Source organism: Pseudarcicella hirudinis, assembly GCF_900115665.1.
GTDB lineage: Bacteria > Bacteroidota > Bacteroidia > Cytophagales > Spirosomataceae > Pseudarcicella > Pseudarcicella hirudinis.
In genome coordinates, this window is record NZ_FOXH01000023.1 from 26,284 (window position 1) to 81,914 (window position 55,631).

Consider the following 55,631-nt stretch of genomic DNA (forward strand, 5'->3'; position numbering starts at 1 on the left):
TATTCAGGTAAGTTTGGAGAGGCTCTGGAAGCAATGAAGGCCAAAGCTCAGGAACTATTGGATAAAATAGCCAGAGGAGAAAAACCCAACAAGGAAGATTATCAGGAATACAATAATATTTGTAAGGCCATAAAAAGCGGTATAGAGAGTATTAAAAACACAACACAAACACAAAACCCCAACCCAAAATTCTTAGCTAAAATTGCCCCGATACTCAACGATTTAGACAGCTACAAAGACAAGCTACTGGCAGAAGCAGACTGTGACGGAATAGGATATCATTCAGAGCTAAGAGAAGAGGTATTTTATGCTTCCACCAAAAGCCAGTTATATCCTGAAGCTTTGGTAAGTATCTGCAAATTAGGGGAATCGTCTTCTCTGGCAGGTAACATCCTAAACAGAACAGAAGATTTGGCAGTAGAAACAGCAGCAGCCAAAAGCAGTATCAAATGTGGTTGTGATGGATTGATGGATTATCTGACAGGAGATGGCAACTGTCAAAGTGTGATATACAATCTTGAGCTGCTCAAAAGAGATATATCAAAAAACAAAGTGAGTCATAAACTTAACAATCCGGCAGGAGCTACCGGACAGGTAAAAGTAGGAGAAGTTTGTATAGACAACCTGCAGATCAGATTTTATGGAGACAACCCCGAAATCAACGCCTTAAGCAAAGAGAAAACCCAGGAAGGAATAGATTTCAGTGCTACCAATTCCAGCAATATAGTATTGAATGTAAATGTATTGGATAAAGCAGAGAAGGACAAGAAGATAGAGGCTGTTTGGAGGTATCTGGGGGATAAAACCCAGGAAGACCATCAAGCTAGCTTTCCGGTTACAGGCACACAATTACATGAGATATTCCCGGATACACCACAAGACAGATGTGATGAGGTGGCAAGTATAATTAATAAGTACAGTGATGACTATGGTTTAACAACACCTGAACGAATGGCTCATTTTATAGGACAGATTGGGGCGGAAACCATGTTGAAAAACTTAGATGAGAAATCCTATTCAGCTTCAAGAATTTTAACAGCCGATAAAACACGAACAATCAGAACACATAATGGTAAAAAAGTGCTGAAATATTGTTCAATTTTTGAGGGTTATTCTGCCGATGGAGCAAGTTGTCCTTATCCATATTGCGACGAAGATATAGTCGTACCAGAAGGTAGTTATAGTGGTAGTTATGCATCTACAACTTTTATGCAAGGTATGAACAAAATAGTTAGAGCTAACATGGTAGATGAATTACCACGTGATCCTGACTTTTTTAATGTGGTATATGCCTGCAACGATATTGGAAATGGTAATATTAATTCAGGAGATGGGTATAGATTCAGAGGACGAGGATTTATGCAGATAACAGGTTATTCCAATTATAGAAAAATGGTTCAGGCAAAGTGGGACGCAGTTCATGGAACTGGCACCAAAGATTTTATGTGTCGAAGTTCGGCTTGCGACAAAAACCTAGATAACATTGCTAACGATTTAGATTTCTCCATGCTTATCTCACTAACTTTTTGGAAAGCAGGAAATACAAATGAAAAAGCCAATGAAGTAAATAAGGATTCTATTAAAGCTGTGACAAGAGCTGTAAATGGTAAAGAAATCGGAATTGATAACAGAACATTATATACCAATAAAGCATATGAAACACTTAAAAAATAATTTATGGTTGATCCTGTTGATAACAACAGCAAACTTTACTTTTGCACAGGATACTAATGTGCCTTCACAGTTAAAGGACTTTGAGGGGATTTGGCAGTTTATTCCTCCTGAATGGAGTAATGATACTTCTTTTATTGCTATTGATTTTCTGCATAATTCTAAAAGATTGACTTTATATTTTGAAAAAGAAGATAAATCTGTTTTTAGTCTAGGCCCTGACATTATTGGTTTTTCACCCAAAAACAAGAATATTGTTAAGTTATCAGATTTAGAAGAAATAGGGCAACGGATGTATTTTTATAGACCCAACCCCCAAGCCCCCAATGATAGCATAAAGTATTTTGATCAAGCAAGTCCTAGTTGTTTTGCAAGCTTTAATGGTATAGGTTCAGATGATTATGAGCCACCGTCGAATGGGAAGCCTAATTATTTCTTGTTTAATTTCGATGGTAGAAACTATGAATATCACAGGCAGATTCAACACATACCCAATTATATAGTAAAGTCCTTGCTCGAAAACAAAAAAGAATTGTATAAGGTGGAGACATTTTTAGGGGTAAAATATGCAAAGGTCAAAATTGACAAAAGCTTTATTTTCAGTTCACCAACAAAAGGAACTAATATGTACCTCCTCAAAGGTGATGAAGTGGAGATTTTAGAAACCAAAGACGATTGGCTAAAAATCCGATACTACGGCTCGAAAACCATCGAAGGTTGGATAAAGAAAACAGATGTAGAATAACTACAATAAAGCAGCTGGAGAAAAAATAAAAAAGCCTTAAAGTCAATACTTTAAGGCTTTTTTTGTGTGGTCCCACTAGGATTCGAACCTAGGACCCCCTGCTTGTAAGGCAGGTGCTCTGAACCAGCTGAGCTATGAAACCGAATGAAGTAAAATTTGGTGGTCCCACTAGGATTCGAACCTAGGACCCCCTGCTTGTAAGGCAGGTGCTCTGAACCAGCTGAGCTATGAAACCAAATTAATTATTACCGTTTCGTTTAACGTGGTGCAAAATTACACTATAAAAATTAATTGTGCAAGACGTATTGTGAAAAAAACTTGACTTAGGTCAGACATTAAAGGTAAGTCTTTTGTTGTCAGTATGTTAAATAGATATTTTTTTTTAATTCAATTAATATCTTTTTTACAGAGAATGCTTTGAGCGATTTTTCAATATTGATTCATCAATTTTCAGGTCATATTATCATTAATTCTGACCATTTGTAATTAATGGGATTTTATTTGTTCCCGGATCATCATAGTTTTGCAAAGTCTTGTTAATTTTCAGGACAGATAGATTTTTTTGTAAAAAAGACTCCGAGAAATTAACCTCCTCTGTTTTCCGGTAAACGTGAGCATTGTTATTTATTCGGATTCATTAAATTCTTAAACCATATATAAATGATACAACAATTATTTTCAGCAGACGCACTCATCAGTTTAGTAACATTAACATTCCTTGAAATCGTCTTAGGTATTGATAATATTATTTTCATTTCAATAGCAGCCAATAAGCTTGCTATCAAAGATCAACCCAAAGCCCGCAATATTGGTTTGTTGCTGGCAATGATCTTCAGGGTTGTTTTATTATTCGGTTTGTCTTTTATTATTTCCCTGCAGGAACCTTTTACCCATGTTGATCTGGGTTGGTTTAAGGCCGGAATTTCAGGACAGAGTCTGATTCTTTTTGTAGGAGGGTTATTTCTTCTTTATAAAGCTACTTCTGAGATCCACCATAAACTTGAAGGTAATACCGAAGAAGATCACGTTGACAAGCCTAAAAAAGGCTCTGCTTCAGATAAACTTACTGCAGTAGTTTTACAGATTGCTTTAATTAATATTGTCTTCTCAATTGACTCAATCCTCACCGCTATCGGATTAACTCATAACCTGCCTGTAATGATTCTGGCTGTGATTTTATCCATTATAATTATGATGGGTTTTTCAGGTCCGGTTGGAAAGTTTGTGAACGATCATCCGTCAGTTCAGATGCTTGGTTTGGCATTTCTTATTATGATTGGCTTCATGCTGGTTGCGGAGGCCGCTCATGACGCTGAAGTTTCATTCCTGGGTTCTAATGTCGGGTCAGTTCCTAAAGGGTATTTATATTTCTCAATTGCATTCTCTCTGCTGGTTGAGTTTTTAAATATGAAAGTGAAAAAGAACAGCAAGCCGGAACCAGTTCAGCTACATGATTATAAAAAACAAGCGAAAGACGAAGGATTGCTTGATGAGAATTAAGCAGAAAACTTAAGGATATAAAAAAAGACAGCCACTCCGGCTGTCTTTTTTTATAGGAAGCTATAATCTTATTATTTGATTTTCTGAGCAAAAGAAAGCAATTCAGAAGCACCACCACTTGGCAAACCAACAAATGTTTTCTTAACTTTTCCATTTGAGTCAAGGAAATATAATGTCGGATAGCCTTCTACAGGATACAACTGAGAGATTGCAGGACCTTCTCCGTTTTCATAATCAACAGCAATACTTACATAATTCTGGTTGATATAAGCTGCAAGATTTTTATCAGGGAACACAGAAGACTTTAATTTTTTACAGGGACCACACCAGGTAGTGTAGCAATCCATGAAGATTTTTTTATTCTCTTTCTTCGCTTTCGCAAGGGCTTCTTTGAAAGTACCTTTAAAGAAAAGGATTCCTTCAGAGCCTTCCGTTTTTTTAATAGGGTTGTTGGCAAAAGCGGTTGTAACAATAAGTGACATGAAGAGTGCCGCAATAAGTTTTAATTTGGTCATTTTCTTTGATATTGGTTTGACTTTTGACTTTATGTAAACAAACGTTAATTTCCACCTTTTTAGTTTTCCAAACAACAGATTTATTAAAAAGGCAGGGTTAAGCAGTACAGATTTAAAAACAAACGGGGTGGTAAATTTGTTCACCACCCCGTTCTATAGAATATCAGAAACTAAATCTTATGCGTAAGAATTAAGCATTACCGGCATAACCAGCATTAAAATATCTTCACTTTCTTCCTTCTCTGATGGAATAATCAGGCCAGCACGGTTTGGAACAGACATTTCCAATGAAATCATTCTCGCTGATAAATTTCCAAGCATTTCAACAAGGAATTTAGCATTGAATCCGATTTCCATTTCTTCTCCTTCGTAATCACAAATCAAACGCTCATTCGCCTCGTTTGAGTAATCTAAATCCTCTGCTGAAATAATCAGTTCATTGGTCGATAACTTTAAACGGATCTGATGAGTAGTTTTATTTGAGTAAATAGAAATACGACGTAATGAACTCAATAATTCCATACGGTTTATAGTCATCACATTCGGATTGTTCTGAGGAATTGCGTTCTCATAATCAGGGAATCTCTCATCAATCAGACGACAAATCATTCTGATGTTATTGAAACTGAAAAAAGCATTGGATTGACTGAAATCAGCCGTTACAGTAGTATCGTCAGATGGTAATGATGATTTCAGCAGATTCAGGGCTTTTCTCGGGATAATCATGGTTGATTCATAATCAGATTTCACATCTGAACGTCTGTATCTGATCAGCCTGTGGCCGTCTGTTGCTACAAAATTGGTGTATTCTGCCGATAATTGCACATAAACTCCTGTCATTGCAGGACGTAAATCATCATTGGATACGGCGAAAATAGTATTACCGATCGCTGAAGCCAGAACGTCAGCAGGTAATTGTACCGAAAGGCTTTTTGCAACCTGAGGAACTTTAGGGAAATCGATAGAATTTTCACCTGAAAGCTTGTATCGTCCATTCTCTGAGATAATCTCAGTACCGAAAGTTTCGCTATCTACTTTGAAGGTAATAGGCTGCTCCGGTAACCCTCTTAAGGTGTCTAACAACAAACGGGCCGGAACTGCGATTGCGCCACTTTCATTTGATTCAACTTCCAAAGTAGTAATCATAACTGTCTGAGAATCAGAAGCAGTTACGGTTAACTGATTTTGGTCCAGCTGGAACAAAAAGTTTTCCAAAATAGGCATAATCGGATTATTGGCAATAACCCCATTTACTGCCGAAAGCTGTTTTAATAAGACTGAAGATGAGACGACAAATTTCATGTGGTTTGTATGTTGTTATGATGCTACATTTATTAAAAATTTACGCAAATGCGATCATCTCTGTAGTTGAAATAAAAGTTAAAATTATCAAAATCCCCGCAAAACTACAAGTTTAGCAATCAACGATTTGGAAGATTAATGTTTTCATGACATTTCAAATTTCCTTTTTCTGATGAAATTGTGAATAAGACCAAGCAAAATGATTAATCCTATAGGAATAACCAGATTGATAATCTGCCATTTGGTTCTGTCAGTTTGTAAGAGAGCCTTATCGAGCGGACGTAAAGTTACTTCTTTATTTCTGGCAGAAATTACACCATTTTCATCCAAAAGATAGTCAATGGCGTTGAGAATGAAATCTTTATTGGCAAAAGTATTCCCGGAAAATTTATCAAAACCTACAGGAAGCGGCGTATTCTTCTGAATATCGAAATCATTTGTAGGGATATTGCCGTCGGAACATACAATTATCTTTGTGGATTTACCTTTATGCTGAAAAGTCTTTGCTCTCGGATCATCCGACAAAATCCTGTTAAGAAATAAAGACTGAAAACTTCCTTCGAGCAGGTAAGCAATGGTTTTAGAACCGGCATTATATTGGGCAGGATTAATTTCTTTTCCTGCAATGTCATAACTAAGCGTAGCAGGAGCATTTATAACCTGCGTGTAAGCTGAGGTCATAAGTAAAGGAGTTTTGGTGATTCCGGGAGCTTTAACACTGTCTATACTTCCGACATACTTAGTATAAATGGCATCAAGATTTCTTACAATCGGAGAGTTACCGAAAGTGTTTATTAATGGAAAATATACCCAGGGCACCATTTGAATATTATTACGGTTTCCAAAATTCCCTACATCCATCGGAATAGCAGCACACATCTGAGCGTCTTTGATCAGATTAAAATTAAGCCGCACTCCGTATTTAAATAACATATCTTCAAGATTAACACTCAACGGCTGCGCGAGATTGCCTTCTCTTGCCACTGTGTCAATTTTTACTGAATTCATGAAGAATAATGCTTTTCCGCCATTCATGATAAACTGATCAATTTTGTATTTATCATTATCTGAGAACGGAGTATCAGGTTTTAAGACGAAAATGGCATCTAAGCCATCAAGTGTAGGGGAGTTTCGGAGATCAACCGGATAGAGCTCATAGAATTTCTTGAGGGAACCGATAAGACTTAACTGATTAACCGCAGGCAGGTGGCTGTAATTTATAAAGAATCCGATTTTTTTCTTTTCCTGTAAGGTTAACTGTTTTATTGCTGAAGCAAGCTGATATTCAACTCCCTCGTAAGATTGATTGAGTATTTCCTGAGGACTTGCCAGTTTATTCCCTTTAAGCAGCAAAACGGCTACTTCTTTGTCTTTGTAAGTAATCAGTGCCCCGGGCGCAATTAATGTTTGAACCTGATGTCCGTTTTCTTTGTCGAGAACATTGGTAGGAGGGATGCCCTTCTGAGCCAGTTCTATAAAGATTTTGTTTCTTTTCTTCTCGTCTTTTACCTCATCATACAGATCTACGAAACGGTATTTGATTTTTGACCCGGCATGAATCTGAAATTCTTCCAGGGTTTCCTGAACAGCATTTTCGAGTCTTTTAAATCCACCGGGAATAGACTTTCCGGTAAGATAGACTTTTACATAAACCTCATCGTCCAGGTTTTCCAGAAGGTTTTGTGTTGCTTTGGAAATAGTATAACGTTTTTCTTCGGTTAAATCAATTCTAAAAAAAAATCGTTTGGCCAGCAAATTGAATCCGGCAATTGCCAGAAGAACAATCAGAAAGGTCAGGAGTTTATTTTTCATTCGATCAAAATGCAATTATTGTACAGGAAACCAGGTTAGACAAAATGCTATTATTCATAAACGAATCATTACGCAATTATCGTAAACAGCATGAAGAAATAAATCTGAAATCTATTTTATGCTTTTAATTACGACTTAAAATTAAGAGCAGCATTTGTAATGCATTGCGCTGATTTTATGTACAAAGCTACAAAAAGAAAAGCATCCCCGAAGGAATGCTTTTCTTTAATTCATCGAATCTTTTAGAGGAAAGAAACTTTTGAATAATATCGTCTTTGATAACGGTCTAATAGAATTTAGCTCTGTTATCAACAATTTTAGCTTTTTCTTTGATTGCTTCGTTGATATAGAAAGAAGTTCTCTGAGCTGCCATTAAACGGGCTGTATTTTTGTAAGTTGACAAATCAGCTAAAGCCGGAGCTGGAATTGATTTGATAGTTTCCATCACAAAGATACCTGCTTCACCTTTGAAAGGCTTGCTCTTCTGACCAGCTTTCAATCCGAATGCTTTTCCTAAGGCTGTAGGATCAGCGCCGGCGCTGTTTAAAACACCCTGAGCAAGTGTAATGTCATTAGCAGTTTCAACTAAGGCACCAGCACCATATTTCTGAGCAATCTGTTCTAAGTTTCCTGAAATACCATCCAGTTTTTTGATGATTTGTTCCGCTTTCAGATCAGCTCTTACTTTTGCTGTTAATTCATCACGATAATCATCAATTTTCACATTATCCTTATCAGTTTTACCGGTAAGAACTGCTACGATATACTGGTTATCAACTTCAAACACTTTTTTCGAAGCATCTCCAACACTTGTTTCCTTGTCAAATGCCCATCTTACAATTTCACGGGCAGCCTGCAAGTTGTTAAATCCTTGAGAGTTTTCACTGATACGGTTAGCACGAAGCATAATCAAAGACTTATCTTTCTTCAAAGAAGCATCAAAAGCTGCTTTAGTTCCATTGGCATTTGCAAATTCATCTGCTTTACGGAAAGCTTCATCCATAGTAGACTGACTTGGAACGATGCCTTTGTTAATTGCAGCCAACTTATATTTAGTATTTGTTTTCGGCTCAGTAACTTTAATGATATGGAATCCGAAGTCTGTTTCAACCAAGGTTGGAATTAATCCTGAACCTGAGAATCCGAAAACAGCCTGTTCGAAAGGCTTTACCATAGAACCATTGTTCTTGAAATATCCTAAGTCACCACCTGTCTGAGCAGAACCGTCCATGCTGTTAGTTCTGGCCATTACCTCGAAATTAGCACCGCCTTTTATCTGATCTAAAATAGTCTGAGCTCTCTTACGTGCTTCGGCTTTTGCTGAATCAGTTTTGTTGGCAGGAGAAATAAGGATATGACTTGCTTTAACAGTGTAAAGGGAATCTTTTTTCACACCACCATATTTGTAAATAGAGTAATAACCCCCATTTTTGAATGGTCCGTAAATACCACCAACCTGGAATGTAGCGATCGATGTTTTTACAGCTTCAGGTAATTCTGAAAGTGTAGAGTAGTACGGAGTACGAACATCTGAATTCAATACTGCAAATGCTGAATCATTTTTAGAAACGGCAAGATCTTTAGCCAGTTTCTTGATTTGCTGATAGAAAGAAGCCGTATCTGCTTTAGAAGGAATTACAGGGAATGTAACATATTCAATAGAACGTGTATTTTCTCCTTTAAACTGATCCTTATGGCTGCTAAGGTATTCTTCTAATTGCGCATCAGTTACTTTGATTGAGGAATCTGCAATTGAATAGAATGGTACGTACAAATATCTTACATCAACTTTTGAAGTCTGAGCTGTATAGTCTTTCTGAGCCTCAATGTTGGTAGTATAAGTTGAAAGACGCAACAAGTTTTCATACTTTGATCTCAAACGATCCTGACCCAATGATTTCTCAAAATTAGCCCAGGCCTGTTGTTGCTGAACCGGCATCGTTTTAAGATTTTTCAAAAACTGAATTACGAAGTTTTTGTCAAACTGTCCGGTTTGCGGATTGGTAAACTGCTGACGAACGGAAGGATGAATATTATTTCCCTGAACCATATCAATCAATTCTTCCGGAGAAACTGAAAGACCAAGTGCATCAAATTCTTTCTTGTAAGCGATATCAAGAATCATTTGATTCCAGACCTGATCACGTAATAAAGGTGATTCCTGTTCTCCCGGACCACGGCCAGCCTGTGCAGTATAATTAGCAGATGCTTCTTCAAACTTCTTCTGGAAGTCCGGAGCTAAAATTGTTTCACCTGCGATTTCACCGATTTTTTGAGAATTTCCGCCGAATAAGGTCGAACGTCCTTGAAAAATATCACTTCCGACTAGGAAGAGAACCAAACTGAAGGCGATTGCCGCCGCCGCTATTCCTGATTTTTCTCTGATTTTGGTAATTAAAGCCATTTGGTTTTTAAAATCGTTATGTAATTTTTTCTATTTGTTAAATATCGGAAACATTTTAATGGTATTGTAGTTTTAAAAGCAAATGCGATCTATGCCTAAAAATCTGATTATGTTTCCTTAAAAAGTTCTTTTGCGCCTTTCTTAAATTTCTGAATGCATCATGTTTGATTTCCCATTCAAAAGAAACGCAAAATAATTACATTCCTGCTTAATATCAAAATCATACATCAACTTGATGAGATCATTTATACTAAAAAAGCTTAAAATTAATAATTCTTAAGTATCTGTCAGGTCAGGATTCAGGCTAAAATGCTGTCCTGATGCTATTTTTGCAGAATAACAGAAAACAGAAATAAAACGCTCAGTTTCAGTCATTCAGATAAGAATAAAACAAATAGGATTATTTTACTATTTTATTTTGTTATAACTGTAACTGCAGATACTTTTTAAACTGCACAATACAGGTAGTAAAACTCTTATAAGGTATTTTCTTGAATGTTTAGTGACTTTTTATACATTTATCAGTTTAATACATAGAAAGTTAAGTTTTTTTTAAACGAAAATAATTCAAATCAGAGCTGATTGGCCAGTCCAATAAAATGATTATTGTTGACTATATTTTATTAGTGAAGCACTTTAAGGGCGGTACTTCTGCAGAAGAAGAATCTTCTTTGCAGGATTGGCTGAGCAAAAGCGAAATAAACAGGAAAAGATACGAAAAACTTAAAATATCCTGGAATTCAGAGAATAATCCCTCCAAAGAAGTGCTTAAAAGCCACAATAAAGCCTGGAGTAATTTATTCAAAAAAATTGTTGAGGATGATAAGGATGAATAATCCGGGTGTATTCAAAAAGGGGAGAATGGATTTCAAATAAGAACCACTCTTCCCTTTTTAAATTTTTAAAATTAACCTTTTATTACCAGGGAAAGTGCTTCCAGAAATCTGTCACATTCTGCTTTGCCTAATGCAAGACTCGGCAAGAGTCTTAAAGTGTGTTTTCCGGCATAACCACAGAAAATGTTATGCTCAAAAAGAAGAGCATCTCTGATTTTATCTACGGGTCTTTCAAACTCAATTCCAATCATTAGCCCTTTTCCTCTTAATTCTTTAATGCCTTCAATCTGAGCGAGATTAGACATTAAATAATCTCCGGTAACTGAGGCATTTTCAATCAGGTTTTCTTCCTTCATTACGTCAAGTACTGCTACAGCAGCAGCACATGCCAGATGATTTCCTCCGAAAGTTGTTCCCAAAAGCCCGAACGATGCCTTGAATTTTGGTGAAATCAATACACCACCAATCGGAAATCCATTTCCCATGCCTTTGGCAGTAGTCATAATATCCGGATTGATTCCTGCATACTGATGTGAGAAGAATTTTCCCGAACGACCGTAACCACACTGCACAGAATCAAGAATTAAGACAGCTCCGGTTTGATCACAAAGTTCTCTTGCCGCTTTCAGAAATTCTTCAGAAGTGACTTTAATTCCGCCAACTCCTTGAATTCCTTCAACAATTACAGCGCAGGTTTCTTCTGAAATATTTTCCTTTAACGCCTCAATGTCATTGAAAGGAATGAAAGTAACATGTTCAGAATAGTTAATCGGTGCAACAATAGACTTGTTATCAGTTATGGCTACCGCACCGGATGTTCTTCCGTGAAAGCTTTGAGAAAATGCAATTACTTTTTTTCTGCCATTGTGGAAAGAAGCAAGTTTTAAGGCATTTTCATTAGATTCAGCACCTGAATTTGTCAGAAAAAGTGCATAATCTTCATATCCTGAAAGTTTACCTAATTTTTCAGCCAGTTCCTGCTGAAGCGGTATTTTTACGGAATTAGAATAAAATCCGATATTTTGTAATTGATTAGTCAGTTTTTCAACATAATACGGATGCGAATGGCCAATAGAGATTACGGCATGTCCTCCGTACAAATCTAAATACTCAACACCGTTTTTGTCCCATAAATAGCTTCCTTTGGCTTTTACAGGCTCAATATCATACAAGGGATATACATTAAAAAGGTTCATGATTTTATATATGTTTGTCACCAGTCTCAGAAAACTCCGGACTTAGCTGTTGAAATTCAGAAATGTATTTATTGTTGGCGCTCGTTGAAAGCGGGGAATCTATTTATTCTTGCGATGCCTTCCGAATTTATACCCGAGTACACCGTAAAATTCTCCCCACCAGATACTTTGTTGCGCATAGTCAGTATCTCTTCCTGTGGTCGGGATATTGTTAAGCCTGGAAAAACCATATTTAACATCTGTTTGAAAAAACAGGCGTTTTGAAAAATCAAATCTCAAACCTGCTTTTGCTGAGAAACCGTATCCGGAAACATTCCAGAAGTGATTAGCACCTACTCCGAAAAGATGGACATCACTCCTCGGTACCATTGCGCCGGCACCCATACCTGCTAACCAGTCGAGACTTAGCTTTTTGTTTTTGGCAGTCCAGAGACGGTCGTACCTGTCAAGCTCAAGCGCAGCATAGTTAAAGCCATCTGTATGTTCGAGGTGCAGGAAATGATCAGGATCCAGGACAACGGTATTTGCCTCTTTCGTGAAATCTCCTACATATTTAGGGTCAACAGTAATAGCAGGATCAGATACCTGTGGCGAAATATGTCCGGAAATAGCTACTTTCTGCCAATCCTGAACCACATATTTCATATGATCCCAGCCTAATGATAAACACCAGTGATCATTGAAGAAATAACCGGCCCTGAAATTGAATTGCGGAATACTTAGTAAACCCGGATTTAAATAAGTACCAATATCCTGAATCGGAGTAGGAGCATCAGCTGCTACCGCTTTATACAAGGTAAAATCGTAACCAATTCCTCTGAAACGAATGTCAGACTCTGAGTAAGAAAAAGAACGGTTGTATCCCCAATAAACAAAATATTCCCCTTTTCTGCTATAAGATTCTTTTTCTTGTGCCTGAGAAACTTTGACGGTTAATACTAAAAGGAAAAAAGTAAAGATTAAATTTTTCATGATATGGTAGTTGTAAAACAGAACCTCTAAAATCCAACTGATTTTAAATGAAGGCCTGTTTTTTCCGGCAATCCGAACAACAGATTCAGGTTTTGAACTGCCTGACCGGATGCACCTTTGGTTAGATTGTCTATGATACTGGTTATGAGTAAATTACCATCGTGAACTTCCAGATGAATCAGGCATTTATTGGTATTAACCACCTGTTTGAGATCAATCGGGGAATCACTTATATGCGTAAATGGATGCGACGCGTAATAATTCTTATACAACCTTTGAGCGTCTTCCAGAGTTCCTTCAAACTTTGTGTAAACATTTGCCATAATTCCACGGGTGAAATTGCCCCGGTATGGAATGAATTGAATAGCCTCTGAAAATGAATGCTGTAAGGCAGACAGACTCATTTTGATTTCTTTCAAATGCTGATGGGTAAATGCCTTATAAATACTCATATTATTATTCCTCCAGGAGAAATGGCTGGTAGATGATAAGGACTGTCCGGCTCCGGTAGAGCCCGTTACTGCGGAAACATGTACTTCATCTTTTAACAGCTGAGCTGAAGCCAGAGGCAAAAGAGCCAGTTCTATTGAAGTAGCAAAGCAGCCCGGATTTGCAATTTTTTGAGCTGTCTTTATCTTTTCTCTCTGCAATTCAGGCAAGCCATATACAAAACCCTCAGACTCATCTCTGAAATCAGTACTCAGGTCAATGATTTTTACCTCATTAAATGCAGGATTTGCTTCCAGGAATTTTTTAGATTCTCCATGACCAGAGCAGAGAAATATAACATCTGCTTCTGTGTTAGGTTCTTCTGTAAAAACCAGATCTGTATCGCCCAGCAGGTCTGAATGTGTATTAAAAACAGGTTTTCCTGCCTGAGATTTTGAATTTACAAATGCAATTTCAGCTTCCGGATGGTGGATGAGAATTCTTAAAAGCTCGCCTCCTGTATATCCGGCTCCTCCGATTATTCCAATTTTCATATTTATTAGAGCATTTTTCTAAGAAGGGAAACATCTATTAACAACAAACCAAGTCTATTGGACTTGGTTTGTTGTTAAAGCCGAAAGAGACCAATCTTAATGTTATGATGATGAATCAGGATAAAAGTTTAATGAAAACAGACTCGGATTAACGATAATTTTGCATTAAAATTTTCCGGATTCTGACTAGTTAGTTGCCAGATCAGTAACCTTACGATGAATCATGGTTTGGTTAGAAACAATTTTAGAGAAACCTCTTACATCATCTCCCGACCATGCATTGTTCATTTCGCCATAAGAACCGAAAACAGAAGACATCAGATCGAATTTAGACTCAATACCTATAATATGGAACCTGTAAGGAGCAAGATGCGCCTCAACCGTTCCTGTAACGTTTTCCTGAATATCCCCAAGAAAGTTTTCAAAGTTTCGCATTACCGGTTCGAGAAACTGTCCTTCATGAAGAAGTGTTCCGTACATTTCAGAAATGTTCTGTTTCCAGTACATTTGCTGCTTGGTCAGAACGTGTTTCTCTAAGGTATGATGAGCTTTTATGATAATCAATGGTGCCGGAGCTTCGAAACCTACACGGCCTTTAATCCCGATAATTGTATCTCCGACGTGAATATCACGACCGATTCCGAAAGGAGCTGCAATTTCAGTCAGTTCTCTGATAGCATCTACAGGATTTTCAAAGACTTTGTCATTGATTCCTTTTAACTCACCTTTTTCGAAATATAATTTTATATTTTCAGGAGTTGTTTTAGTAACCTGAGTTGGCCAGGCTTCTTCTGGCAGATAACCGCCGGAAGTTAATGTTTCCTTACCTCCTACAGAAGTACCCCAAAGACCTTTATTGATAGAATATGCGGCTTTATGCCATTCCTGAACAACACCTTTTGATTTAAGATATTCAATTTCGGCTTCTCTTGAAAGACGCATGTCACGGATTGGTGTAATTACTTCACATTCCGGGATGATGATTCTGAAAACTACGTCAAAGCGAACCTGATCGTTTCCTGCACCTGTACTTCCGTGAGCGATAGCCTTTGCACCGATTTTCTTAGCATATTCGGCTACAGCGGTGGCCTGAAAAACTCTTTCAGCTGATACGGATAATGGATAAGTATTGTTTTTAAGGACGTTTCCAAATACTAAATATTTCAAACAGCTTTCATAATAGTGATTAACGACATCAAGTGTAACATGACTCGCAACTCCTAAGCTGTAGGCTTTCTGTTCAATAGTTTTTAATTCTTCAGCTGAAAACCCACCGGTATCTACCAATGCTGAATGTACTTCCATTCCACGTTCTTCAGTCAGATACTTTACACAATAGGAGGTGTCCAGTCCGCCACTGAACGCTAAAACAACTTTTTGCTTACTCATTTTTAAATTATTCGGTTTACTATCAATTATCAATTAAACAAGTTCTCTTTTTATTTTACGTTCTTTCATTCTGCCTTCCATCTTCAGAAACATTTTTTCTTTGATGCTTTTAAGGCGTTCTAAAACCTTTGAATCTTTCAGGAAATTCCATTTTTCTTCAGGCTTTTTCTCTTTCACGGCAGGGTCATACATCATGCCTGTGCATAGGCAATGCTTACGGTCTGTACGGGTCAGAACGTCATAGTTTACACAGGATTTACAACCTTTCCAGAAAGCATCATCTACCGGAAGTTCACTAAAAGTTGTCGGTTCATATCCCAGGTCTGAATTGATTTTCATTACAGCCAGAGAGGTAGTGATACCAATTATTTTGGCATCAGGGAATTTTGAACGGGATAATTCGAATGCTTTGGCTTTTACAGCCTTGGCTACTCCGAATTTTCTCCATTCAGGTTTAACAATCAAACCTGAGTTTGCTACAAATTTCCCATGTTCCCATGTCTCGATGTAACAAAATCCAACAAATTCTCCTGCTGAATCAAGGGCAATAATAGCTTTGCCTTCAAGCATTTTAGCTTTAATATAATCAGGGGAGCGTTTTGCAATACCAGTGCCACGAGCTTTAGCTGATTCTTCCATTTCAAGACAGATTGAATCTGCCAAATGGCGATGTTCATGGGTAGCAACCTGAACAGTATATTCCATTGAAGTAAAGTATAGCGATAACCCGCTACGGTTCAATAAATTACAAAAAAATGGTTCAAGATGGAAAGGTCTGCCACATAGGCAAACAGAGAGATGCTAGGGTGATCAGACCCTATAAAAGAAAAGGCGCCTACGGTTTGGCGTAGTACTTAAGGGGACGTTAATATGTCTTACTTTGAAGTTCATTTTAATACCTGATAGTTATCTGATTTTAAGATTCACTACAGCCTTGAGACGCTTTTGTAAAGGAATTGTTTTAAAAATCATGCAAAGTTTAGTGAAAACAATCTTCTTTTGCAAGACTTTTTTTTCTAAAACAGATATTTAATATACATTTTTTTAAATCAAAGAGTTCCAATGTTCTTATTTTCAATTATTTGTATTTTGGATTGTATTTTTTTGCGATATCAATGACCTTTATTTTTTTGAAAGAAAACTTTGTTAAAAACATAAAAATACAAAACTTGTAATCCGGGCGTTTAATTCTTATCAGGATTTATCAGAGATAATTCAGGCAGAACAGGGCCTGCCACCGGATTGGATTAAATAGTATTTTAATTAGAAAAGGTCTCAAAAGATGGATAAATTATCAGCGGACGATTTGATTTACGGATATATAAATGGGATTTTTCCAATGGCAGATACTGATGGAACTTTATATTGGTATTCGCCTGATCCCAGGGCAATAATTCCTATTGACACCTATAAATCGCACAAATCCCTGAAGCCTGTTCTGAATAAAAATATTTTTGAAATAAAGATCAATGCCGACTTTGAGGGGGTTATGAGAAGTTGTGCTGCACCGAGGGATGATGATGACAGTACCTGGATATCAGATGAAATTATAGAGGCTTATTGTGAACTCCGGAAAATGGGCTTGGCTTTCTCAGTTGAAGCCTATAAGGATGGCCGGCTGGCAGGAGGACTTTACGGCGTCTCTATTGGCTCTGCTTTTTTTGGAGAGTCTATGTTCTACACGGTTCCGAATGCCTCTAAAGTAGCTTTTCATTACCTGATCGGGATTTTAAGAACGCAGGGTTTTATGTTGCTGGATACTCAATTTATTAACGATAATGTCCGTCGTTTCGGAGCAATTGAGATCCCCAGAACCGAATACATGAAATTGCTGAAAAAAGCCCTTGATAAGAACAGCATTTTCAGGCTGGATAATTCAGAAAATCTGGCAGACAATCCCCTTCCTTTCCTGAATTAATTCTCTCCGGCATTTTAAAGAGATTTTTCATGCTGCTGAACAATGACGGCTCTGCCCGGGGATTTACTTTGTTCCATTAGCCCTTCTTGTCTATATTTGTGCCGGTTTAACCAAGAAATTCTTAAAAAAATGTCCAAGCCAATATTGGTTATAAAGTTCGGAACAGCATCAATTACTCATAAAACGGGTGAGTTGAATGAGACCATCATTAAAGAAATTGTCCGTCAGATTGCTGTTATTCATGCTGATTATCACATTGTTCTTGTGTCTTCAGGAGCGGTGGGAGCCGGGAAAGGCTTTTTAAATAATTATAAAGGAACAATCACTGAGCGGAAAGCAGCAGCAGCTATCGGAAATCCATTGCTTTTGGCAAAATATACCCAATATTTCTCTGAATTCGGGATCCCTATTGCGCAAAGTCTTTGCGAGCGTCATCATTTTGCCAACAGAGACCAGTTCTTGCAGTTAAAGGAAACGTATCAGGAATTGTGGAAAAACGGGATTATTCCGATTGCCAATGAAAATGACGTAGTAAGTAATCTTGAACTGAAGTTTTCGGATAACGACGAACTGGCTACTTTAATTGCGGCGGGTTTCGGCGCTTCAGCACTTCTGCTTTGTACTTCTGTCGGCGGACTGCTTGATGATAATGGTCAGATTATCAGTCAGGTTTCTGAAATTAATCAGGAGATTATGGGTTTTGTTGATACTGATAAATCGGCCTTAGGATTGGGAGGGATGTTATCCAAACTGACATTTACCAGGTTAGCTACCCGTATGGGCATAAAAGTTGTCATATTTGGGCTGAAGGTTCAGAATGGTATTATTGAAGCGTTGAATGAAAGATCCGGAACCGTATTTTCGGCTCAGGAGGCGAATTTGAACGCCAGACAAAAATGGCTGGGTTCGGGAAGTCTGATTGTAGGGAAAGTCAGCGTGGATGCCGGAGCCGTAAATGCTTTGTTCAACAGGAAAAGCCTTTTAGCTGTAGGAGTAAAGAGTATTCCCGGGGAATTTGAGAAAGGAGAGGTTTTCGAAGTATTGGATCAGGAACAGAATATTATTGGAATTGCCAGAGCAAAAGTTTCTTCAGAAGAACTACTGGCGAACCTGAAAACACAAAATTTTGAGGTGGCTAATGCCGACGAAATCGTATTGATTTAATCCAAAAAAATACTATTTTATTCAAAGTATATAAGTCCCCGTCAGATTAATTTTTCTGTCGGGGATTATTTTTTTCAAAGCAGTCATATTTAGTGAATATCCGGAGAAAGTTTTCGGTTAAATGGCCTTTAAAACCGCAAAAACAGAGAAATTAAGCAGTTTTGGCATAAATTCTTAATTCAGAAATTTTACATAGTTTTTACAATGGAATCACTTTTTTTCGACATAAATTTCAATTTTGTTTGACTTTTTCAGCGTATATGTGTTTTTTTAAAGCATAAAAGTACTAATTTACAACTTTGTTAAAAGTCAATTAATATTCTATTCATTCATCTAATATTCTATTCATTCATCAAACTAATCTTCTTTATGAGAAAAATTCTTCTATTGAGTTTTCTTTTCATTATTTCTATGGGAGCCTCTGTAATGGCTCAGGATAGAAGAGTGACAGGGAAAGTAACATCTTCATCAGACGGTTCTCCCTTGCCGGGCGTTTCGATTACGTTAAAGGGTTCAACCAGGGGTACTCAAACGGATGCTATCGGACAGTATTCAATTTTAGTGCCTTCTTCGGAGTCTGTTCTGACCTTTAGTTTTGTTGGTTTTAAAACTGAAAGCGTAGTCGTCGGCGTGAAAAACAAACTGAATATTTCGCTGGAAGATGACAGCCAATCGCTGAACGAAGTGGTTGTAGTCGGTTATGGAACGGTTCAAAAGTCTTCTTTAACCGGAAATATTGCCAAGGTCTCATCAAAAGACATTCAGAATGTTCCTGTAAACTCTATCGAACAATCTATTCAGGGTAAAGCTGCCGGGGTATTTATTGAAGCAGGAAATGGAAAATTAGGTCAGGGTATCAAAATGCGTATCCGTGGTTCTTCTTCTGTAACAGCCGGAAATCAGCCATTATATGTAGTGGATGGTATCCCGATTATTACAGACAGCCAATCGAATACTTCTTCTCCGACAAACCCGCTTGCTGATATTAACTTTAACGATGTGGAGTCGGTTGAAGTGCTAAAAGATGCTTCTGCGGCAGCAATTTATGGAGCGAGAGCATCGAACGGGGTAGTTTTAATTACAACGAAACAGGGAAAAGTTGGTAAAACAAATTTCGAGCTTAATTACTATACAGGTATCAGTAATGCAACCGGACACAGAGATTGGTTGAATACTGCTGAATATGTTGAATTATTTAAAGAAGCAAGAGCTAATGCCGGACTTAGTCTGTCAGGTGGTGAAAGTCGTTTTACCCGTTACGCAGTAGGAGAGAGAGAAAGATGGGAAAACCCGGCTTCTCCGAAATATACAAGTACTAACTGGGAAGATCAGGTTTTGGTACAGGGAGATGTGAAACAGCTTGACCTGAATGTAAGAGGAGGAAATGACAAGACGATATTTTATGCTTCAGGAGGTTATAACAAAACCAACGGTATTCTGATCAAAAACAGTTTTGAGAGAATCTCCGGCCGTTTGAACCTTGAACATAAAGCGACAGAAAAAATATCTCTGGGGGTAAACTTCAGTTTGGCTAAAACTACCAATAACCGTTTGTCAAATGATAATGCCTTCTCTACCCCAATGCAGATTGTTGCTTTGGCACCACTCTCTCCGGTAATTGATCCTAGAACAGGCATACCTACTGATACTTATGATGGAGCAAACGTAACTCAATATTACAACCCTTTGATAAATGTTGATTATTCATCTAATGTAACAACGGTTTACCGAAGCATTGGTAATGTGTTCGGGAAATATAAAATTCTGGATGGCTTATCTTTCAGAACAGAATACGGATATGATCTTTTGATCCAGAATGAAGAAACGTATTATGGTACAGAAACGAAGCGTAATAATTCAACTTCTCCAAACGGGGTAGGAGATAACCGTTTTGTTCAGATTTTTAACTACAATACCAATAACTTCTTTAATTACAATAAAACTTTTGCAGAGAAACATGCAGTTGATGCGACTTTAGGTATGAGTTATCAGGAGTCGAAACGTGATGTGACTTATGTAGAAGGAAAAGCATTCCCTTCGAGTAGCTACAAGCAGATTATTGCTGCTGCACAGAAAACGGATGGAACTTCTGAGGAAACAGCCTTTGCATTTCTTTCTTATTTTGCTAGGGTAAATTATAAATTGGATAATCGTTATTTATTGTCTTTGAGCGGAAGAGTTGATGGTTCTTCCCGTTTTGGAGCAAACAGCCGTTACGGATTTTTCCCTGCTGCTTCTGCCGGTTGGGTAGTTTCAGAAGAAAACTTTATGAAAGATCAGCATACGCTGAGCTTCCTGAAATTGAGAGCAAGTTATGGTTTAACCGGTAATGCTGAAATTCAAAACTTCAAATCAGCGGCTTTGTTTAGCGGAGATGCAGGTTATGCTGGTGTTCCGGGTCAAAGACCTTCTCAGATTGCCAACCCTGATCTTAAATGGGAAACCACCGCACAAGCTGATCTAGGTATTGAATTTGGTTTGCTGAAAGACAGAATTTCAGGTGAGATTGATGTTTATTCAAAAAATACTACTGATTTATTGCTGAACGTAAATGTTCCCGGCACAACGGGTTTCAAAACACAGTTACGTAACACTGGTAAACTGGAGAATAAAGGGTTTGAATTTGTATTGAATACCCGCAATATCGTTGGCGCTTTCAACTGGACGACCAGCTTTAATATTGCAACAAATAAGAACAAAATCACTGATTTGCAGGGACAGGTAATTTCTGGCAGCTTCTTAAGCCGTGCTGTGGAAGGTCAGTCGATAGGTGTTTTCTACGGTCCGGAGTATGCAGGGGTTGATCCTAAAAACGGAGATGCTCTTTACTACAAAAATACTGAAGTCAAAGATGCAAATGGAAATGTGACGGGCAGAGACCGTTCTACAACCAATGATATCAACGATGCCAGCTATGTAGTAATCGGAAATCCAAACCCGAAATGGATCGGAGGTATTACCAACACAATGAACTATAAAGGAATTGACTTATCGTTCTCATTTCAGGGCGTTTTCGGAAATGATATTTATAATGGTGGAGGTAAATTCATGTCGGCCAACGGAGATTACTGGGATAACCAGACGAAAGATCAGCTGACAAGATGGAGAAAACCGGGAGATATCACAAATGTTCCTCAGGCACGTTTTGACTCTCAGAACGGAACGGCTGAGTCATCAAGATACGTATCTGACGGAAGTTATGTCCGTTTAAAAAATGTAACAATTGGCTATACTTTACCGGCTTCAATCATTAAAAAACTGAATTTGTCTAAAGTAAGAATTTATGCGACGGGTCAGAACGTCTTTACCTTCACTAAATACAAAGGTTGGGATCCTGAAGTAAACTCAGATGCTTATTCAACAAACGTAACGCAAGGGATTGACTTCTATTCGGCTCCACAGGCAAAAACCTTTATTTTGGGAGTTAACATCGGATTTTAATAGAATTTGAAACTCATCTTAACCGGGTTTCAGATTCGGTTTTCCAATTTTGTTACAAAATTTTTAGAAAATGAAAAAAAGATTAATATATATATCATTACTAGCCAGCTCATTATTAATGGGTTGCGGTAATAAACTTGACATTAAACCTGTAAATGATATTGACGCTTCTACTGCGCTTACTACTTCCGGTGATATTGAGGCTCTTTTAGTCGGAGCTTATGATTCAATGGGAGACGGAGATGTTTTAGGAGGTAATATCCAGAGAGATGCAGAACTGATTGCGGATAATGGAGAACTTTCATTTGTGGGTACATTCACTGCACCTCGTGAGATTTTCAGAAAAAAGTTGCTGAGAGATGACCAGCAGGCTGAAGATACCTGGTTTGACACTTATCGTACCATTAATATTGCCAATAACGTACTGGCTAATACAGGTGTGGTTACTGCTGCCAAGAAATCAAAAGTAGAAGGAGAAGCTAAATTTATTCGGGGATTAATGTATTTCGAATTAATAAGAGTTTATGCTAAAACTTTCCTGGACGGAAATCCTTTATCAAATCCTGGCGTGCCATTGGTGTTAGTACCAACCAAACAGGTTGACGGCTCAAGTTTTGTTGGCCGTAACTCAGTTCAGGAAGTTTATGCGCAAATTATCAAGGATTTAACTGATGCAGAAAAACTGTTGCCGGTAAGTAATGGATTTTTTGCTACAAAAAATGCCGCAGCAGCTATTTTGTCAAGGGTTTATCTGATGAGCGGAGATTATGCCAATGCCAGAGATGCGGCTGACAGAGTCATTGCTTCAAAGGTTTATTCGCTGGTTCCGGGTTTTCAGGATGAGTTTAATACTGCCAGCAATACTTCTGAAGATATTTTTGCGATGCAGGTTACGGCACAGGATGGTGTTAACAGTTTGGTTACATTCTTTGCTTCTTCTGATAAAGGAGGTCGTGGTGATATCATTATTGAGGACAAGCACCTTGCATTATATGATGCAAATGATACCCGTAATTTCTTCTATGTAGATGGTGATCGTTTTACCGGAAAATGGGCTGATCCTTTTGCTAATGTTAAAATTGCCCGCCTTTCTGAAATGTATCTGACAAGAGCGGAGGCCAATTTCAGATTGGGGACGAAAGTAGGAGCAAGTCCGGTTGATGATATTAATGTAGTCAGACTTAGAGCCGGAGTTTTACCTGCAAGTTCTGTTACGTTACAGTCAATATTGAAAGAAAGAAGATTGGAACTTGCTTTTGAAGGTCACTGGATTCATGACATTAAGAGAACCAAAACGACTATTATAAAAGGCACAGATTCATATCCTTTTAACGCGCCGAATTTGATTTTCCCTATTCCATTGCGTGAGATCAACACCAATAATAAATTGGTTCAGAACGAGGGATACTAGAACTGATACGAGCATTATATTGAAAATGGTGGCAGGAAGATTATTTCTTGCCACCATTTTTGGTTTTAAAAGGGCATTTCATATGTTTTCTCAAACCATTTTATATCCCGCCTGGCCTGAATAAAGGTACATTTCAGTAAAAAATCCGGAAGCATTACTTTCTATAAAAAAGCAGTGAAGAAATAATAGCCGTTCATTCTGATTATTCCGGATAAATAATAGCAGAAAATGAATGATTTGTATCTTAAAATGATGGTTTACTGACCATTGAATAATATATTATAAAATTAGTCATTGCAGGAAAGGATAAAAGATGAAGAATGATTAACTTTAACCAGCTTTATCAGATACACCTATCCTTCGATCTGCCCGTTTTCACTGCTGAATAATACCTTACATACCAATTAACAAACTTTTGATGTAATTTATGACCCATGAATAAGGATTTTAAAATATCTGTTGTTATACCCACCTTCAATGAAGTGAGCAATATCGGGATGCTTGTTTCAAAAGCACTCCCCATACTGGAGAATTATGCTGAGTATGAGATGATTTTTATTGATGACGGAAGTACAGATGGCTCTCTTGCCGTATTAAAAAGACTCCATGAACTGAATGAAAATATAAAATACGTATCTTTTTCACGCAATTTTGGTCATCAGATGGCTTTGAGAGCGGGGATTGATTATGCTACCGGTGATTGTATCATTACGATGGATGCCGACCTACAACACCCACCTGAAATGATTCCGGGATTTGTGGAAAAATGGATGGAAGGCTATGAGATTGTTTACACGGTGCGAGAGGAAAGTGATGATGAAACATATTTTAAGAAAATATCCTCTTCTTTTTTCTATCAGGTAATCAAATTCGTTACAGATATTCCGATTGAGAAGGGCGCCGCTGATTTCAGATTGATAGATAGAAAAGTGGCTGATTATATCATTCAGCTGAAAGAAAAAGATTTATTTCTGAGAGGAGTTATACCCTGGCTTGGTTTCAAACAATATAGAATAGACTATACTCCTGCAGTGAGGTATTCAGGTAAAACCAAATACTCCTTGAAAAAGATGCTTACACTTGCAGCGACGGGAATAACGTCTTTCTCAACCAAGCCTTTGTATATGTCAGCATTTCTCGGGTTTCTGATGGTTGGTATTTCGGCATTTTATGGACTTTATGCTCTTTTTCAACATTTGTTTAACCATAATGTCATTACAGGCTGGGCTTCCATTATCATTTTTACGAGTTTAATAGGCGGGATTCAGTTAATGATGATAGGAGTAATCGGCATTTATCTGGGGAAGATTTTTCAGGAAATGAAAGGGAGGCCGGGTTATGTTATACAGGATTATGCAGGATTTGTAAGAGGAAAACAGGTTTTCAGCAATTCCGAAAAATATAATTACCGTAATAAAGCATAAAAAGGAGTCCGTCAAACGGACTCCTTTTTACACATGTACAGAAGAACTGTTTAAGCAATTACGACTGCTAAACCGCCTTCTACGTCTTGTTCTACTGTTTTATACTTCACATTTTCTTTAATAGAACCATCTTTGTATTGAACAGTAACTCTTTGGTTTCTATCCGCAATTTTAATTGCCTGACGAGGAGCTACTTTTTCAGCGGTTCTATCACTTGGGTCAATATATTCCTGCTCCTGTGAAGAAGCCAGACCTCCGAGCAAAGAAGAAATAGCATCATCCTTACTGGTCTTTAATTTTGGCTGGGCTGGTTCCTGACGGGGAGCTTTCGGAGGGGCAGGTGCTTCCTGGAAATCAGGAATAGCTGCTTTCATCAGAAAACTGATGGTATCTGAATTTACTCTTGCAAGGAATTTCTGGAATAAATTAACCGCCTCAAACTTATAAATTAACAATGGATCTTTTTGTTCGAATACAGCATTCTGAACAGATTGCTTTAAATCATCCATTTCTCTCAAATGCTCTTTCCACTCCTGGTCGATCAATGATAATGAAATGAATTTCTCTAATTCCTGAACCACCTCTTTACCTTTGGTATCAAGGGTTTTATGTGCGTCTGCAAAAATACCTGTAACTACCAGTCCATTGGTAACCGGTACCTGAATTCCGGTATATCCCTGATTGATTGCTTCATTGGCTACATTGATAACCTGGTCAGCAATAACAGCATTTTTCTCATTATAATGTACCTCAGCTCCGTTATATAACAATTCTGTACGTTTCTGAGCATTTAGTCTTGGGAATTCCTCCCGACTGAAAGGAGGTTCCATACCAAGAATTTCGATGCATTTTAGCTCAAGCTCTTCATATACCGTATAATTGTTAACTAATTCAGCACAGGTATCGTACATGGTATTGGCAATATCCAAAGCAAGACGCTCGCCGAACAATGCATTCTGGCGACGTTTGTAAATGGCATTACGCTGATAGTTCATTACATCATCGTATTCCAGCAAACGTTTCCGTACCCCAAAGTTATTTTCCTCTACTTTTTTCTGAGCTCTTTCAATAGAAGAGGTAATCATTGAATGTTGAATAACTTCTCCCTCTTCCATACCCATTCTGTCCATAACCTTAGCGATACGGTCTGAACCAAATAAACGCATCAGGTTATCTTCCAGTGAAACAAAGAACTGAGATGAACCTACATCCCCCTGACGACCTGCACGACCTCTTAACTGGCGGTCAACACGACGTGATTCGTGACGCTCCGTACCGATAATGGCCAGACCTCCGGCATTTTTAGAATCAGGAGAAAGCTTGATATCCGTTCCACGACCGGCCATGTTGGTAGCAATCGTCACTTTTCCGGATTGTCCTGCTTCAGCTACAATGTCAGCTTCGCGTGCGTGATGCTTGGCGTTCAGTACATTGTGCGGAATCTTACGGATTGTAAGCATTCTGCTCAATAATTCAGAGTTTTCAACAGAAGTAGTACCTACAAGAACCGGACGTCCTTTGCTTACCAGATCCTGAATCTCTTCACTTACAGCATTGTATTTTTCTCTTACTGTACGGTAAACTTTATCTTCTTCGTCTTTACGTGCAATAGTTCTGTTGGTTGGAACTGTCACAACATCAAGTTTGTAAATCGTCCAGAATTCTCCGGCTTCCGTTTCAGCTGTACCCGTCATACCACAAAGTTTGTGATACATACGGAAGTAATTTTGCAAGGTAATTGTAGCGTATGTCTGGGTAGCATCTTCAACATTTACACCTTCTTTCGCTTCAATCGCCTGGTGCAAACCATCAGAATAACGACGGCCTTCCATTACACGACCAGTCTGCTCATCTACGATTTTTACTTTGTCGTCAACGATGATATACTCAGTATCCTTCTCAAATAAGGTATAAGCTTTCAGTAACTGGCTTACTGTATGGATTCTCTGAGTTTTGATAGAATAATCTCTGATAAGTGCCTCTTTCTGAATAAGACGTTCCTGTTCGGTGATATTTTTATCAATCTCTATTTTGTTCAGATCAATCGAAAGATCAGGAAGAACGAAAAAGTCCGGATCTTCATAGTTTCCGGTAATGAATTCAATTCCTTTTTCAGTAAGCTCAACCTGATTATTTTTCTCTTCAATGGTAAACAACAAAGGAGCATCAGCCTGAGGCATTAATTTCTGGTTCTCAGCAAGGTAAACAGATTCAGTTTCCTGAAGAATCTGCTTATGGCCTGACTCGGACAAATATTTGATTAATGGCTTGGATTTTGGTAAACCTCTGTGAGCACGGAAAAGTGCCAGACCACCTTCTTTTTTGTCACCGGCAGCAATCAGTTTCTTCGATTCAACCAACAAATTCTGAACAATCTGTTTCTGTGCATCAACCAGTTTTGAAACTCTTGGCTTGAAATCATCAAATTCATGCTCATCTCCTCTCGGAATCGGACCGGAAATAATCAACGGGGTACGGGCATCATCAATCAACACGGAGTCAACCTCATCCACCATTGCAAAATGATGTTTTCTCTGAACCTGCTCTTCAGGACTTCTTGCCATGTTATCACGGAGATAATCAAAACCGAACTCATTATTGGTTCCGTAAGTAATATCGGCCAGATAAGCATTTCTTCTCGCATCGGTATTTGGTTCATGACGATCGATACAATCAACCGTTAAACCATGAAATTCGAATAAAGGAGCATTCCATTCAGAGTCACGTTTGGCAAGGTAGTCGTTAACAGTAACGATATGAACACCTCTTCCCGCCAGGGCGTTAAGGAATGCCGGAAGGGTAGAAACGAGTGTTTTACCTTCCCCGGTAGCCATCTCGGCAATTTTACCCTGATGAAGTACCACACCACCGATCAGCTGAACATCGTAATGAACCATGTTCCATACGATTTCATTTCCGGCAGCAAGCCATTTATTATGCCATATTGCTTTATCCCCAAGAATTTCAACATTCTTCTTTTTTGAAGCAATAAATTTATCCTCAGTTGTAGCAGTTACTTCCAGTTTCTCGTTTTCAGTAAATCTGCGGGCGGTTTCTTTAACAATTGCAAATGCCAAAGGAAGGATTTCAAGTAAAACAATTTCCAATTGTTTATTGCGCTCCAGTTCAAGTTTATCGATGTCGTTAAAGAAGACTTCTTTTTGATTAATATCTTCCGTTTCTTCAACTTTGCTTCGCAAACCTGATATTTGTTGATCAATATTGCTTAAACGTTCGGCAATAATAGCTTTTAACCTGGCTGATTTCTGACGAAGTTCATCATCAGAAATAGCGCTGAGTTGGGCAAATTCAGCATTGGTTTTCTCTACGTAAGGCAGTAATTCCTTAATGTCTCTTTCAGACTTCGTACCGAAAATTTTTGTAACTGCTTTAGTTAGTATATTTAACATTGTATTAGGTTGTTGGTCATTAGATTTTGTTCGTTGGCCTAAAATCCAAACGCGTCAGATATTTTTAAAATATCAAATTTATCAGCCTTTTTTATTGTTTTATAAGCAGGCAAAAGACACCATAAAAATAAAATACTTGCAAATTTAGTTTATTACAATCTTTTAAAAACAATTTCAGAGTAATTAATATTGTATTAAGAACTTTTTACAATGTTTTACATCTTCATGTAAACATCAGCTGCTGAATATAATTTAACACTTAACTTATTGAAAATCATGGAACAACAGCCATATAACCGCAGGCCGCCCCGTCCGAAATTAAAAATGCCCCTTTTCGGAAATATGATGGGTGGCGGAGAAAATAATGCACCAAGAAGATCAGAACGCCTTGGTTCCAGTAAATGGACGCCCTGGATTTTCCTTATGGCACTGGTAGTTTTGGGGATTGATTTATACCGGGACAAGACCAGCGCAAGAAGAACTTTTACGGGAGCTACCGATATTCTTGGTATGGAATGGAACGGAAAGGTTGTTAAAAAGTATGCTAACGTAGTTACTCCGGAGAAAATACATTATCTGATTGAACTGAAAAATTCAAAAGGAGAAAAACAAAAACTTGACCTTATGGGCGAAACAACGAATCTTTGGGACTATGTAAGTCCGAATAATACGATTGTTAAGTCGTCAGGAAGCCTGAGTGTAACCGTAAAAAGTTATTCTAAGAAAGATACCGTTTTAGTAATGAGCTTTGCTAAATAAAGAAATTTATTAATATTTAGCGTAAAACTTTGTTTTGCCTGTTTTCATGACTAAGTTTCAAAAACAAACAATATCAGTTTGCATTTCAACGTTACCCTCCTGAAGCTTTGAGCTTCTTTGTTCATGCAAGGAGCGGGGAAATATACTTTAATCTGTTTATTCAGAGGTTATTTTGAAATTTCGTAAATATTCTGATGTTTCAGGCATCATTTTAGCTTACAATTTAAGACAAGCACGCTCCATAAATATTCTATATTTAAAATTGATGTGGGATTTTTTTACATCAATTGACAGAAATTGCCAACATGAAACAGAAATTATCAATACTTAGTCTGATTTTACTCGCGGGTCTGGTCTCTCATGATTTGACAGCCCAGTTCAAAATGTTTAAAAAGTCGGAGAAAAGTCCGAAAGTTCACCGGACAGATCAGTTTGAACCGCACTCTTCTGTAAGTTTTGGAGTAGGTACTTCAAGTTATTATGGAGAACTTTCCCCCTATGTTCGCCCTATCCAGTCAACATTTAACATGATCCGCTGGAATTTAGCCTTTAATTATACACGGTATTTTACACCAAACTGGAGTGGAAGGATAGGTCTGACTTATGCCAGAATTGCCGGAGACGATAATACCCTGGAAGGTGTGAAAGGATTTGAGGCAAATTTTATCAGGAATCTTCATTTTCGGAATGATATAAAAGAGCTTTCCCTGTTGGCTCAGTATGACTTTAAAAGCGGTGGACGCAGTTATGAAAGGCGTGAAAAGGTTGTACCTTACCTTTTTGGAGGAATTGCAGTTTTTGCGCATAATCCAATGGCTAAACCCGAATCCTCTCTTTATGGAACAGATTGGGTGACTTTGCAGGATAAACATACAGAAGGACAAGGATTACCCGGATATACTGATAAACCTTATTCGCTCATTGGCGTTTCTTTCCCGATCGGGTTTGGGGTAAGAGTTAAAATTAACAAAGATTTTGATTTTGGTGCTGAAGTAGGATTCAGGTATTCGATGACAGACTATCTGGATGATGTGGGAGGGAAATATGCTGCTACAGAAGATTTGACAGCGCAAAGTCCTTTAGCTGCCTCATTGGGAGATCGTTCTCAGGAACAGATTGCTGCCTATTCAGGAAAAGACAGAACGCAGTCGTATGTTAATTTTCTGAATGCAAATGGTATTCCTATTTCTGATCCGAATGCTCCTGTTGTCTCAACCAATACAGGTATCGGCCTGAAAGGAAATCCAAGAGGGAGTTCTTCGGTGAAGGATAGTTATATGCTGACAAATTTTAGTATAATATATCACCTTCCGGTGAAAATTAAATGCCCGCCATTACGTTAAAAGACTTATACCACCACAAAAAGGTCAGGTAAATCACCTGACCTTTTTGTTAAATGACAGAATGTTAAACATGCTTCCCGGCGTTTCTTTTAAAAGTAAAATCCTTCAACTCAATGTTTTTGTGTTTGGGATAAGCCTGTTTTTATCTCTTTTGGTTTTTCCCCTACATCTTTTTTCGCAGAAAATTGAAATAGGAGCCGGTTTTGGAGCGATGAACTATAAAGGTGACATTTCTCCTGACTTCCACCCTGGTTTTGCCAGACTGGGGGGGAATATTATGTTCAGATACAACCTTAATAATTCTGTTTCTTTTCGTGCCAGTGCTTTGCTTGGGAAAATTTATGCGGATGATAAACAGGTAAGTGATCCGATGAACCAGATCAGAGGAATGTCTTTTAATACTAAAATTGACGAAATTGCCTTAATCGCTGAATATAACTTCTTTAATTATAAGTACAGCCGGTATCATAAAGACTGGTCGCCCTATGTTTTTGGTGGTTTGGCTGCTATGAAATTTTCTCCTGATCAGGATCCGATTGATGATTACAAAACGAACCAGATTGTAATTCCTTTCGGAGTCGGGATAAAATACAATATCAAGAGAAACTGGGGAATAAATCTGGAATTCGGAACAAGAAAGACCTTTACAGACTATCTGGATAATTTAGGTGGAAATCATCCGGGTTATCCTAAAAATTTCCAGAACGATTATGCCCATAATGACATGTATTATTACACTTCACTTACATTGACCTACACGATACTGAATATTTTCTGTCCTACGGATTAGTTAAATTTTAAAGGAGGGAGGTTTTCATGTTTAAGGGCAGGATCGAGGTAAAATTATCATTTCAATAAAATCCATTTTGATTTATCCGCACTCAAATCATTCGCTCCTGAAATTCCGGTTCCGGAGTCTTTTCTATCGTCTGAAACAGGGAGAAATACTTAGTTTTTATGCCATTATCAAATTATTATTTCAAGAAACTTTCAAGGAGCTTTTTCTTTGATTTTGAATAGGCTAGCTAATTCGTTAAATTTGCACACTATTCACCGCAGTTTTTTGATTTTAAAGGTTTATATGGGGTATTTTGGTAAAATAATTTCCTGAATTTTCATAAAAACCTTCAAAAAATTCAAACTGCCGGTAAGATTTTAGTCTGTTGAATGTTAAAAAGTGTTAAATCCGTGAAGGAACAAATTGATAATAACAATGTCCCGAAACATATAGCCGTTATTATGGACGGAAATGGACGCTGGGCTAAGCAAAAGGGCTTTGTTGACCGGATTTTTGGTCACCGTAATGCTCTTACGGCAGTGCGGGACACCATAGAAGGATGCGGAGAACTGGGGGTTAAATACCTCACTCTTTATGCATTTTCCACTGAAAACTGGAACAGACCAAAAGCTGAAGTAGATGCTTTAATGTCATTATTGGTAGGAACCATCAAAGATGAGCTTCCGGGGATGATTAAAAGTAATATCAGACTTGAAACCATCGGGAATATTGACAGTTTACCTGCCAAATCAAGAAAAGAACTGACTGCCGCCATCGATTCAACAAAAAACAGTACAGGATTAACCCTGATTTTAGCGTTGAGTTACAGCGGTAAGTGGGATATTGTAAATACTGCCAGACAGCTTGCTCAAAAGGTAAAAGAAGGGACAATTGCTGTGGAGGATATTACCGAAGACTTATTTGAAGAATCACTTGATACCAAAGGTATCAGTAATCCTGATTTGATGATAAGAACCGGGGGAGATCACAGAATCAGTAATTTTATGCTTTGGCAGCTGGCTTATACGGAATTATATATTTTTGATGAACTTTTCTGGCCGGATTTCAGAAAGCAGCATTTGTTTGAAGCTGTATTGAGTTATCAGACAAGAGAACGCAGATTCGGTAAAACCAGCGAACAGATTCGCCTTTTAGCAAAATCATAACCACCGATACCTTTTCAGTACATAGAGCTATAAATGATGGCCACGCGGTATTACCGCTACTCTGATGTATTTTTAGTTAAAAGTTGCCGTCATTCACAAAAACAAAAAAATGAAGAAAGTTTTTCTCTTAATTATTGCCTTTTTCTGTGTCGCTTCTCTGGCAAATGCACAGTTACGGGGAGTAGGACGCTCATCTTTACCTATTGGTGCGAGTTCGGGATTAGATTTGAATTATGCTGACCCAAAAGAATATGAAATTGCTGAAATAACGACTTCCGGTTCGAAATTTTACGATGGAAATTCAATGATTACCATCTCAGGGTTAAGAATCGGGGATAAAATAAAAGTTCCGGGTGATGCCATTACTTCTGCACTGAGAAAACTGATGGATCAGGGGATTTTAGAAGAGGTGGAGATCGTGGCAACTAAAATGGAAGGCACCAGGATCTGGCTTAATATTGCCCTCAAGGAACGCCCGAGGCTTTATAAGGTTCAATATTCAGGTATTCGTAAGGGAGAGCAGGAGACGCTTAACGATAAAATTAAAACCTATAAAGGTAAAATTATTACCGAAACACTTAAGAAAAACGTTGAGCTGGCAATCAGAAAGCATTTTCAGGAAAAAGGTTACCTGAATATTGTTATTAAAACTGCGCAGAAAACGGACTCACTCAGAGGAAATAATGCTACCCTCAGCATTTCTGTAAATAAGAAAAGCAAAGTCAAAATCAATAAAATTATTATTACAGGTCTGAAGGAGACCAGCGAAAGAACAATTCGCCGGAAATTGAAAGATACCAAACAAATGCGTTTCGGCAGAATTTTCAAACCTTCGAAATACGTTCCGAAGAAATTTGAAGAAGATAAGCAGAAACTGATTGAATATATGAACAAATCCGGTTACCGCGATTTCCAGATTCTTTCTGACTCTGTTTATAAATTCAATGAGAATACGGTAAATGTTGTCCTGAAACTGGAAGAAGGCCGTAAATACTATTACCGCAATATTTATTGGGAAGGTAATTATATCTATCCTGACTCATTACTGGCTGAAGTATTATCTATCAAAAAAGGAGATGTGTACAATACTGAAGAGCTTGAGAAAAAGATGAATGGTAATCCGGGTGAAGACCTAAGCTCGGTTTATATGGATAACGGTTATTTATATTACAATGCTGAACCGGTTGAAACAGCCATTGAAGGAGATTCAATTGATATTACTATTCGTATCAATGAAGGTAAACAGGCAACAATCAATAAGGTAATTGTTAACGGTAATACTAAAACTTCTGACCACGTTGTAATGCGTGAGATCAGAACTTTACCAGGACAAAAATTCAACAAGTCTGCCATTATCCGTACAGTTCGTGAGCTTTCAACAATTGGTTACTTTAACCCTGAGAAAATTTCTCCGAATCCGATTCCCCGTCCGGACGGAACAGTTGATATTGAGTATAACGTAGAAGAAAAACCTTCTGACCAGATTGAACTTTCAGGCGGTTGGGGTGGCTATATCGGTTTTGTAGGAACATTAGGGGTTGTGTTTAACAACTTCTCTGCGAGAAATATTACCAATTTAAGCTCATGGAGACCTCTTCCTTCAGGTGACGGACAAAAATTAGCCGTTCGTTTCCAGGCTAACGGAGCTGCTTACCAGAACTATTCATTAACATTCACAGAGCCCTGGCTTGGTGGTAAAAAACCTAACTCGCTTTCTGTAAGTTTGAGCCGTAATATTTCTTACCCATTGCGTTTAAGTAATGCGTATTCCGGAGCATATAGCAGTGGTTATGGTTATAACAATTATGGGTTATACGGAGGAACAGGATATTATCCGAGTACCAGTTATGGAACGGATAGTGCCTCTTTGGCACAACAGGCAATTAATAACAATGCCCACTTTAACTCTACCAACCTGACAATCAGTTTGGGTAAAAGACTGAAATGGCCGGATGATTATTTCTCTTTGAGTAACTCTGTTTCGTTCCAGTTAATTGATGTAAAAGATTTGCCTTATTACGGATATCCTGATGGTTTGTCAACGTTGGCTACATTTATTACCAACTTCTCAAGAAACAGTATTGATAACCCGACATTCCCGAGGATGGGATCGAGTTTCTCATTGACTGCCTCGCTGACACCTCCTTATTCATTGTTCGGAGGAAAGAATACAAACCTGATTGAATACCATAAATGGATGTTTGATGCAAGCTGGTTTACAACAATGGTAGGAAAGCTTGTGCTTCATACAAGAGCTCACTTAGGTTTCTTAGGTAGTTATGGGGGTGCAATTACCCGTTTTGAACGTTTTGACGTGGGTGGATCCGGGATGGTTCAGGGGTACTCGTTTAACCGTGATATCATTGGTTTGAGAGGTTATAAAGACAGGATTATCGGACCTTCAGGATACGGAAGCCCGGGTGGGGTGGCTTATAATAAATTTGTAATGGAAGTTCGTTATCCGGTTTCTCTGAACCCTTCAGCTACAATTTTCTTATTAGGATTTGCTGAAGGAGGTAATAACTACGCTTCTTTCCAAGAATATAATCCGTTTAAACTGTATAAATCTGCCGGTGTGGGTGCCAGAATCTTTATGCCCGCCTTTGGTATGATTGGTATAGATTATGGTTTTGGTTTCGATAAACCTCAGCCGGGAGCAAGCGATTTCGGTCGTCAGGCTTTCACATTCTCAATCGGACAACAGATCCGTTAAGATCCTGATATTTAAAACAGGCAATGCTAAATTTCTGAAATTTATTCATTGCCTGTTTTTTTGTAATAAAGTTAATGTTTTGTTAATGTGATCAAAAAATACAGAGCAAACTCAATATGCAGGGTAAAGAGGCGTTAATAAGGCATGAATTGACATAATTTTTGTAAATTGGAAGAAAATAGGGAAGGATACTATGTGGAAACCATATCGGAATGTTAAAAGAAACATATGGTTAAAGTCTAACTTATTCATTCAAAACTTTATCAACTGTGAAGAAGCAGATTTTTTTACTAATTTTGGCTTTCCTTTGTTTTAGCAGATCAGCTAAAGCTCAGAAGTTCGGATATGTGGATTTAGAATATATTACTTCTAAAATGCCGGAATATCAGACCGCTCAGGCTGAAATAGAGAAGCTGACTTCCAGGTGGATTAAGGAAATCTCCGATAAAAATCTGGAAATTGAAAAACTTGAAAAAGCTTACAGAGCTGAAGAAGTTTTATTGACAGAAGATATGAAACAGCAGCGTTTGAAGGCAATTTCTGAAAAAGAGAAAGAAGCCAAAGACATGCAGAATAAAGTTTTCGGAATTAATGGAGAGCTTATCAAGAAAAAGCAGGACATTATTAAGCCAATTTTAGACGAAATTTCGAAAGCATTAGAAAAGGTAGTTCGCCAGAAAAGACTGGATTTTGTATTTGATAAATCCTCAGATGGTTTAACTATGGTTTATACTAACCCTGTTCATGATTACACTGACTATGTAATGGAAGAACTCGGAATCTCTCCTGAACAAATAAAGGATAAAGAGAAAGAAAAAGCGGAATCTGAAAGCCCTAACAATACAGATCAAAAGAGTAAAAATAAAAAAAGCAACTAACAAATTACAATTTAAACAACAATGAGAAACAAATTAGTGATTGCCGTGATAGCACTTTTTGCTATGGCAACAGTGAATGCACAGGCACAAATTAAAATTGGCTTTATCAATGCAGACTATATTTTAGGACAAATGCCGGAAGCAAAACAAGTGGAGGCTGACCTGAAAGCAACGCAACAGCAGTATGAAAACCTTTTACAAGGTAAAATGAAAGACTTCCAGGATAAGTTAGCTGCTTATGAAAAAGGAGCTGCTACCATGTCTGACGTTATCAAAGCTGATAAAGAAAAAGAATTGCAGAATGCACAGCAGTCAATTCAGGAATTTCAACAAAATTCTCAACAATCTTTGCAAAAGAAACAAGCTCAGTTGTTGCAGCCATTGTTGAAGAAAATTGAAGACAACATGCACACTGTAGCAAAAGAGAATGGATTTACTTACGTATTCAACTCTGATGCAGGTCTTGGAACAAGCCCGATTTTATTACACGCTCCGGACGATGCTAACATGTCTGATCTTGTATTGAAGAAAATGGGAATCACTCCGAAACCAGCTACAGCGCCTGCACCGGCACCAGCTGCAACTGCTCCTAAGAAATAAGGAAACGTTGAAAATAAAATATAGAAAAGAGGTCATTTGAAATTTTCAGATGACCTCTTTTTATTTGTATTCCTTTCGAAGCAGGCTGTCTATTCTGAGATTCAAATGCCCGCTCCAGATTTCATAGGCTTCCGCTTTTAAATGAATACCGTCAGTGGATAGCTTCGGGTTTAATCTTTGACCATCAGAAAGAAATGAATTAATATCGAGCAGGCAGATATTACGTTGAAGAGAGAGCTTTTTAAGGCAGTTGTTGACCTCAGTAACCTGCAGATTTACTTCCGGGTCATCGGTGGTATAAATAACCGTCTGTAAAATCGGAATAACTTTGTTTTTTTCCAGAAGACTGATTATCGCCTGAAAATTATTACAAATCCTTTCTACTGGAATTCCCATAAGCAGGTCGTTAATTCCGCCTTCCAGAATGCAGATTTCAGGGGAGCAGTTCAGATTACCTCTCTCGATTCCCCAAAGGATTTGCTGAGTAGTAAGGCCGCCTGCCGCACAATTCCTGATATCAGTTCTTCCCAGCAGATTTTGCCAGTTTTCCTGAGCTATTCTCGAATCTCCGATTAGTAAAATATCAGCCTGTCTCTGAGGTGAAAGCCTGTCGATAATCTTGTCGTGATACATATATCCTAAACCAAGGAGTAATGTTACCGAAAGAATGTTTACCGAAACAGAAAGAATAAACAGGTACTTTTTCATACAGGAAGGTTTTAAAAACGGGTATTCTTTCCTGAAATTGATCTCTGCTAAAATATTTTTGGAATCAGCATCGGAACATCCTGCTGATACTTGAGGTAAGCTTTGCCAAACTGGCTGACAAGCTTTCTTTCTTCAAAATAGATGCCGATTCGGATATAAAGCGTCAGGACACAGGCAGTTGTTATCCCGGCCATTGTTCCGTCAATACCAAAATAACCCCAGATAATCAGAAGAATGCCTAAATAAAGCGGATGTCTGACTACGGCAGAAAGCTCATCCTGTTTCAGTACCTGTGGCGTTGAAGCTGGATCAAAAACGTCTGTTCCTAAAAATTCTGCAAGGTTATAATTTTTGAATGAAGCGGCGATAAGGGTAATTCCGGACAGTGTCATAAGACCTCCCAGAACATAGTTCATGATTGAGCCGGGAAGAATCACCTCACTTCTAAGAGATAACTGAAAAAAAAGGATCGGTAAAAGTGTTAAAAATGCAATGACATTATAGATAAGGCGATAAAAACGAAAAAATCCTCCCAAAAGTCTTTTGAGAAGATTTTTTACCATATCTGTCGCCAGTAAACTATGAATGAAACCGTATGCCAGCCAGAGCAGGCCCAAAACGATAATATCTTTCATATTTCCGGAATTTAATCTTCTTTTTCTTCTTGTTTACCTTCTTCTGAATTTATTCCCGTTTCGGGAGTGTTAACTTCTTCATTAAGCTCATGCTGATCTTCAGAAGTAGTTTTGACAGCCGCTCTGGATGCGTCATGTGTATCGAAAAAGCGCTTTTGGAAAATAAGAATAGTAGCTACTCCGCAGAAAATAGTAGCGTCTGCAAAATTGAAAATCGGGGTTGAGTAATACGTTCCTCCCCAGATTGGTATCCATTCCGGAATGATTCCTTCCCAGATATCAAAGAAAAACATATCAATTACCTGCCCGTGAAACCAGGGAGTGGGAGAGTTGTATGGAGCATTATTCAGAAATACACCATAAAAAGTACTGTCTATTACATTTCCGATTGCTCCGGCAAGAATCAGGGCTATGCACCAGAGTAAACCTTCATGCGCTCCTTTTTTAGCTAAATGTACCAGGTAAAAACCGATTCCGAACATGGCAAAAAGACGGAAAATACTCAGAATAAGTTTACCGTTCTCAACACCTAACTGCATCCCGAATGCCATTCCGGGATTAAGAGTATAATGCAATTTGAAAAAATCACCAATTATACGGATCTGACCAACGAAACCAGGTTCCATGGTAAAATGAACCGTCAGTTTGATTGCCTGATCAATGACAATCATCAATAGGGTAAGTAAAAAATATTTGTACGGGGAACGTAACATTTCGATTTTTTCAGGGAATAGTCAGCATTTTTCATTCGAAAGGCCGGACTGTTCAATAATTTTTTAAGATAAAACTTCTGCAAAGATACTGATTCAAAGTGTAAAGAGCAGAAAGTTTTATGTTTAAAGTTCGTTAATAAACAAAGCTGCGGTAATAATTAAGTTGCAGCATGCAGATGATATAACGAAAAAGCATTTTAGATAATTGATACAATTTAATGAAATGTTATCGGTTCAATTTTCCTGCAGCTTCTTCATCAATCATTATAAGCGCATTTGTATGGTTTTGCATTATACTTGAAGGTAACTCCGTGCTTACCTTTCCTTCAACGGTTTTCTGAATGATTTCTGCCTTTTTTGAACCGTTTGCCATTAAAATAGCTTTTTTCGCTTCCAGGAGATTCCTCAGACCCATTGTAATACCTTTTTGGAGTAATGTAGGTTTGTCAAAGTATTTCTGTCCGACTGTTCTTGTAATCTCATCCAGATCAATTACATGGGCATAATTATCAGTCGGGGTGCCGGGTTCATTAAAACCGATATGTCCGTTCATACCTACCCCGACGATCATTAAATCAATGCCTCCTATCTGAGTGATGAACCGGTTAATTTTTTCGCATTCAGCTTCAGGGTCTGTTGTCAGGCCATCAAATAAATGTACATTCCGGGTAGGGATATTCAGGGGATTTAACAGATTTTCTGACAAAAAGTAATGACAGCTCCCTGAGTCTTCCGGCGAAACTCCCAGCCATTCGTCAAGTGCGATAATGGTACACTTGCTGCAATCAAGTTGTTCTTTTTGCACCGCATCTGCAAAACATTGATAGGCCCTTAATGGCGAACTTCCAGATGCCAGACAAAGAACAGCATAAGGATCAGACCTTATTAAATCCAGCATTTGATTGGCAGCAGCTGCTGACAATGCTTCATAATCTTTGAAAACTAAAACTTCCATATGTTTGATTTGACCCTAAAGGTTAATAAAGGTTGACTGAAAATTATCCGGTCAGAATATACTGTAATATTTAAACTATTTCTTTCTTCAATTTTGACGGTAACTTATCGTACACAAGTTCATAGGAAATTCTGATATATTTCTCCCACTCAATCCTGCTTAAGCGATTAATATCATCAAGATGAACCCATTGATGTCTGGCCAGATAGGGTGCCGGAATAATTCCTTCTCTGTTACACAGTTCTTCGAAGTATTCGTTTGTGGTTTTAAAAGAAGCAGTATGGGGAAAGCCGTCCGGAAGAGTTACTAAAAACATTTTTTGTCCTACATTAAAACATAAATGACTTTCCCACTTAATATCCTGTGTAACACCCTTGAACTGTTCACAGATGTGTTGCAATTCTTCTATGCTCATTTTGTATCCTGAAGATTATGATGTTGGCTGGTAATTTACCTAATGACGGTATAATTTGCAATTTTGTCAGATTTACCCGGAATTTACATCATTTACTACAAGCCAGGAAAACGGACTGTTCTGTAAAACAAAAAAGCCATTGAAGCTTGCTTCAATGGCTTAGGTCAAAATTACATTTCCTGAAATCAGGCGCTTTTCTTTTTACGACGAATCATTTCCTTACGGATTAAAGAAAACTCGCGGCTGGTTTGTCCGGCAATTGAAGTATTTTCTTCAGCTCTTCTGAAAAGATAAGGCATTACCGCTTCAACGGGTCCATAAGGAACATATTTTGCTACATTGTAATTTGCTTTGGCCAGATTGAATGAAATATTATCAGACATACCTAAAAGCTGAGCGAAATAGAAATGCTTGTCGTCATGAGAAATATTGTTTTTCTTCATCAGATCAACCAGGTATTTACAGCTGTATTCATTGTGAGTACCTACACAAATTGAAATAGTTTCACGATTTTCAACACAGAAATCAATCCCTGAATTATAATCTTTATCAGTAGCCTCTTTTGTTGTATGAACAGGCTCGCAATATTCGTTTTCATGAGCTCTCTGACGTTCTTTTTCCATGTAAGCTCCTCTGACCAGTTTTACACCCAGGAAATAACCTTTTTCACGAGCATCTTTGGCAGCAAGCTTCAGATTGTCCAGCATATCTCTGCGATACATCTGGTAAGTATTGAAAACGATACACTTGTCATGATTATATTTTTCCATCATGCCATAAGTCAATGTATCAATTGTATCCTGAATCCAGCTTTCTTCTCCATCTACAAATATCTTCACATCCAGCTCTGCTGCTCTTTTACAAAGCATATTCATTCTTTCACGAACTCTTTCATAAGCAGCCTTATCGTCATTTGTCAAATCATGTTCATCCTGGATTTTATTCAATAATTCTGTATTGGCGATACCGGTTACTTTGAATACGGCGAATGGAATGGCAGAATTATTATGTGCTTTTTCAATGGTTTCCAGAATTTCTTTTAATGTACGGTCGAAACTTGCTTCCGATTCTTCCCCCTCAACGGAATAGTCCAAAATTGTACCAATATGAACTTTGTCCAAATTTTCTATGGTTCTATTACATTCCTGTAGTGTTTCTCCACCACAAAACTGCTCAAACACAGTATATTTAATTAACTTTTTTACAGGAAAATGAAGAAAAAGCAAGAGTTTGATAAAAAAAGTGCCTAACTTTACAAGCCAATTCTGATTCATACATGCAAATATGAAATAAGTCTTGCGTAATTGAGCATTAGATTTATAAGAGAATGCTACTGAGGTATCCTCAAATGAAACCCTGGATTTGGTCGCTGTTGCGTGTGTGCTTGACATTTTGGTTATTATCTGTGAAAAGTATCCAACAAAGGACTAAATTGTTTTGATTACTTTTGGATATACAAAAAATATTGGAGGTTTCGAGTGATGCCTTTTGAATTACAGAAAAACGTGCAAATATAACATATTAGAATAATACAAAAACAATTTTTATTTTTTTTTCAAATAGTAAGTTCGTTATGGAGTCGCAGGCTCTGATATCTTAAAGAAATCTGATTAACAATTTAATTGAATTTTATTCTGTTATTCAGGAAATTATCAAAAATTTCTTTGCTTTTTAAGATTATGATTAAAATTAAGGTTGTCGTTGAAAATTACTAAAATTTCTTTCGAATTGCCATAATTGACCTACTAATTAAAATCAACCGGTTGCCATGAACGCTAATTTAGACGTAGTGCCGATGCAGGAATGGATTAATACTGACGGCAAACCACTCATTATTGCAGGCCCTTGTTCAGCTGAGACAGAAGAACAAGTCCTAGAAACTGCTAACCGAATCAAAGCAGAAGGTTACGCACACATCATGCGTGCTGGCGTATGGAAACCTCGTACTCGTCCAGGCAGTTTTGAAGGTATGGGTGAAGCGGCTTTGCCGTGGCTCGTTGAAGCGAAAAAGCAGACAGGTCTGCCAATTGCAGTTGAAGTAGCCACTCCTGAACACATCGAATTGTCCTTGAAGTATGGTGTTGACGTATTGTGGATTGGGGCAAGAACTACTGTGAACCCTTTCAACGTACAGGAAATAGCTGACGCCCTTAAAGGTGTTGACGTACCAGTACTTGTTAAAAACCCTGTAAACCCGGACTTAGCTCTTTGGGTTGGGGCTTTTGAACGTTTGCAAGGTGCGGGTATTAAGAAATTAGGTGCTATCCACCGTGGTTTCTCTAATGCTCAGGAAACAAAATATCGTAACTCTCCAATGTGGCAGATTGCGGTTGAAATGAAACGTTTGTTTCCGCAGTTACCTATCATCGGTGATCCATCTCACATGGCAGGAAAACGTGCTTTGCTGATGGAACTTTCTCAAAGAATCCTTGATCTGAATTATGACGGGATGATTATTGAGACCCACCGTGATCCGGATCAGGCATGGTCTGATGCTTCACAGCAGCTTACTCCTGAAGCTTTGGGAGAAATGCTTCGTGAATTAGATGTTCGTAAGGCTTCTTATGGCGCAGATTTTACTGATGAATTAACAGCCCTTCGTGCTAAAATTGACAATATCGACCGTGAATTACTGGAAGTATTGGCAGCTCGTATGTCGGTTGTTGAAAAATTAGGTGAATATAAGCGTGATAATAATGTAGCTGTTTTACAACTTGATCGTTGGAAGCAGGTTCATGCTGACCGTGCAGGACAAGCTAAAGGTTTAGGCTTATATCCTGAATTTGTAGAAGAATTATTCAAGCTGGTTCACCTGGAATCTATTCGTAAGCAAACTGAAGTAATGAATACTTCTCTGGCTTAGGTTTCAGAAACTTTCTGATATTAAAAGGTTGCCTCTTTACCGGGGCAGCCTTTTATATTTTTATACCCGGGTAATTTTCGAAGTTAAATCTTTGATTTTAATAGTACCTTTGCAGGTAATAAGCATGATATGATGATACATGCTGCCAGATGATTCAGTAATTTTTATATCAAAGATTTCCGCGGAGTTTTTCCGTTTTCCTAAAATAAAATGAGAGAAAGAACTAGTAATAAAGAACATAAAGGCAACTTTAAGGAAAATAAAACTGCAAATACTACAGGTTTTGTGGTGACTCAGGAAGCGGAATTGATGAAATTTCTGATTGAACAAATGCCCAATAAAAGCCGTAATAATATAAAAAGCTTTTTGAGGGATAAGCAGATTCTGGTAGAAGGCCAGGTGGTAACACAATTTAATCATATCCTGAAAACAGGAGAAAAAGTTGAAGTAAGAAAAACCAAGGCGGCACCGGAACAGAAATACAGAGGATTGACAATTATTTTTGAAGATAAAGATCTGATTATCATAGAAAAGCAGGAGGGAATGCTGTCGATTGCTACGCTGCATGAAAAAAATCAGACTGCCTACAGTATTTTAAGTGCTCATGTAAAAAAACAGGATCCCGGAAACAGAATATTTGTTGTACATCGCCTTGACAGAGAGACTTCAGGTTTAATGATGTTTGCAAAAAGTGAAAAAATCCAGAAACTTTTGCAGGAATCATGGACTGCAACTATCATGGAAAGAACCTACCTGGCTGTGATTGAAGGAACTCCTGAAGAAAAAGAGGGAACAATTACCTCTTATTTACAGGAAAGTAAGGCCCTTGTTGTGTATTCAAGTCCGAATCCGAATCACGGACAATATGCCGTGACACATTATGATACCTTAAAACAGAATCAGAATTTCACTTTACTGAAAGTAAATCTGGAAACCGGAAGAAAGAACCAGATTCGTGTTCATATGAAAGACCTTGGCCATAGTATTGTCGGTGACAGTAAATATGGTGCAACTGTTGATCCGATTGGCCGCCTTGGGCTTCATGCCTGGGTATTGTCTTTCACACATCCTGTTTCCAGGGAAAAACTGCATTTTGAAACAGCAATCCCTAAGAAATTCCTTTCACTTTTTTAGAAGGAGAGGCCAGTATTTTTATTGAACTTTCCGGAGAATTGCCTGATATTAACCGGCTCATTTCTGATTATTTTGAATTGCGATAATTGACCTATAATTTAGGATCTGAGTCGGAAATCTATGGAGATACTATCAATTATTAATTTTACTGCTGCAATTCAGGGAATATTTCTGGCTTTTTTATTATTCAGCCATCAAACCGATGCAAAGGAAAACAGGATTCTTTCTCTGCTTGTTCTGGTAATGTCTTTTGCTTTGCTGGGGGCCGTTTTAGGACTTTCAGGATATTATAAAGTTTTTCCACATCTTATCCGGGTAGCAGATCCGATGGTTCTGTTGTTCGGACCACTTCTCTACTTTTACGTTCATTTTATCACTAAAGGCTCTCTTCCTGAAAAAAGTATTTTTCACTTCATTCCATTCTTCCTCTACACAATTTGTCTTATTCCCTTTTATACTTTAGGAGGGCAGGAAAAAATTGCTTTCGGAGAACAAATTCTGCTTAATAAAAAACAAAACCAATTTGTGCTGACGGTTCAAACCATTAGAATCGTTCATATAAGCATTTATGTTTTCTTAAGTCTGAAACTCGTCAGACGTTTTCAGAACTGGTTAAAGAATAATTTCTCGGATATTGACAAAATCAGTCTTGACAAAGCAGCGTTTCTCCTGAATCTTTATCTCACACTTATGATTTTCATTTTTATCATTTATGGACTGTCTTTTTTCATACCGCTTGATTTTGTGCTGACAAATAATGTAATGGGTTTGTCTTTGAGCGCGGTGATTTACGCTTTGGCCTATACTTCCTGGGGAAAGCGTGTTGTTGTGAATATGCCTGAACAGATTGCAGAAAATCCGGTAATAACTGATCCGGAGCCTCTTCTCTCAAACGAAAAGGGTAGGCGAAACACCTACCATGTTTCTGAAGAACAAGCTGCAATTCTGGTTGAAAAACTGGAAAAATTACTGTTTTCTGATAAAATCTTCATTCAAAGCGACTTATCTCTTAGCCAGTTAAGTGAACAACTGAATACTCCGGCTTACCAGGTTTCTGAAATAATAAACCGCCATTATCAGGAATCTTTCTTTGATCTTATTAATCGTTGCAGAATTGAAGAAATAAAACTCCGGCTCAATGATGAGCGATTTAATCGTTTTTCCATTCTTGGTATTGCCATGGATTGCGGATTTAATTCCAAATCGTCTTTTAATACGGCTTTCCGAAAATTCACAGGTACAACTCCTTCTGATTTTAGAAATAAATAAGCGTCCGACTTTCTGAAAACGGACGTACAACTTAAGAAAATCGGTCGATGCTGATTTAATAACCGAATAATTTTGAATCGGTTAAACTAAAAAAAGCATTTTCAATGAAAAAGATTTTCACTTTGTTTTTATGTTTCCAGGGGTATCAATCTCTTTCCCAGATTCCCGATAATTTTCCATCTTTTGGTGTAGAAGTTGATCCTGTTGCCTATATACTGAAAGGTTATTCTCTTCACGGAATATATCAGCCATTTTCCAACTGGAGTTTCGATTTAGGTGTTTTTGGTATTGAGGAGCCGGAAGGTTATTCAGGTAATAGTGGTTTCAGGGTCACACACAAGGGATTCGGCGTAAAAGCACATTATCACTTTAACGGAAAAACGACACGTGGTTTATACACAGGTTTTAGTTTTGGATACTCCCGGACAGAAGCTGTCTATAAGCAATCCGGAGAAAGTGCCGGAGGTCATGGATTGGGTTTTGGCCCTCATATTGGTTACCGGTTCTTTTTGAACAAACCCAAAGAAGGTATTCAGAGAGGTTTGTACATCACTCCCTGGGTTGGAGTCGATTATTCATTGCCAGCGGAAAAGATTGATTTTGAAAAACAAAAATATCAGGAAAGCCGCTGGACATTTTTTCCGACAGTTCATTTTGGATATCGTTTTTAACTGATTTTATCAAAACCTTTAATTTTTAATACTATGTTTATCGGACATTTCGCAGTAGGGATGGGTTCAAAGGCTTTAAAACCTCAGATCTCATTAGGGACCTTATTTATTGCTTCTCAGTTTTTAGATCTTTTATGGCCCGATTTATTGCTTTTAGGACTTGAGAAAGTTTCCATAAAACCGGGAATTACTGAAGTGGGGTCATTAGAATTTACCAGTTACCCCATTTCACATAGTTTGCTGGCTGTATTAGGCTGGTCGTTTTCAGGGGGCTTACTATACTGGGTGTTTAAGAAGGATTTAGGGGCGTCGGTACTCATCGGGGTTTGTGTACTGAGTCATTGGATATTGGATTTGTTTGTTCATATTCCTGATTTACCGATCACCCCCGGAGCATCTGAATATGTGGGTTTCGGGTTATGGAAATCTCTTACCGGAACATTATTAGCAGAAGGTTTATTATTTACCATCGGGATTGCCATTTATATTAAAGCAACCAAAGCTGTTAACAAAGCCGGAAGTTTTGGCTTTTGGGGTTTGATTGTATTTTTGGTAATGGTCTATCTGTCAAGTATCCTCGGGCCACCGCCGGTAAGCGTCTCAGGAATTGCCTGGGGAGCTCAATTGCAATGGATTATTATAATCTGGGCTTATTGGGTTGATAAGAACCGTGTTTCCCGATAAAATGATATGAATCCGGTCATTTCATGAATTTACATTTTTGCAGATTCATGAAATGACTGATGTTGAAGAAATGTTATATTTCGTAGAATTCAACAGGAAGATCGTCAGGATCGGCAATGAAGAAAAATTTCTTTCCTGAATATTCATCAATCCTGATGGCCTCACAAACAATGTTTTTTGTCAAAAGTTGTTCACGCACCTGCTCCACATCATTCACTTCAAAAGCAAGGTGTCTTAAGCCACATGCTTCCGGGCGGGAAACTCTTGCGGGAGGTTTCGGAAAGGAAAAAAGTTCAATCTGATAAAGCCCGTTCACGGATAAATCCAGTTTATAAGACTCTCTTTCAGATCTGTAGATTTCCTGAATGATTTGGAAGCCCATGATTTCGGTATAAAAATGTTTCGATTTTTCATAATCTGAAACAATAACAGCTACGTGATGGATACGATTTATTGCTAGCATAAGGTGATTTTTAAAAATAGTACTGGGAATAAAATAAGATGATTTTGTAACTTGCAGGCAAATTTAGGAATCTCATCCGATTCCTCTCTAAAATAGTCAGAATCTGAATACATTTCCAACAAAAGCCCCTGAAAGGCAAATCTAAAAACGATAAAATGTCAAAGAAAATTATCTTTACCGAAAAGGCACCAGCTGCAATAGGTCCATATTCTCAGGCGGTTCTTTCTAACGGAACCTTATATGTTTCAGGTCAGGTTGCTATTGCATTGGCAGAAGCCGGAGCAAGTATTGAAGATGAAACCCGTCAGGTGATGGAGAATCTTAAAGCCATTTTAGGTGCAGCAGAAATGACCTTTGAAAACGTGGTAAAGTGCAGCATTTTTGTAAAAGACATGAATAATTTCGGGAAAATCAATGAGGTTTATGGCAGCTATTTTTCAGTAAATCCTCCGGCTCGTGAGACCGTAGAAGTTGCACGTTTGCCAAAAGATGTAAATGTGGAAATTTCCTGTATTGCTGTTCTGTAATCCGATTTGTAAGATTGGTTTGAAAACAATCTCAGATTCAACCTTAAAAAGCCGTATCTTTGTGGATTACAGGTTTTAGAGAATTGAAAAATACATAGCTGATTTTAATTCGGCAGAAATAAATAATATACACAATGAGTGACCAGGTAAGAGTTCGTTTTGCTCCAAGTCCTACAGGGGCTTTGCATATTGGAGGGGTAAGAACGGCGCTATATAATTATCTTTTTGCCAGAAAAACAGGTGGCAAAATGTTATTGAGGATAGAGGATACAGACCAGACCCGTTTTGTAGAGGGTGCTGAAAATTATATTTTAGAAGCACTTAACTGGGTTGGGATAACTATTGATGAAGGGCAAAGTGTAGGAGGAGCTCATGCACCATACCGCCAGTCGGAGCGTAAGCCTATTTATATGGAGTATGCTAAAAAATTGCTTGATTCCGGAAAAGCTTATTATGCCTTTGATACATCTGAAGAACTGGATGCCATGCGCCAGACTTTCGAAAGTCAGGGGAGTGCTTTTCAATATAATGCTATTTCCAGAACACGTCTCAAAAACTCCCTGACTCTTTCAGCTGAGGAAGTAGAGGCTAAACTTAGTGCAGGAGAGCCTTATGTAATTCGTTTAAAAGTTCCGGCGAAAGAAGAAATCCGTTTTAAAGACCTGATCCGTGAATGGGTTGTAGTACATTCTTCCGCAGTTGATGATAAAGTTCTGATGAAGTCTGACGGTATGCCGACTTATCATCTTGCAAATGTGGTGGATGATCATTTGATGGAAATCTCACATGTAATACGCGGGGAAGAGTGGTTACCTTCGGCACCTTTGCATATTTTATTGTATCGTGCATTTGGCTGGGAAGATACTATGCCTAAATTTGCCCATTTACCTTTGCTTTTAAAACCCGAAGGAAATGGTAAATTGTCTAAAAGAGATGCAGATTTAGGAGGTTTCCCTGTATTTCCTTTAGAATGGAATGATCCTGTTTCAGGAAATGTCGCCAGAGGTTTTCGGGAAGATGGATATTTGAAAGATGCTGTAGTGAATTTTCTGGCATTTTTAGGCTGGAATCCGGGAACGGAGCAGGAAATGTTTACGATGGATGAACTTATCGAAGCTTTTTCTCTGGAAAGAATCAGTAAGTCCGGTGCAAAATTTGACATTAATAAAGCGAAATGGTTCAATCAGCAGTACCTGAAATTACAGTCTGATGAAGAACTGGCAAAACAATATTTGTCGGATGTTGAACTGGAAAAAGCTGTCAAAATTGTTCATTTGTTTAAAGAAAGGGTAACTTTCCCACAGGAAATTGTACAGGAAGCGCAGTTCCTGTTTAATGCCCCTGAAAACTACGACGAAGCGATCGTTTCTTCTAAATGGAACGATGATGCTAAAAAAGGAATTGTTGCTTTTAAGGAGGCTTTGCCTGCTCTGGATAACTTTGTTGCAGAGGAAATAAAACATCTTTTAAGCGCAGAGCTTGAAAAAGCGGGTATTAAAATGGGTAAAATCATGCAAATGCTCCGGGTAGCAATTACCGGAGTAGGAGCAGGGCCTGATTTAATGCTTTCTATGGAAATTATGGGAAAAACGGAGGTTCTGGCACGTTTGGAAAAAGCGGTATCTACTTTAGGTGTTTAACAGTTTGATTCGTATTGTTCCGGAAAAAATGAACCTAAAATGTTATTTTGAGATTAATGCTTTATACTAAAAATTAAAAGTATCCGGCCGACGGACAACGAATCAGATAAAGAAATGGCTAAAAAGAAAGAAGCTCCAAAGAAAGAAACGCCGAAAGTACATAAAGAACTGGATGGATTTGACATTGAGATTAATTCTTTCGGGGAGATCAAAACAGCGTTTGATATTGACAAAATCAATGAGTTTTTAAATAAACACATGGATGACAAGAAGTTGAGAGGCAGAGATGATAAACAGGAATAGATCATTAGTATAAGATATGTTGAAATCTTCCTTTTCATACAGGAATAGGTTTCAGGATATTGAAAAATATAAATTATGCAGATTGACCAACAGACATTACAGAAGATAGCACACCTTGCCAGGTTGGAAATGAGTGAGTCATCAGACCATGAAATGATAGATTCTCTTAATTCAGTACTTACCTGGATGGAAGAACTGAATGAATTGGATACTGAGAATGTTCAGCCGCTCATTCATATGACAGAAGAAGTTAATGCACTTCGTGAAGATAAGATTGTTCCGAATATTACCAGAGAACAAGGGCTTTTGAATGCTCCGAAGAAAGATGAAGAATATTTCAGAGTACCAAAAGTAATGGAATAAGTATTTTCGCTGTTTGCAGAAAAAAACAGCATATTTTAAAGTCCCGGAAATTCAGCATTACCGGGACTTTTTGTTTGAAAATAAGGTATTTATACGCTAATGACCGTTTACTCAGGAACGTAGTAGTACGCTAACGAAAGCAATTTTATGGAAGTAATTTTGAGAGAACCCTTTAAAATCTCATGCCCATGAAAACTTTACAAAGTTTATTGCTCATTTCAGGTTTGTTCTTATTTCTGTGTATTTCGTCGTGCAAAGAAGGTGCTGTAGGCCCTGCCGGAGCTGCCGGAGCTGCCGGAGCTGCAGGTGTTGCCGGCCCGAAAGGTGATCCGGGAACAGCAAATGTTATTTATTCTGACTGGTTTACACCGGATGTCTGGGGTAAAGAAACACTTTTTACAACTTTTGTTTTTTCCTATAATAAAGCTGCTACGCAAATCACCGCAGATATTATTGATAAAGGAGCTGTTTTGGTGTATGGCAAACTAAATGGTTATACTTCGTCTTTGGGATTGAAAGATAAAGTGGTACAACTGAGCTATACAGTAGTTGCAAATGGTAGTACAGACTCCTGGACATATATTGCGAGTCCCGGAAATGTAAGAGTTTCTTTTGTAAACAGCCAGAATATTTATTCTTCAGGCCCTGCAAACACGCATCAATTCCGGTATGTTATTATTCCGGGCGGGGTAAAAGCAGGAAAACTGGCAGGAGTAAACTGGAGCGATTATGAAGAAGTAAAACGTACGTTTAATTTACAGGATTAGCGTTTGGGATATGAGACAAAGGATCTTCGTCTTTGTCTCATATTTAATGGCTTACTTTTCTTTGGTCGGGAAAAGCAATATAGGCGAAATGAAATAAACTGAAAATTGGAGGAAGGGGATTCGTTTGTAGTTGTAAATCAAACAACAAGAATCAATTTAGCTCATGCCAGGCAAACCCTTATCTGTTTATTATTCACGGAAGGTATTTTCAGTTATTTTGAATTAGCCTATGAAGACTCCTCCCAAAATTTATGCTCAAATACGGTTAAACATTAATCGCTATCTCATTTTCTGTTGTTTATGCGCGGATACAAATGAGGGGGAAGCATTGATTTACCAAAAAGAAAAGCAAGCCTTCCGACCTGCTTTATTATAGCTATTCTACATCTGTTTTCCTTATCCAGCCTTCGATGGTTTTCCCATTCTCCTCACTGTTGCCATAATAGCGAAAGTTAATCCATTTTATACCCTTGATTTCTTTTTCTTTTACTACTTCTATCATATCATTCTTGAGAAGATACGTTTTGCCTACAATTGTAGGCTGCGTATAAATAAAAGCATTTGGTATTTTTATTTTCAAAAAAGATTTACCCAAAATTCTTTTCAATACTTGTTCCGAATATTTTAATGATAATCTATGTATAAATAATGGTGGTAAATCTTTTTCTTTTATGTAAATGTGTACATTTACATTGATAATTTCCATGCGTGTGCCTACTTGAACGGGAACCTCATCAATACCTAATTTACTTAATATCCCTCCAAAATAAAATATACCGTTTTCGCTTTCTTCATTTTTAATCTTTAAATGCTTAATATCTTCATCTTCTACGTTTATTCTTAAATAACGAAATACACTATCCTCAACGTTTTTATTTTGGATAGAATCTAAGTGCAACAAATAGGGGTCATTATTAGCAAGAAACCCTATTTTACTGAAATTAAGATTTATTCCTTTGTTATTCCTTAGTCCTACTGATACCACACTATCACCATAAAAAATACGGAAATTGTCCTCATATTTCCCACTTCGCCATACACCTTTTATATCGGACAATTTAAGATTTTGAGCAACGCAAAGATTTGAGAAGAGTGGAATTATTCCTAACAAGAAATACAAATACCTTTTCATAATTGTTTATTTTAGTACGTCAATTGCTTTATTTTTAATAGTACCGCGATTTTCAACCTCTTTATCGTCATCACTCCCTTTTATATTATATGTTACCCCAGCAGTATCATCATTATCTGCCTTAGAATTACAATCTTTCCATTTCCAGTAATACATACTTGCTTTCATTGCAACATCCAAGTCTGTCTCAAGTTCATCTATATGACCACCGTCTGATGCTTGCTTATGAAAATATTTTTTATTATTAGCATTTTCAGGATCTTTATTCCACAAAGTACTTATGTCTTCATAGTTTGCTTTTCCAGTCAGTTGTATAAACCCTCTCCCCAAAAATGTAGAGCCATCTTTACTATTAGGGCTACCATTCCCTAAATCATATAAACCACCTTTCAATCTTGCAGAGCAAGAATATACATAATCAAATAGAGCTGAACTACAGAGATACTTTTCTTTTATTTCTTCTGTTGTAGTTGGAACACCTTGTATGCATTTAACTCTCTGTGTTGTCGTAGCACAGTCATCTAAATTCACACAATCGAAGCCAACAAATAAATCACAATAATAATTTTTTCCAAAATTTCCCCTAATTGCCTTTTCTTTATAACAAGGTATTTCTTTTGTATGCTTTAGCCCTCCTGTTTCAACTCCAATCTGCCCCAGAAAATGTGCCATTCTTAGTGGAGTATTTATCTCAAACTTATCTGAATATTTGTTCAGCAAAGCAGCCACCTCATCACATCTGTCTTGTGGTGTATCCGGGAATATCTCATGTAATTGGGTGCCTGTAACGGGAAAGGTAGCTTGATGGTCTTCCCGGGTTTTATCCCCCAGATACCCCCAAACAGCATTGATATACCAAAAAGAAAAGCAAGCCTTCCGACCTGCTTTATTATAGCTATTCTACATCTGTTTTCTTTATCCAGCCTTCGATGGTTTTCCCATTCTCCTCACTGTTGCCATAATAGCGAATTTTTAGCCAATCGTCTTTTGTTTCTAGTACTTGGACAGGATCATCTTTAAGTATATATATATTAGTTCTTTTTGTTGGTAAACTGAAAATAAAACTTTTGTCAATTTTGATTTTTGCATATTTTACCCCTAAAAATGTCTCCACCTTATACAATTCTTTTTTGTTTTCGAGCAAGGCTCCTACTATATAATTAGGTATGTGTTTAATCTGCCTGTAATATTCATACTCTCGACCATCGAAATTAAACAAGAAATAATTAGGTTTCCCATTCGACGGAGGCTCATAATTATCGGTACCTAAACCATTAAAACTGGCAAAGCAACTAGGACTTGCTTGATCAAAATACTTTATGCTATCATTGGGGGCTTGGGGGTTGGGTCTATAAAAATACATCCGTTGCCCTGTTTCTTCTAAATCTGATAACTTAACAATATTCTTGTTTTTGGGTGAAAAACCAATTAATCTCATAGCTACCAACACATTTTTTGAATCGTGCCATTCAAAAATCTTTAGAATTCTTCCTTTCTTAAAAATATCTATTAAGGTAAAAGTAGTATCATTACTTCCTTCAGAGGGAATAAACTGCCATATTCCCTCAAAGTCTTTAAGATTTGAAGGGACATCTGTATCCTGAGACATGGCAATGTTTGCTATTAAAAGCAAAATAACTATGAGTTTATTTTTTGAGTATTTCATATGCTTTATTGGTATATAGTGTTCTGTTTGGTAGTCCAATTGCTTTTCCATTTACCGCTTCTGTAACCTTTTCTATTGAGCTTTCATCCACTTTGTTTGCTAAATCATTTGTTTTTCCAGCCTTCCAGAAAGTAAGTGAAATAAGCATGGAGAAGTCTAAATCGTTAGCAATGTTATCCAGGTTCTTGTCGCAAGTCTCACTTCGACACATAAAATCTTTGGTGCCAGTTCCATGAACTGCGTCCCACTTTGCCTGAACCATTGTTTGATAATTGGTTTGCCCGGTTATTTGTATAAAGCCACGTCCTCTGAAGCGATAGCCATCGCCTGATTCGATTCCTCCATTATTTAACTGACAAGCATATACCACATTAAAAAAGTCAGGATCACGAGGTAATTCATCTACCATGTTAGCTCTAACTGTTTTGTTCATACCTTGCATAAAAGTTGTAGATGCATAACTACCACTATAACTACCTTCTGGCACGACTATATCTTCGTCGCAATATGGATAAGGACAACTTGCTCCATCAGCAGAATAACCCTCAAAAATTGAACAATATTTCAGCACTTTTTTACCATTATGTGTTCTGATTGTTCGTGTTTTATCGGCTGTTAAAATTCTTGAAGCTGAATAGGATTTCTCATCTAAGTTTTTCAACATGGTTTCCGCCCCAATCTGTCCTATAAAATGAGCCATTCGTTCGGGTGTTGTTAAACCATAGTCATCACTGTACGTATTAATTATACTTGCCACCTCATCACATCTGTCTTGTGGTGTGTCCGGGAATATTTCATGTAATTGTGTACCTGTAACCGGAAAGGTAGCTTGATGGTCTTCCTGAGGTTTATCTCTCAAACAACATAAAAATAAAAGCAAGCCTTCCGACCTGCTTTATTATAGCTATTCTACATCTGTTTTCTTTATCCAGCCTTCGATGCGATTTTTTCCAAAATAATAAATTTTTAAATATCCCCCTTTTTCTTTGACAATTTTAACTTCATCTCCTTTTATTAGATACATGCTAGTTTTAACTTCTGGTTCACTAAATATTATAGCTCGGTCAACTTTAATTTTTTCATAGTATGGAGGGTCTGGAACTTCTTCTAAGAATTTTTGAAATAGTTTAACAAAATTTACTTCACTGAATTTAATCCTTTGATTGTCTTGATAGTCCTGTTTACTAATTAAATTTAGGCTTTCAGTATCTTTGCCCTTTTCATAATAAGCTCTATATACCTCATTCTTGTAAAGAAACCACTCATTTTGAGATTTATCATATATAAAATAACAGTAGTATCTATTCCAATCCTGACCAGAACCTTCATTGATAACTACAAACCCTCCGGAATCTAACTTCTTTATAGAAGTATATACGTAAAATAGTAACGATTTGTTCTTACATATGTAAATAAATTTTTCATCCCCTACATTAAAATAAATTGCTAATTGTTGTTGATACTCATTTGTAGGTATATTTACATCGAAATTGTAATAACTAAACTTTATAAAAATATCCTTTTTATTGTCTAGATTCAAGTCAATATAAGTTGTATCGTAAATATGACCTTGCGATAAATCGAAAGGAATTGTATCAAGTTTCGGTTTGTTGTTTGATTGCCCTAGGCAACTAATTGACAAAAAAATCATTAGGATTATTAAATATTTTTCCATTTTACAAGGCATTATTCTAGTTACAAGGAAATAATTTTTTAAGTCTTTCAAATTCTTTCTTTCTTTTATCCCAACCATTAGGCTCACAAGTATAACAAGGTTGTTCTTGATCATTATGTGAACAGTTTGATGAAATAGAACCACAGTTTGTAATTTTTGCAATTTTAAACATGTTTTCTTCTGTTAATACTTTTGAGTACTTTTTACAATTATTTATATCCCAAAACCAAAATGCAGACAATACTGAATATTTAGGTTCAGCTACAGCACTTGGGTTATTAATAAAGTCGACATTTTCTCCCAAAGTTTTACAATAATTCTCAAAATTTCGGTAGTTACTTAAGCCTGTTAGTTGAAACATTCCACGTCCTTTGTACTTAGAGATACTACTTGCCCATCCACTTTTTACTTCTTCCAATAATCTTAAATTATCTGTTTCTTCTGCAATTTGGGTGAAAAACATAATTCTTTCTTGACATGAATTCATGCTAAATTCTACAAGATATTGATTCAAAAAAGGTAAAATATTACGGGAGTCATTTTCTGAAACTTGAGGAAATATTTTTTTCAATAACTCTTCATCTAACTCTCCTGTAAAAGTACTCGTCTCCTCCCCTTTATCCCCCAAATACCCCCAAACAGCCTCTATTTTCTTGTCCTTCTCTGCTTTATCCAATACATTTACATTCAATACTATATTGCTGGAATTAGCCGCACT

General features: G+C 37.5%; 49 protein-coding genes and 2 tRNA genes. 26 read left to right on the top strand and 25 right to left on the bottom strand.

The genetic code is table 11. From position 1 onward, the window contains the following. Together BM179_RS24515 and BM179_RS24520 are read left to right on the top strand one after the other, a co-directional pair. Positions 1-1,674 (top strand): glycoside hydrolase family 19 protein (locus BM179_RS24515; protein WP_218159286.1); only part of this gene is annotated, 1,674 nt, incomplete at its 5' end. Beyond that, complete coding sequence (locus BM179_RS24520; RefSeq protein WP_092019794.1) at positions 1,655-2,416, top strand: SH3 domain-containing protein; 762 nt, start codon at positions 1,655-1,657, stop codon at positions 2,414-2,416. The genes BM179_RS24515 and BM179_RS24520, both read left to right, overlap by 20 nt. Before the next feature lie 67 nt (positions 2,417-2,483). On the opposite strand, the gene BM179_RS24525 is transcribed toward BM179_RS24520, so the two are convergent. Together BM179_RS24525 and BM179_RS24530 are read right to left on the bottom strand one after the other, a co-directional pair. Continuing rightward, a tRNA-Val gene (locus BM179_RS24525) sits at positions 2,484-2,558 on the bottom strand. Positions 2,559-2,573: 15 nt separating this feature from the next. After that, positions 2,574-2,651 (bottom strand) — tRNA-Val (locus BM179_RS24530). Positions 2,652-3,079: 428 nt separating this feature from the next. Between BM179_RS24530 and BM179_RS24535 the strand changes: the two genes are divergently transcribed. Then, a complete protein-coding gene (locus BM179_RS24535; protein WP_092019842.1) occupies positions 3,080-3,916 on the top strand; it encodes a TerC family protein in 837 nt (278 codons plus the stop codon). A 71-nt stretch (positions 3,917-3,987) separates the two neighbouring features. On the opposite strand, the gene BM179_RS24540 is transcribed toward BM179_RS24535, so the two are convergent. From BM179_RS24540 to BM179_RS24555, 4 genes are all read right to left on the bottom strand, one after another. After that, entirely contained in the window at positions 3,988-4,431 is a 444-nt protein-coding gene (locus BM179_RS24540) for a thioredoxin family protein (protein ID WP_092019795.1), read from the bottom strand. 177 nt (positions 4,432-4,608) lie between these two features. Beyond that, on the bottom strand, positions 4,609-5,733 hold the full coding sequence (dnaN, locus tag BM179_RS24545; protein ID WP_092019796.1) for a DNA polymerase III subunit beta: 1,125 nt from the start codon (positions 5,731-5,733) through the stop codon (positions 4,609-4,611). Between the two features lie 144 nt (positions 5,734-5,877). Beyond that, positions 5,878-7,545: a gliding motility-associated ABC transporter substrate-binding protein GldG gene (gene gldG, locus BM179_RS24550; RefSeq protein WP_092019797.1), complete on the bottom strand. Its 1,668-nt coding sequence runs from the start codon at positions 7,543-7,545 to the stop codon at positions 5,878-5,880. 286 nt (positions 7,546-7,831) lie between these two features. Then, the gene (locus BM179_RS24555) at positions 7,832-9,949 is read right to left on the bottom strand and encodes a peptidylprolyl isomerase (RefSeq protein WP_092019798.1); all 2,118 of its coding nucleotides are present in this window, start codon (positions 9,947-9,949) and stop codon (positions 7,832-7,834) included. Between the two features lie 599 nt (positions 9,950-10,548). On the opposite strand from BM179_RS24555, the gene BM179_RS24560 reads away from it, so the two are divergent. Continuing rightward, a complete protein-coding gene (locus BM179_RS24560; protein WP_092019799.1) occupies positions 10,549-10,785 on the top strand; it encodes a hypothetical protein in 237 nt (78 codons plus the stop codon). Positions 10,786-10,856: 71 nt separating this feature from the next. Here BM179_RS24560 and BM179_RS24565 read toward each other — a convergent pair whose 3' ends face one another. The 5 genes from BM179_RS24565 to BM179_RS24585 form a co-directional block, all read right to left on the bottom strand. Beyond that, positions 10,857-11,984 carry an aspartate aminotransferase family protein gene (locus tag BM179_RS24565; RefSeq protein ID WP_092019843.1) on the bottom strand — a complete coding sequence of 376 codons (1,128 nt, stop codon included), beginning with the start codon at positions 11,982-11,984 and terminating at the stop codon, positions 10,857-10,859. Between the two features lie 96 nt (positions 11,985-12,080). Next, complete coding sequence (locus tag BM179_RS24570; RefSeq protein ID WP_092019800.1) at positions 12,081-12,953, bottom strand: hypothetical protein; 873 nt, start codon at positions 12,951-12,953, stop codon at positions 12,081-12,083. 26 nt (positions 12,954-12,979) lie between these two features. Beyond that, positions 12,980-13,936, bottom strand: coding sequence for an N-acetyl-gamma-glutamyl-phosphate reductase (gene argC, locus BM179_RS24575; RefSeq protein ID WP_092019801.1), 957 nt, complete (start codon positions 13,934-13,936; stop codon positions 12,980-12,982). A gap of 186 nt (positions 13,937-14,122) precedes the next feature. Then, on the bottom strand, positions 14,123-15,325 hold the full coding sequence (gene argG / locus BM179_RS24580) for an argininosuccinate synthase (RefSeq protein ID WP_092019802.1): 1,203 nt from the start codon (positions 15,323-15,325) through the stop codon (positions 14,123-14,125). Positions 15,326-15,358: 33 nt separating this feature from the next. Continuing rightward, positions 15,359-16,030 carry a GNAT family N-acetyltransferase gene (locus tag BM179_RS24585; protein WP_092019803.1) on the bottom strand — a complete coding sequence of 224 codons (672 nt, stop codon included), beginning with the start codon at positions 16,028-16,030 and terminating at the stop codon, positions 15,359-15,361. Between the two features lie 577 nt (positions 16,031-16,607). Here BM179_RS24585 and aat point away from each other — a divergent pair. The 5 genes from aat (at position 16,608) to BM179_RS24610 (ending at position 24,683) form a co-directional block, all read left to right on the top strand. Then, complete coding sequence (gene aat / locus BM179_RS24590; RefSeq protein ID WP_092019804.1) at positions 16,608-17,243, top strand: leucyl/phenylalanyl-tRNA--protein transferase; 636 nt, start codon at positions 16,608-16,610, stop codon at positions 17,241-17,243. A 129-nt stretch (positions 17,244-17,372) separates the two neighbouring features. Further along, positions 17,373-18,407: a glutamate 5-kinase gene (gene proB / locus BM179_RS24595; RefSeq protein WP_092019805.1), complete on the top strand. Its 1,035-nt coding sequence runs from the start codon at positions 17,373-17,375 to the stop codon at positions 18,405-18,407. Between the two features lie 369 nt (positions 18,408-18,776). Beyond that, on the top strand, positions 18,777-21,848 hold the full coding sequence (locus tag BM179_RS24600) for a SusC/RagA family TonB-linked outer membrane protein (protein ID WP_092019806.1): 3,072 nt from the start codon (positions 18,777-18,779) through the stop codon (positions 21,846-21,848). A 70-nt stretch (positions 21,849-21,918) separates the two neighbouring features. Next, positions 21,919-23,259, top strand: coding sequence for a RagB/SusD family nutrient uptake outer membrane protein (locus BM179_RS24605; protein ID WP_092019807.1), 1,341 nt, complete (start codon positions 21,919-21,921; stop codon positions 23,257-23,259). Positions 23,260-23,693: 434 nt separating this feature from the next. Beyond that, entirely contained in the window at positions 23,694-24,683 is a 990-nt protein-coding gene (locus tag BM179_RS24610; protein ID WP_092019808.1) for a glycosyltransferase family 2 protein, read from the top strand. Positions 24,684-24,733: 50 nt separating this feature from the next. Here BM179_RS24610 and secA read toward each other — a convergent pair whose 3' ends face one another. Beyond that, positions 24,734-28,093 (bottom strand): preprotein translocase subunit SecA, encoded by a 3,360-nt coding sequence (secA, locus tag BM179_RS24615; protein WP_092019809.1) that lies wholly within the window; start codon positions 28,091-28,093, stop codon positions 24,734-24,736. 276 nt (positions 28,094-28,369) lie between these two features. Here secA and BM179_RS24620 point away from each other — a divergent pair, with 276 nt between their 5' ends. The 7 genes from BM179_RS24620 (at position 28,370) to BM179_RS24650 (ending at position 36,330) form a co-directional block, all read left to right on the top strand. Continuing rightward, positions 28,370-28,852, top strand: a complete 483-nt coding sequence (locus tag BM179_RS24620) for a hypothetical protein (protein ID WP_092019810.1) — start codon at positions 28,370-28,372, stop codon at positions 28,850-28,852. Between the two features lie 305 nt (positions 28,853-29,157). Continuing rightward, positions 29,158-30,195, top strand: a complete 1,038-nt coding sequence (locus BM179_RS24625) for a DUF6089 family protein (protein WP_092019811.1) — start codon at positions 29,158-29,160, stop codon at positions 30,193-30,195. Between the two features lie 61 nt (positions 30,196-30,256). Beyond that, entirely contained in the window at positions 30,257-30,985 is a 729-nt protein-coding gene (gene porG / locus BM179_RS24630; RefSeq protein ID WP_229633032.1) for a type IX secretion system protein PorG, read from the top strand. A 398-nt stretch (positions 30,986-31,383) separates the two neighbouring features. Then, positions 31,384-32,139 (top strand): undecaprenyl pyrophosphate synthase, encoded by a 756-nt coding sequence (uppS, locus tag BM179_RS24635; RefSeq protein WP_092019844.1) that lies wholly within the window; start codon positions 31,384-31,386, stop codon positions 32,137-32,139. Positions 32,140-32,248: 109 nt separating this feature from the next. Further along, entirely contained in the window at positions 32,249-34,852 is a 2,604-nt protein-coding gene (bamA, locus tag BM179_RS24640) for an outer membrane protein assembly factor BamA (protein WP_092019813.1), read from the top strand. A gap of 269 nt (positions 34,853-35,121) precedes the next feature. Beyond that, the gene (locus BM179_RS24645; RefSeq protein ID WP_092019814.1) at positions 35,122-35,730 is read left to right on the top strand and encodes an OmpH/Skp family outer membrane protein; all 609 of its coding nucleotides are present in this window, start codon (positions 35,122-35,124) and stop codon (positions 35,728-35,730) included. Between the two features lie 21 nt (positions 35,731-35,751). Further along, complete coding sequence (locus tag BM179_RS24650) at positions 35,752-36,330, top strand: OmpH/Skp family outer membrane protein (protein WP_092019815.1); 579 nt, start codon at positions 35,752-35,754, stop codon at positions 36,328-36,330. A gap of 60 nt (positions 36,331-36,390) precedes the next feature. On the opposite strand, the gene BM179_RS24655 is transcribed toward BM179_RS24650, so the two are convergent. From BM179_RS24655 to BM179_RS24680, 6 genes are all read right to left on the bottom strand, one after another. Next, entirely contained in the window at positions 36,391-37,038 is a 648-nt protein-coding gene (locus BM179_RS24655; RefSeq protein ID WP_092019816.1) for an SGNH/GDSL hydrolase family protein, read from the bottom strand. A 47-nt stretch (positions 37,039-37,085) separates the two neighbouring features. Beyond that, positions 37,086-37,673: a methyltransferase family protein gene (locus BM179_RS24660; RefSeq protein ID WP_092019817.1), complete on the bottom strand. Its 588-nt coding sequence runs from the start codon at positions 37,671-37,673 to the stop codon at positions 37,086-37,088. 11 nt (positions 37,674-37,684) lie between these two features. Continuing rightward, positions 37,685-38,386, bottom strand: coding sequence for a lipoprotein signal peptidase (locus tag BM179_RS24665; RefSeq protein ID WP_092019818.1), 702 nt, complete (start codon positions 38,384-38,386; stop codon positions 37,685-37,687). Between the two features lie 226 nt (positions 38,387-38,612). Next, on the bottom strand, positions 38,613-39,341 hold the full coding sequence (locus tag BM179_RS24670) for a 6-phosphogluconolactonase (RefSeq protein ID WP_092019819.1): 729 nt from the start codon (positions 39,339-39,341) through the stop codon (positions 38,613-38,615). A gap of 70 nt (positions 39,342-39,411) precedes the next feature. Continuing rightward, positions 39,412-39,756: an MmcQ/YjbR family DNA-binding protein gene (locus BM179_RS24675; protein WP_092019820.1), complete on the bottom strand. Its 345-nt coding sequence runs from the start codon at positions 39,754-39,756 to the stop codon at positions 39,412-39,414. A 185-nt stretch (positions 39,757-39,941) separates the two neighbouring features. After that, positions 39,942-41,147: a proline dehydrogenase family protein gene (locus BM179_RS24680; RefSeq protein ID WP_092019821.1), complete on the bottom strand. Its 1,206-nt coding sequence runs from the start codon at positions 41,145-41,147 to the stop codon at positions 39,942-39,944. A gap of 377 nt (positions 41,148-41,524) precedes the next feature. Here BM179_RS24680 and BM179_RS24685 point away from each other — a divergent pair, with 377 nt between their 5' ends. The 5 genes from BM179_RS24685 to BM179_RS24710 all read left to right on the top strand — a co-directional run bounded on the left by BM179_RS24685 (position 41,525) and on the right by BM179_RS24710 (position 46,377). Continuing rightward, positions 41,525-42,619 carry a chorismate mutase gene (locus BM179_RS24685; RefSeq protein WP_092019822.1) on the top strand — a complete coding sequence of 365 codons (1,095 nt, stop codon included), beginning with the start codon at positions 41,525-41,527 and terminating at the stop codon, positions 42,617-42,619. Positions 42,620-42,829: 210 nt separating this feature from the next. Further along, positions 42,830-43,753, top strand: a complete 924-nt coding sequence (locus BM179_RS24695; RefSeq protein WP_092019824.1) for an RluA family pseudouridine synthase — start codon at positions 42,830-42,832, stop codon at positions 43,751-43,753. A 120-nt stretch (positions 43,754-43,873) separates the two neighbouring features. Then, positions 43,874-45,022, top strand: coding sequence for a helix-turn-helix domain-containing protein (locus BM179_RS24700; RefSeq protein ID WP_092019825.1), 1,149 nt, complete (start codon positions 43,874-43,876; stop codon positions 45,020-45,022). A gap of 104 nt (positions 45,023-45,126) precedes the next feature. After that, the gene (locus BM179_RS24705; RefSeq protein WP_092019826.1) at positions 45,127-45,693 is read left to right on the top strand and encodes a hypothetical protein; all 567 of its coding nucleotides are present in this window, start codon (positions 45,127-45,129) and stop codon (positions 45,691-45,693) included. A 33-nt stretch (positions 45,694-45,726) separates the two neighbouring features. Continuing rightward, on the top strand, positions 45,727-46,377 hold the full coding sequence (locus BM179_RS24710; protein ID WP_092019827.1) for a metal-dependent hydrolase: 651 nt from the start codon (positions 45,727-45,729) through the stop codon (positions 46,375-46,377). 73 nt (positions 46,378-46,450) lie between these two features. Here BM179_RS24710 and gloA2 read toward each other — a convergent pair whose 3' ends face one another. Then, a complete protein-coding gene (gloA2, locus tag BM179_RS24715) occupies positions 46,451-46,840 on the bottom strand; it encodes an SMU1112c/YaeR family gloxylase I-like metalloprotein (RefSeq protein ID WP_092019828.1) in 390 nt (129 codons plus the stop codon). A gap of 155 nt (positions 46,841-46,995) precedes the next feature. Here gloA2 and BM179_RS24720 point away from each other — a divergent pair, with 155 nt between their 5' ends. The 5 genes from BM179_RS24720 (at position 46,996) to BM179_RS25480 (ending at position 50,440) form a co-directional block, all read left to right on the top strand. Beyond that, complete coding sequence (locus BM179_RS24720) at positions 46,996-47,367, top strand: Rid family detoxifying hydrolase (RefSeq protein WP_092019829.1); 372 nt, start codon at positions 46,996-46,998, stop codon at positions 47,365-47,367. A gap of 134 nt (positions 47,368-47,501) precedes the next feature. Beyond that, on the top strand, positions 47,502-49,007 hold the full coding sequence (gene gltX, locus BM179_RS24725) for a glutamate--tRNA ligase (RefSeq protein ID WP_092019830.1): 1,506 nt from the start codon (positions 47,502-47,504) through the stop codon (positions 49,005-49,007). A 114-nt stretch (positions 49,008-49,121) separates the two neighbouring features. Further along, the gene (locus BM179_RS24730) at positions 49,122-49,310 is read left to right on the top strand and encodes a hypothetical protein (protein WP_092019831.1); all 189 of its coding nucleotides are present in this window, start codon (positions 49,122-49,124) and stop codon (positions 49,308-49,310) included. Between the two features lie 75 nt (positions 49,311-49,385). Further along, positions 49,386-49,673, top strand: a complete 288-nt coding sequence (gene gatC, locus BM179_RS24735; protein WP_092019832.1) for an Asp-tRNA(Asn)/Glu-tRNA(Gln) amidotransferase subunit GatC — start codon at positions 49,386-49,388, stop codon at positions 49,671-49,673. A gap of 188 nt (positions 49,674-49,861) precedes the next feature. Continuing rightward, positions 49,862-50,440, top strand: coding sequence for a hypothetical protein (locus BM179_RS25480; protein ID WP_092019833.1), 579 nt, complete (start codon positions 49,862-49,864; stop codon positions 50,438-50,440). A 376-nt stretch (positions 50,441-50,816) separates the two neighbouring features. On the opposite strand, the gene BM179_RS24745 is transcribed toward BM179_RS25480, so the two are convergent. From BM179_RS24745 to BM179_RS24770, 6 genes are all read right to left on the bottom strand, one after another. Further along, a complete protein-coding gene (locus BM179_RS24745; protein ID WP_092019834.1) occupies positions 50,817-51,572 on the bottom strand; it encodes a hypothetical protein in 756 nt (251 codons plus the stop codon). A gap of 6 nt (positions 51,573-51,578) precedes the next feature. Continuing rightward, positions 51,579-52,244 (bottom strand): hypothetical protein, encoded by a 666-nt coding sequence (locus tag BM179_RS24750; RefSeq protein WP_092019835.1) that lies wholly within the window; start codon positions 52,242-52,244, stop codon positions 51,579-51,581. Positions 52,245-52,467: 223 nt separating this feature from the next. Then, positions 52,468-53,238: an SH3 domain-containing protein gene (locus tag BM179_RS24755; RefSeq protein WP_092019836.1), complete on the bottom strand. Its 771-nt coding sequence runs from the start codon at positions 53,236-53,238 to the stop codon at positions 52,468-52,470. Then, positions 53,219-54,097, bottom strand: a complete 879-nt coding sequence (locus BM179_RS24760; RefSeq protein WP_092019837.1) for a glycoside hydrolase family 19 protein — start codon at positions 54,095-54,097, stop codon at positions 53,219-53,221. The genes BM179_RS24755 and BM179_RS24760 overlap by 20 nt, the downstream gene beginning before the upstream one ends. A 45-nt stretch (positions 54,098-54,142) precedes the next feature. Further along, positions 54,143-54,913, bottom strand: coding sequence for a hypothetical protein (locus BM179_RS24765; protein ID WP_143095319.1), 771 nt, complete (start codon positions 54,911-54,913; stop codon positions 54,143-54,145). A 16-nt stretch (positions 54,914-54,929) separates the two neighbouring features. Continuing rightward, a partial coding sequence (locus BM179_RS24770; protein ID WP_218159287.1) for a glycoside hydrolase family 19 protein occupies positions 54,930-55,631 on the bottom strand: 702 nt, incomplete at its 5' end.

What these genes read in the sequence shown, in the direction of transcription:
- BM179_RS24540 (WP_092019795.1), bottom strand. Translation starts at nt 4,431, where the DNA reads ATGACCAAATTAAAACTTATTGCGGCACTCTTCATGTCACTTATTGTT.
- argC (WP_092019801.1), bottom strand. Translation starts at nt 13,936, where the DNA reads ATGAAAATTGGAATAATCGGAGGAGCCGGATATACAGGAGGCGAGCTT.
- BM179_RS24675 (WP_092019820.1), bottom strand. Translation starts at nt 39,756, where the DNA reads ATGAGCATAGAAGAATTGCAACACATCTGTGAACAGTTCAAGGGTGTT.
- BM179_RS24610 (WP_092019808.1), top strand. Translation starts at nt 23,694, where the DNA reads ATGAATAAGGATTTTAAAATATCTGTTGTTATACCCACCTTCAATGAA.
- proB (WP_092019805.1), top strand. Translation starts at nt 17,373, where the DNA reads ATGTCCAAGCCAATATTGGTTATAAAGTTCGGAACAGCATCAATTACT.
- BM179_RS24555 (WP_092019798.1), bottom strand. Translation starts at nt 9,949, where the DNA reads ATGGCTTTAATTACCAAAATCAGAGAAAAATCAGGAATAGCGGCGGCG.
- dnaN (WP_092019796.1), bottom strand. Translation starts at nt 5,733, where the DNA reads ATGAAATTTGTCGTCTCATCTTCAGTCTTATTAAAACAGCTTTCGGCA.
- BM179_RS24670 (WP_092019819.1), bottom strand. Translation starts at nt 39,341, where the DNA reads ATGGAAGTTTTAGTTTTCAAAGATTATGAAGCATTGTCAGCAGCTGCT.
- porG (WP_229633032.1), top strand. Translation starts at nt 30,257, where the DNA reads ATGTTAAACATGCTTCCCGGCGTTTCTTTTAAAAGTAAAATCCTTCAA.
- BM179_RS24765 (WP_143095319.1), bottom strand. Translation starts at nt 54,913, where the DNA reads ATGGAAAAATATTTAATAATCCTAATGATTTTTTTGTCAATTAGTTGC.
- BM179_RS24695 (WP_092019824.1), top strand. Translation starts at nt 42,830, where the DNA reads ATGAGAGAAAGAACTAGTAATAAAGAACATAAAGGCAACTTTAAGGAA.
- BM179_RS24705 (WP_092019826.1), top strand. Translation starts at nt 45,127, where the DNA reads ATGAAAAAGATTTTCACTTTGTTTTTATGTTTCCAGGGGTATCAATCT.
- BM179_RS24650 (WP_092019815.1), top strand. Translation starts at nt 35,752, where the DNA reads ATGAGAAACAAATTAGTGATTGCCGTGATAGCACTTTTTGCTATGGCA.
- BM179_RS24685 (WP_092019822.1), top strand. Translation starts at nt 41,525, where the DNA reads ATGAACGCTAATTTAGACGTAGTGCCGATGCAGGAATGGATTAATACT.
- BM179_RS24755 (WP_092019836.1), bottom strand. Translation starts at nt 53,238, where the DNA reads ATGAAATACTCAAAAAATAAACTCATAGTTATTTTGCTTTTAATAGCA.
- BM179_RS24720 (WP_092019829.1), top strand. Translation starts at nt 46,996, where the DNA reads ATGTCAAAGAAAATTATCTTTACCGAAAAGGCACCAGCTGCAATAGGT.
- BM179_RS24665 (WP_092019818.1), bottom strand. Translation starts at nt 38,386, where the DNA reads ATGTTACGTTCCCCGTACAAATATTTTTTACTTACCCTATTGATGATT.
- BM179_RS24660 (WP_092019817.1), bottom strand. Translation starts at nt 37,673, where the DNA reads ATGAAAGATATTATCGTTTTGGGCCTGCTCTGGCTGGCATACGGTTTC.
- bamA (WP_092019813.1), top strand. Translation starts at nt 32,249, where the DNA reads ATGAAGAAAGTTTTTCTCTTAATTATTGCCTTTTTCTGTGTCGCTTCT.
- gatC (WP_092019832.1), top strand. Translation starts at nt 49,386, where the DNA reads ATGCAGATTGACCAACAGACATTACAGAAGATAGCACACCTTGCCAGG.
- BM179_RS24560 (WP_092019799.1), top strand. Translation starts at nt 10,549, where the DNA reads ATGATTATTGTTGACTATATTTTATTAGTGAAGCACTTTAAGGGCGGT.
- BM179_RS24605 (WP_092019807.1), top strand. Translation starts at nt 21,919, where the DNA reads ATGAAAAAAAGATTAATATATATATCATTACTAGCCAGCTCATTATTA.
- BM179_RS24570 (WP_092019800.1), bottom strand. Translation starts at nt 12,953, where the DNA reads ATGAAAAATTTAATCTTTACTTTTTTCCTTTTAGTATTAACCGTCAAA.
- BM179_RS24745 (WP_092019834.1), bottom strand. Translation starts at nt 51,572, where the DNA reads ATGAAAAGGTATTTGTATTTCTTGTTAGGAATAATTCCACTCTTCTCA.
- gldG (WP_092019797.1), bottom strand. Translation starts at nt 7,545, where the DNA reads ATGAAAAATAAACTCCTGACCTTTCTGATTGTTCTTCTGGCAATTGCC.
- aat (WP_092019804.1), top strand. Translation starts at nt 16,608, where the DNA reads ATGGATAAATTATCAGCGGACGATTTGATTTACGGATATATAAATGGG.
- gltX (WP_092019830.1), top strand. Translation starts at nt 47,502, where the DNA reads ATGAGTGACCAGGTAAGAGTTCGTTTTGCTCCAAGTCCTACAGGGGCT.
- BM179_RS24625 (WP_092019811.1), top strand. Translation starts at nt 29,158, where the DNA reads ATGAAACAGAAATTATCAATACTTAGTCTGATTTTACTCGCGGGTCTG.
- BM179_RS24700 (WP_092019825.1), top strand. Translation starts at nt 43,874, where the DNA reads ATGGAGATACTATCAATTATTAATTTTACTGCTGCAATTCAGGGAATA.
- BM179_RS24680 (WP_092019821.1), bottom strand. Translation starts at nt 41,147, where the DNA reads ATGTCAAGCACACACGCAACAGCGACCAAATCCAGGGTTTCATTTGAG.
- BM179_RS24730 (WP_092019831.1), top strand. Translation starts at nt 49,122, where the DNA reads ATGGCTAAAAAGAAAGAAGCTCCAAAGAAAGAAACGCCGAAAGTACAT.
- BM179_RS24585 (WP_092019803.1), bottom strand. Translation starts at nt 16,030, where the DNA reads ATGGAATATACTGTTCAGGTTGCTACCCATGAACATCGCCATTTGGCA.
- argG (WP_092019802.1), bottom strand. Translation starts at nt 15,325, where the DNA reads ATGAGTAAGCAAAAAGTTGTTTTAGCGTTCAGTGGCGGACTGGACACC.
- gloA2 (WP_092019828.1), bottom strand. Translation starts at nt 46,840, where the DNA reads ATGCTAGCAATAAATCGTATCCATCACGTAGCTGTTATTGTTTCAGAT.
- BM179_RS24710 (WP_092019827.1), top strand. Translation starts at nt 45,727, where the DNA reads ATGTTTATCGGACATTTCGCAGTAGGGATGGGTTCAAAGGCTTTAAAA.
- secA (WP_092019809.1), bottom strand. Translation starts at nt 28,093, where the DNA reads ATGTTAAATATACTAACTAAAGCAGTTACAAAAATTTTCGGTACGAAG.
- BM179_RS25480 (WP_092019833.1), top strand. Translation starts at nt 49,862, where the DNA reads ATGAAAACTTTACAAAGTTTATTGCTCATTTCAGGTTTGTTCTTATTT.
- BM179_RS24520 (WP_092019794.1), top strand. Translation starts at nt 1,655, where the DNA reads ATGAAACACTTAAAAAATAATTTATGGTTGATCCTGTTGATAACAACA.
- BM179_RS24620 (WP_092019810.1), top strand. Translation starts at nt 28,370, where the DNA reads ATGGAACAACAGCCATATAACCGCAGGCCGCCCCGTCCGAAATTAAAA.
- BM179_RS24750 (WP_092019835.1), bottom strand. Translation starts at nt 52,244, where the DNA reads ATGGCACATTTTCTGGGGCAGATTGGAGTTGAAACAGGAGGGCTAAAG.
- BM179_RS24655 (WP_092019816.1), bottom strand. Translation starts at nt 37,038, where the DNA reads ATGAAAAAGTACCTGTTTATTCTTTCTGTTTCGGTAAACATTCTTTCG.
- BM179_RS24600 (WP_092019806.1), top strand. Translation starts at nt 18,777, where the DNA reads ATGAGAAAAATTCTTCTATTGAGTTTTCTTTTCATTATTTCTATGGGA.